At 35.2% G+C, this 57,671-nt stretch carries 55 protein-coding genes (2 of these 55 cut by a window edge); 20 read left to right on the plus strand and 35 right to left on the minus strand.

The features are described from left to right. The 6 genes from AC4BC5_RS02865 to relB form a co-directional block, all read right to left on the minus strand. Positions 1-445: the 5' portion of a MarR family transcriptional regulator gene (locus AC4BC5_RS02865; protein ID WP_490496668.1), read on the minus strand. The gene continues 5 nt to the left of window position 1, outside the view; only the first 445 of its 450 coding nucleotides appear in the window; the start codon lies at positions 443-445; the stop codon falls past the left edge of the window. A 58-nt stretch (positions 446-503) separates the two neighbouring features. Continuing rightward, positions 504-1,244, minus strand: coding sequence for a methyltransferase domain-containing protein (locus AC4BC5_RS02870; protein ID WP_490496669.1), 741 nt, complete (start codon positions 1,242-1,244; stop codon positions 504-506). Positions 1,245-1,353: 109 nt separating this feature from the next. Continuing rightward, positions 1,354-2,163 (minus strand): MetQ/NlpA family ABC transporter substrate-binding protein, encoded by an 810-nt coding sequence (locus AC4BC5_RS02875; protein WP_490496670.1) that lies wholly within the window; start codon positions 2,161-2,163, stop codon positions 1,354-1,356. Between the two features lie 512 nt (positions 2,164-2,675). Then, positions 2,676-2,927 carry a DNA helicase UvrB gene (locus AC4BC5_RS02880; protein WP_490496671.1) on the minus strand — a complete coding sequence of 84 codons (252 nt, stop codon included), beginning with the start codon at positions 2,925-2,927 and terminating at the stop codon, positions 2,676-2,678. 470 nt (positions 2,928-3,397) lie between these two features. Beyond that, positions 3,398-3,664, minus strand: a complete 267-nt coding sequence (locus tag AC4BC5_RS02885) for a type II toxin-antitoxin system RelE family toxin (RefSeq protein ID WP_490496672.1) — start codon at positions 3,662-3,664, stop codon at positions 3,398-3,400. Next, positions 3,661-3,882, minus strand: coding sequence for a type II toxin-antitoxin system RelB family antitoxin (gene relB, locus AC4BC5_RS02890; RefSeq protein WP_490496673.1), 222 nt, complete (start codon positions 3,880-3,882; stop codon positions 3,661-3,663). Before relB ends, AC4BC5_RS02885 begins: the two co-directional genes overlap by 4 nt. Positions 3,883-4,276: 394 nt before the next feature. Here relB and AC4BC5_RS02895 point away from each other — a divergent pair, with 394 nt between their 5' ends. Both AC4BC5_RS02895 and AC4BC5_RS02900 read left to right on the plus strand, forming a co-directional pair. Then, positions 4,277-4,477, plus strand: coding sequence for a tyrosine-type recombinase/integrase (locus tag AC4BC5_RS02895; RefSeq protein ID WP_490496674.1), 201 nt, complete (start codon positions 4,277-4,279; stop codon positions 4,475-4,477). Positions 4,478-4,740: 263 nt separating this feature from the next. Then, positions 4,741-5,985, plus strand: coding sequence for an ISL3 family transposase (locus tag AC4BC5_RS02900; RefSeq protein WP_490497490.1), 1,245 nt, complete (start codon positions 4,741-4,743; stop codon positions 5,983-5,985). A gap of 115 nt (positions 5,986-6,100) precedes the next feature. On the opposite strand, the gene AC4BC5_RS02905 is transcribed toward AC4BC5_RS02900, so the two are convergent. The 3 genes from AC4BC5_RS02905 to AC4BC5_RS02915 are packed head-to-tail and all read right to left on the minus strand — an operon-like array spanning position 6,101 to position 7,134. Next, the gene (locus AC4BC5_RS02905) at positions 6,101-6,406 is read right to left on the minus strand and encodes a DUF1292 domain-containing protein (protein ID WP_490496675.1); all 306 of its coding nucleotides are present in this window, start codon (positions 6,404-6,406) and stop codon (positions 6,101-6,103) included. Positions 6,407-6,436: 30 nt separating this feature from the next. Continuing rightward, positions 6,437-6,868, minus strand: coding sequence for a Holliday junction resolvase RuvX (ruvX, locus tag AC4BC5_RS02910; RefSeq protein ID WP_490496677.1), 432 nt, complete (start codon positions 6,866-6,868; stop codon positions 6,437-6,439). Next, positions 6,868-7,134: an IreB family regulatory phosphoprotein gene (locus AC4BC5_RS02915; protein WP_016174490.1), complete on the minus strand. Its 267-nt coding sequence runs from the start codon at positions 7,132-7,134 to the stop codon at positions 6,868-6,870. The genes ruvX and AC4BC5_RS02915 overlap by 1 nt, the downstream gene beginning before the upstream one ends. Positions 7,135-7,401: 267 nt before the next feature. Here AC4BC5_RS02915 and AC4BC5_RS02920 point away from each other — a divergent pair, with 267 nt between their 5' ends. Next, on the plus strand, positions 7,402-7,746 hold the full coding sequence (locus AC4BC5_RS02920) for a thioredoxin family protein (protein WP_490496678.1): 345 nt from the start codon (positions 7,402-7,404) through the stop codon (positions 7,744-7,746). 40 nt (positions 7,747-7,786) lie between these two features. On the opposite strand, the gene AC4BC5_RS02925 is transcribed toward AC4BC5_RS02920, so the two are convergent. Then, on the minus strand, positions 7,787-8,437 hold the full coding sequence (locus AC4BC5_RS02925; RefSeq protein WP_490496679.1) for a redox-sensing transcriptional repressor Rex: 651 nt from the start codon (positions 8,435-8,437) through the stop codon (positions 7,787-7,789). A 212-nt stretch (positions 8,438-8,649) separates the two neighbouring features. Between AC4BC5_RS02925 and AC4BC5_RS02930 the strand changes: the two genes are divergently transcribed. From AC4BC5_RS02930 to AC4BC5_RS02945, 4 genes are all read left to right on the plus strand, one after another. Continuing rightward, positions 8,650-10,581, plus strand: a complete 1,932-nt coding sequence (locus AC4BC5_RS02930; RefSeq protein ID WP_490496680.1) for an ABC-F family ATP-binding cassette domain-containing protein — start codon at positions 8,650-8,652, stop codon at positions 10,579-10,581. Positions 10,582-10,671: 90 nt separating this feature from the next. Next, entirely contained in the window at positions 10,672-11,376 is a 705-nt protein-coding gene (locus AC4BC5_RS02935) for a C39 family peptidase (RefSeq protein WP_490496681.1), read from the plus strand. Positions 11,377-11,458: 82 nt separating this feature from the next. Continuing rightward, entirely contained in the window at positions 11,459-12,568 is a 1,110-nt protein-coding gene (gene ald / locus AC4BC5_RS02940) for an alanine dehydrogenase (protein WP_490496682.1), read from the plus strand. A gap of 130 nt (positions 12,569-12,698) precedes the next feature. Further along, positions 12,699-13,145, plus strand: coding sequence for a YehR family lipoprotein (locus AC4BC5_RS02945; protein WP_490496683.1), 447 nt, complete (start codon positions 12,699-12,701; stop codon positions 13,143-13,145). 48 nt (positions 13,146-13,193) lie between these two features. Here AC4BC5_RS02945 and AC4BC5_RS02950 read toward each other — a convergent pair whose 3' ends face one another. Further along, entirely contained in the window at positions 13,194-13,949 is a 756-nt protein-coding gene (locus tag AC4BC5_RS02950; protein WP_490496684.1) for a MerR family transcriptional regulator, read from the minus strand. A 143-nt stretch (positions 13,950-14,092) separates the two neighbouring features. On the opposite strand from AC4BC5_RS02950, the gene AC4BC5_RS02955 reads away from it, so the two are divergent. Next, positions 14,093-15,475, plus strand: a complete 1,383-nt coding sequence (locus tag AC4BC5_RS02955; RefSeq protein WP_490496686.1) for an MATE family efflux transporter — start codon at positions 14,093-14,095, stop codon at positions 15,473-15,475. A gap of 234 nt (positions 15,476-15,709) precedes the next feature. Here the strand turns inward: AC4BC5_RS02955 and AC4BC5_RS02960 are convergent, their stop codons facing one another. The 5 genes from AC4BC5_RS02960 to AC4BC5_RS02980 all read right to left on the minus strand — a co-directional run bounded on the left by AC4BC5_RS02960 (position 15,710) and on the right by AC4BC5_RS02980 (position 23,849). After that, positions 15,710-16,822, minus strand: a complete 1,113-nt coding sequence (locus AC4BC5_RS02960) for a class C sortase (RefSeq protein WP_490496687.1) — start codon at positions 16,820-16,822, stop codon at positions 15,710-15,712. Then, positions 16,819-18,033 carry a class C sortase gene (locus AC4BC5_RS02965; RefSeq protein ID WP_490496688.1) on the minus strand — a complete coding sequence of 405 codons (1,215 nt, stop codon included), beginning with the start codon at positions 18,031-18,033 and terminating at the stop codon, positions 16,819-16,821. Before AC4BC5_RS02965 ends, AC4BC5_RS02960 begins: the two co-directional genes overlap by 4 nt. Before the next feature lie 89 nt (positions 18,034-18,122). Next, complete coding sequence (locus AC4BC5_RS02970) at positions 18,123-19,634, minus strand: SpaH/EbpB family LPXTG-anchored major pilin (RefSeq protein ID WP_490496689.1); 1,512 nt, start codon at positions 19,632-19,634, stop codon at positions 18,123-18,125. Between the two features lie 59 nt (positions 19,635-19,693). Beyond that, complete coding sequence (locus AC4BC5_RS02975) at positions 19,694-20,461, minus strand: pilin N-terminal domain-containing protein (protein ID WP_490496690.1); 768 nt, start codon at positions 20,459-20,461, stop codon at positions 19,694-19,696. A 1-nt stretch (position 20,462) separates the two neighbouring features. Then, positions 20,463-23,849, minus strand: a complete 3,387-nt coding sequence (locus AC4BC5_RS02980) for a SpaA isopeptide-forming pilin-related protein (protein ID WP_490496691.1) — start codon at positions 23,847-23,849, stop codon at positions 20,463-20,465. A gap of 444 nt (positions 23,850-24,293) precedes the next feature. On the opposite strand from AC4BC5_RS02980, the gene AC4BC5_RS02985 reads away from it, so the two are divergent. Continuing rightward, complete coding sequence (locus tag AC4BC5_RS02985) at positions 24,294-25,733, plus strand: helix-turn-helix domain-containing protein (RefSeq protein ID WP_490496692.1); 1,440 nt, start codon at positions 24,294-24,296, stop codon at positions 25,731-25,733. 242 nt (positions 25,734-25,975) lie between these two features. On the opposite strand, the gene AC4BC5_RS02990 is transcribed toward AC4BC5_RS02985, so the two are convergent. After that, on the minus strand, positions 25,976-28,429 hold the full coding sequence (locus tag AC4BC5_RS02990; protein WP_490496693.1) for a family 43 glycosylhydrolase: 2,454 nt from the start codon (positions 28,427-28,429) through the stop codon (positions 25,976-25,978). A gap of 728 nt (positions 28,430-29,157) precedes the next feature. On the opposite strand from AC4BC5_RS02990, the gene AC4BC5_RS02995 reads away from it, so the two are divergent. Next, complete coding sequence (locus AC4BC5_RS02995) at positions 29,158-29,391, plus strand: integrase core domain-containing protein (RefSeq protein WP_490497491.1); 234 nt, start codon at positions 29,158-29,160, stop codon at positions 29,389-29,391. A gap of 740 nt (positions 29,392-30,131) precedes the next feature. Here AC4BC5_RS02995 and AC4BC5_RS03000 read toward each other — a convergent pair. From AC4BC5_RS03000 to AC4BC5_RS03015, 4 genes are read right to left on the minus strand one after another with little or no spacing between them, the layout of a single operon-like run. Next, positions 30,132-31,205 (minus strand): ABC transporter substrate-binding protein, encoded by a 1,074-nt coding sequence (locus tag AC4BC5_RS03000; protein WP_490496694.1) that lies wholly within the window; start codon positions 31,203-31,205, stop codon positions 30,132-30,134. Beyond that, on the minus strand, positions 31,202-32,041 hold the full coding sequence (locus AC4BC5_RS03005; protein WP_490496695.1) for an ABC transporter permease: 840 nt from the start codon (positions 32,039-32,041) through the stop codon (positions 31,202-31,204). Before AC4BC5_RS03005 ends, AC4BC5_RS03000 begins: the two co-directional genes overlap by 4 nt. After that, positions 32,038-32,844 carry an ABC transporter permease gene (locus tag AC4BC5_RS03010; protein WP_490496696.1) on the minus strand — a complete coding sequence of 269 codons (807 nt, stop codon included), beginning with the start codon at positions 32,842-32,844 and terminating at the stop codon, positions 32,038-32,040. The genes AC4BC5_RS03005 and AC4BC5_RS03010 overlap by 4 nt, the downstream gene beginning before the upstream one ends. A gap of 10 nt (positions 32,845-32,854) precedes the next feature. Then, positions 32,855-33,943 (minus strand): ABC transporter ATP-binding protein, encoded by a 1,089-nt coding sequence (locus AC4BC5_RS03015; RefSeq protein ID WP_490496697.1) that lies wholly within the window; start codon positions 33,941-33,943, stop codon positions 32,855-32,857. A gap of 265 nt (positions 33,944-34,208) precedes the next feature. On the opposite strand from AC4BC5_RS03015, the gene AC4BC5_RS03020 reads away from it, so the two are divergent. Genes AC4BC5_RS03020 through AC4BC5_RS03035 form a run of 4 tightly spaced genes read left to right on the plus strand, consistent with a single transcriptional unit; the run spans position 34,209 to position 37,162 of the window. Then, positions 34,209-35,198 (plus strand): YhdH/YhfP family quinone oxidoreductase, encoded by a 990-nt coding sequence (locus tag AC4BC5_RS03020; RefSeq protein WP_490496698.1) that lies wholly within the window; start codon positions 34,209-34,211, stop codon positions 35,196-35,198. Next, positions 35,198-35,932, plus strand: coding sequence for a phosphopantothenate--cysteine ligase (locus AC4BC5_RS03025; RefSeq protein WP_490496699.1), 735 nt, complete (start codon positions 35,198-35,200; stop codon positions 35,930-35,932). The genes AC4BC5_RS03020 and AC4BC5_RS03025 overlap by 1 nt, the downstream gene beginning before the upstream one ends. A 25-nt stretch (positions 35,933-35,957) precedes the next feature. Further along, positions 35,958-36,506, plus strand: coding sequence for a phosphopantothenoylcysteine decarboxylase (gene coaC / locus AC4BC5_RS03030; RefSeq protein ID WP_490496700.1), 549 nt, complete (start codon positions 35,958-35,960; stop codon positions 36,504-36,506). Positions 36,507-36,520: 14 nt separating this feature from the next. After that, positions 36,521-37,162 (plus strand): ECF transporter S component, encoded by a 642-nt coding sequence (locus AC4BC5_RS03035; RefSeq protein ID WP_490496701.1) that lies wholly within the window; start codon positions 36,521-36,523, stop codon positions 37,160-37,162. A 129-nt stretch (positions 37,163-37,291) separates the two neighbouring features. On the opposite strand, the gene murB is transcribed toward AC4BC5_RS03035, so the two are convergent. Then, positions 37,292-38,194, minus strand: coding sequence for a UDP-N-acetylmuramate dehydrogenase (gene murB, locus AC4BC5_RS03040; RefSeq protein ID WP_490496702.1), 903 nt, complete (start codon positions 38,192-38,194; stop codon positions 37,292-37,294). Between the two features lie 62 nt (positions 38,195-38,256). Next, positions 38,257-39,171 carry a Gfo/Idh/MocA family protein gene (locus tag AC4BC5_RS03045; RefSeq protein ID WP_490496703.1) on the minus strand — a complete coding sequence of 305 codons (915 nt, stop codon included), beginning with the start codon at positions 39,169-39,171 and terminating at the stop codon, positions 38,257-38,259. Between the two features lie 149 nt (positions 39,172-39,320). Between AC4BC5_RS03045 and AC4BC5_RS03050 the strand changes: the two genes are divergently transcribed. Next, positions 39,321-39,854, plus strand: a complete 534-nt coding sequence (locus AC4BC5_RS03050) for a 3'-5' exonuclease (RefSeq protein ID WP_490496704.1) — start codon at positions 39,321-39,323, stop codon at positions 39,852-39,854. A 96-nt stretch (positions 39,855-39,950) separates the two neighbouring features. On the opposite strand, the gene AC4BC5_RS03055 is transcribed toward AC4BC5_RS03050, so the two are convergent. From AC4BC5_RS03055 to AC4BC5_RS03070, 4 genes are all read right to left on the minus strand, one after another. After that, positions 39,951-40,472, minus strand: a complete 522-nt coding sequence (locus AC4BC5_RS03055) for a GNAT family N-acetyltransferase (RefSeq protein ID WP_490496705.1) — start codon at positions 40,470-40,472, stop codon at positions 39,951-39,953. Next, on the minus strand, positions 40,469-40,936 hold the full coding sequence (gene tsaE / locus AC4BC5_RS03060; RefSeq protein ID WP_490496706.1) for a tRNA (adenosine(37)-N6)-threonylcarbamoyltransferase complex ATPase subunit type 1 TsaE: 468 nt from the start codon (positions 40,934-40,936) through the stop codon (positions 40,469-40,471). Before tsaE ends, AC4BC5_RS03055 begins: the two co-directional genes overlap by 4 nt. A 102-nt stretch (positions 40,937-41,038) precedes the next feature. Then, complete coding sequence (gene pta / locus AC4BC5_RS03065) at positions 41,039-42,019, minus strand: phosphate acetyltransferase (protein ID WP_490496707.1); 981 nt, start codon at positions 42,017-42,019, stop codon at positions 41,039-41,041. Positions 42,020-42,171: 152 nt separating this feature from the next. Then, a complete protein-coding gene (locus AC4BC5_RS03070) occupies positions 42,172-42,852 on the minus strand; it encodes a uracil-DNA glycosylase (RefSeq protein WP_490496708.1) in 681 nt (226 codons plus the stop codon). Positions 42,853-42,992: 140 nt separating this feature from the next. Between AC4BC5_RS03070 and AC4BC5_RS03075 the strand changes: the two genes are divergently transcribed. Together AC4BC5_RS03075 and AC4BC5_RS03080 are read left to right on the plus strand one after the other, a co-directional pair. Next, on the plus strand, positions 42,993-43,862 hold the full coding sequence (locus tag AC4BC5_RS03075; protein ID WP_490496709.1) for a Cof-type HAD-IIB family hydrolase: 870 nt from the start codon (positions 42,993-42,995) through the stop codon (positions 43,860-43,862). 35 nt (positions 43,863-43,897) lie between these two features. Further along, a complete protein-coding gene (locus AC4BC5_RS03080) occupies positions 43,898-44,416 on the plus strand; it encodes an LURP-one-related/scramblase family protein (protein ID WP_490496710.1) in 519 nt (172 codons plus the stop codon). 40 nt (positions 44,417-44,456) lie between these two features. On the opposite strand, the gene AC4BC5_RS03085 is transcribed toward AC4BC5_RS03080, so the two are convergent. After that, positions 44,457-45,017 carry a GNAT family N-acetyltransferase gene (locus AC4BC5_RS03085; RefSeq protein ID WP_490496711.1) on the minus strand — a complete coding sequence of 187 codons (561 nt, stop codon included), beginning with the start codon at positions 45,015-45,017 and terminating at the stop codon, positions 44,457-44,459. Positions 45,018-45,103: 86 nt separating this feature from the next. Here AC4BC5_RS03085 and nrdI point away from each other — a divergent pair, with 86 nt between their 5' ends. Both nrdI and AC4BC5_RS03095 read left to right on the plus strand, forming a co-directional pair. Then, positions 45,104-45,562 carry a class Ib ribonucleoside-diphosphate reductase assembly flavoprotein NrdI gene (gene nrdI / locus AC4BC5_RS03090; protein WP_490496712.1) on the plus strand — a complete coding sequence of 153 codons (459 nt, stop codon included), beginning with the start codon at positions 45,104-45,106 and terminating at the stop codon, positions 45,560-45,562. A 32-nt stretch (positions 45,563-45,594) separates the two neighbouring features. Further along, positions 45,595-46,422 (plus strand): LysR family transcriptional regulator, encoded by an 828-nt coding sequence (locus AC4BC5_RS03095; RefSeq protein WP_490496713.1) that lies wholly within the window; start codon positions 45,595-45,597, stop codon positions 46,420-46,422. A 201-nt stretch (positions 46,423-46,623) separates the two neighbouring features. On the opposite strand, the gene AC4BC5_RS03100 is transcribed toward AC4BC5_RS03095, so the two are convergent. The 7 genes from AC4BC5_RS03100 to groES all read right to left on the minus strand — a co-directional run bounded on the left by AC4BC5_RS03100 (position 46,624) and on the right by groES (position 56,964). After that, positions 46,624-48,423 (minus strand): LTA synthase family protein, encoded by a 1,800-nt coding sequence (locus AC4BC5_RS03100; protein ID WP_490496714.1) that lies wholly within the window; start codon positions 48,421-48,423, stop codon positions 46,624-46,626. Between the two features lie 200 nt (positions 48,424-48,623). Beyond that, positions 48,624-49,448, minus strand: coding sequence for an NAD(+) synthase (gene nadE, locus AC4BC5_RS03105; protein WP_490496715.1), 825 nt, complete (start codon positions 49,446-49,448; stop codon positions 48,624-48,626). Further along, positions 49,445-50,929: a nicotinate phosphoribosyltransferase gene (locus tag AC4BC5_RS03110; protein WP_490496716.1), complete on the minus strand. Its 1,485-nt coding sequence runs from the start codon at positions 50,927-50,929 to the stop codon at positions 49,445-49,447. Before AC4BC5_RS03110 ends, nadE begins: the two co-directional genes overlap by 4 nt. Positions 50,930-51,044: 115 nt before the next feature. Next, positions 51,045-51,902, minus strand: coding sequence for an HAD-IIB family hydrolase (locus AC4BC5_RS03115; protein WP_490496717.1), 858 nt, complete (start codon positions 51,900-51,902; stop codon positions 51,045-51,047). Then, positions 51,899-54,466, minus strand: coding sequence for a sensor domain-containing diguanylate cyclase/phosphohydrolase (locus AC4BC5_RS03120; protein WP_490496718.1), 2,568 nt, complete (start codon positions 54,464-54,466; stop codon positions 51,899-51,901). The genes AC4BC5_RS03115 and AC4BC5_RS03120 overlap by 4 nt, the downstream gene beginning before the upstream one ends. A gap of 539 nt (positions 54,467-55,005) precedes the next feature. Then, positions 55,006-56,631 (minus strand): chaperonin GroEL, encoded by a 1,626-nt coding sequence (gene groL, locus AC4BC5_RS03125; protein ID WP_490496719.1) that lies wholly within the window; start codon positions 56,629-56,631, stop codon positions 55,006-55,008. A 48-nt stretch (positions 56,632-56,679) separates the two neighbouring features. Continuing rightward, positions 56,680-56,964 (minus strand): co-chaperone GroES, encoded by a 285-nt coding sequence (gene groES / locus AC4BC5_RS03130; protein WP_490496720.1) that lies wholly within the window; start codon positions 56,962-56,964, stop codon positions 56,680-56,682. 227 nt (positions 56,965-57,191) lie between these two features. Between groES and AC4BC5_RS03135 the strand changes: the two genes are divergently transcribed. Continuing rightward, on the plus strand, positions 57,192-57,671 hold the 5' portion of the coding sequence (locus AC4BC5_RS03135; protein ID WP_490496721.1) for a CPBP family intramembrane glutamic endopeptidase. Its footprint extends 159 nt past the window's final position; 480 of the gene's 639 nt are visible here — the first part of the coding sequence; the start codon lies at positions 57,192-57,194; its stop codon lies beyond the right edge, outside the window.

Consider the following 57,671-nt stretch of genomic DNA (forward strand, 5'->3'; position numbering starts at 1 on the left):
TATGAGCGATATTTTTTAAATGATGACGATAACGTCCGATAAAACGAAATATCGTATCAAACTCTTCATCTGTCATATATTGAAATACAGCTTTATCTCTCTCTAGAAATACTTGATGCAATTCTTGGTGAATCTGATTAATGGCTTGTCCCGCTTCAGTCAACTGAAAATAAATTTCTTTTTTATTTTCAGCTTGTTGATAGCTTTCAATTAGTTCTTTTTTCATCAACTTTTTGGTTAATTTACTAATAGCGCCACGTGTCATGTAACTAGCAGCCGCTAACTTCGTAACATTTGCATAAGGAATGAATGCAATATGTTCCATCAATTCGATTTCGCTTAATGTATAATCACTTAATGTTTTTTCTAGTACGGGTTTATTTAACCACGTAATTTCATGGCACAAGTCCATTAACTCACTAACTAATTGTTGTCGTTGATCCATGATATCCCTTCTTTCCAAACAAGCATAGCAAGTTTTCCAAACGATTGCAAATCTGCTCTTATTTGTGTGCGACAACACGTAATCGACGGTAATCCGCAATCCAATGGTTTCCTTGCCATAATTTTTCATAGGCATTTTCAACAAAATCTGCGATGATTTGCTTCTGTTTTTCTTTCGAAAACATAGCTAATTCGGTTTCAAAAAATTGTCTTCCCCAAATTGCTAATCCCTGTTCACCATCAGATAAAATAGTCGGTCGATCATAATCAAAAATAGTATCAATTATAAAGCCTTGATTTTCAAGTAGTTTCGCAAAATCTACTGTTTTAGGAAAAGTAAACTTCGACTGATACGTATAACCAGATTTTTCTAAAGCTAGTTGAAAGCTTTTTTCAATTATTTGAATGTTTCCGTCTGCTCCAAACTCACAAATGAGCTGACCATTTTTTGCTAAAACTTGATAAATGGACGACAATAATTGTTGATGATTGTTAATCCAATGAAAGACTGCATTTGAGAAGATAATGTCCCACTCTTTTTTAAAAGTGAGGTTTTGAGCATCCATAACTTTAAATGTTAATTCTGGGTAAGATTTTCTAGCTTGGGCAATCATTTCAACAGAACCATCTACACCAAGAACCTTCCCATAATTTGCTAGTTGTTCAGTTAAGGTTCCTGTTCCACAACCTAAATCAAGAATGCATTGTTCCTCTTTTAACGGAATGAGCGTCAATAAATCTTTCCCGTATTCCGCAACAAAATCGTGATGTTGATCATAAGTCAGTGCATTCCATTTCATTTTATCTCCTCCAATAAAAAATTAGACTAACTATATCATATTCTGTTTTACTTTATAAGAATTTTCTTAACAAAAAGACTACCTTTCGCAAAAAGGTAGTCTTTTTCATTTAATCCCAAGAAGGAATCACCGCACCACGATATTTGTCCAAAATAAATTCTTTCACTTCTTCTGTTTGATAATACTCTAAAAATTCTTGGAAAATTTCTTCATCAGCGTCTTCTTTACGTGTTACTAAATAGTTGGCTTGTTTTAAATCTTCTGAGTTTTCAACAAAAAGTGCAGACTCATCTGGGAAATAACCGGCATCAATGGCATAATTCGAATTTACTACTGCAAAATCTAAATCTTTTAATCGTAATAAGAGTTGCGCTGCATCAACTAGAATAAATTCCAAGTCGTATGGATTTTCTTTGACATCATTAACTGTCACTTCTTGTCCTACACCATCTGGTAAAGTAATTAATCCAGCATCTTGTAAAACTAGTAACGCACGACCTTCTTGTGTTGCTGAATTAGGAAGTCCTACTTTTGCACCTTTTTTCACTTCGTCTAATGATGTTAAGGAATCTGAGTACACTGCCATTGGTAATGTAATCGTTGGTGATAAAGGCTCTAATTCAAAGCCTTCTGTCTGAACAATTTCGGTTAAATATGGTTTTGTTTGAAATAAGTTTGCATCCAAATCACCATCTGCTAAAGCACGATTAGGTGCAACAAAGTCATCAAATACCTTTACTTCAATTTCGAAACCATCTTTACTTGCAGATTCTTGGACATGTTTAATAATTTCCTCATGTGGACCACTTGTCACACCAATTGTTAACGGTTGTTCAATCGCACTGGTTTCTTTTTTACCACAAGCCCCTACTAAAAATAATACACTTAATCCTAATCCTAAAAACACCTGTTTCTTCATTTTCTTTCCCCCTTATAATGTTTGTTCCAATAAAAAAGCCCTCACTTAAACAACTGTTTAAGCAAGGACGTATTCCAATACGTGTTACCACCTAGATTTAGAAAAATGTCGCCATTTTTCCCTTATACAGTACGGGAATTTTTCCGATACCGTTGCATGTTTAACGGGTGCATCCGTCACGACTTAATGTTGCCACTCGGCCGTGCCACTTAGAATAATTCTGAATAAAGACCATTTTCCATTGTTCACCTATTACTCGCTTGCAGCATTTACGAGCTCTCTTTGAATGGTTCCGAATGTACTTATCTTCATGAGTGTTTAATGAGATTCAATTAGAACAATCTCATCTTACCAAAACAATACTTCTCTGTCAATATTTTAGAATATTCCCATGAAAGTTACAGATTAAGTCAACGCTCACATAGCATTTCTCTATAATGCTTCTTTCCCTTATGGCTTCAGATGATTGGTCAAAATATCAATCATTAAACTTCATTCTGTGTAGAAGATAGTTATTTTTTATTATTCATTCTTTCATACACATCAACAACATGTTTATCTTGTTTTTTTGTACCCGCATAAAATGCAAGACACACCGCTACTTCACTAATTACAAATTCCCAAACAGACCAATGAAAAAAAATCGTCAGCGCTAGTATTATAATTCCTGAAATTGCAAGAACTGCATCTTTGGTTCCAATAACCAATCTTAATTGAGTGTTCATAAAACTAATTCCCCCATTATTTTGAAACATTAATTCCATTCTACCACTCTATAGTAATTGATACACTCAAAATACGTTTTATTTAGGTTTCACTTTGGCAAACGAGACATGCTTATTCATAAAACATGCTCCTTTTAACATCTTATAAAATGGTCCCAGTATAAAGATGTTGCTGTTTTATTCACTTACTTCTCTGCATAAAAAAGGAGAAACTTTGATATATCAAGGTTTCTCCACTCTCTTCAGACTATTCTTCAGCCATGAAATCATGTTCAATAAGAATAACTAAGGATAGTTGAAATATCAATATTTACTAGATAAGTTTAATTTACTTTTGTCTCTACGAAAAGCTGTCTAAAGTTTGATACTAGCACCAGTTACTAATTGATTTATAATTATAAATTTTCCATTTCGTATTCATTTTCTGATTTATTATATCATATGATAATGAACTCTTTTCATATTGGTAAAATACTTACTTTACCAACAAAAAGACATAGAAGGATCTATTATTTATAGATATCCCGTCTATGTCCAATGGTTAATATTAATATTGTCACAACATCTTCGTTAATATCTGATATGATACGGTAATCTCCTACTCTATATCTCCAGTACCCACTCATATCACCAGTTAATCCTTTCCCATGATCTCTGGGGTTATCGCAATTTACTAGATTTTTCTCTATCCAGTTGAGAATTATACGAGCCTGAAATTTATCCATTTTCCGTAGCTCTTTTGCTGCTTTTGATTCATATTTTACCTGGTAACTCATAAGCCCAGTTGAGCCTTCATTTCTTCATGACTAATACTTTCATCATTTTCATTGTGGGCTTTTATTAATTCTAAGTAAGTATTATAATCCATTCTCTCTTCAGCAGCATTAATAGCTTGTTGACGTACAAAGTCTGACAATGAAACATTTTCAAATTGAGATATTTTTTCTAAAAAATTTTTTTCATCTTGTGTAACTCTAAATGTGATTGTGGACATACTACTCATCTCCTTTACCACATCGTAAGACATATGTATTACAAAGTCAACAAATTTTTTTATCTTTGTAAACATCCTTATAACTCTTTAATAAAAAATAACTAGGTGCATATATTTTCTACTAGTCTCATGCTAATTATCTTTTCTAGTGTTAGAGCATATACCAAAAATAAAAACTAATATTTCAATGGATAATTTTTCTTGAAACAATCCATATGTTTGAAAAGTTGAATCATGCTGTAATAAAGGTGTGAAAACTAGAAGATGGTTTAGTGTATCTATCACAAAATCCACTACCTGTGATGAGGTAGTGGGTTTTTTCGTTAGTGCGAATCTAACATGTGGTTTTGTTAACACTTATGCCTGTATTCATCATCTTTATCTTAACCAATGATTGGTCTTAGTATCAAATCCAACCAAGTTCAATAAATGGATTTTGCCAAAATATGATGATTTACAAATTAAGGAAATCTCTGTAAAACACATTCAAAAAATTTTAAATGAATGGGCTAAAATGACCGATTCATATGAAGCTCTACAATACTCATCTAACAAAAGAAACCAAAGAAAAAACCGTAGAAACTCTAGCTGCTAGTCACCTGAATTTCTAACGGAACGTATTCAATCTCGTATTCAAAAAAACATATAAAAAAGCTGAACCCTTATCTACCGGCTCTATAATATATGGGACTGATGAATCAGAAATGATTCTTCAGTCCCATCTTTCATTTTAGGTATTAAAAAACATATCGTTCTCCAGTATGATTAAATCACGACAAATAATTAACTGAGAGGACGATATGCTCTATGAATGATTCTATCAAAAAAATGCTACGAATTACAGATAAATAGTTAACAATTAATGATGTGACGTATGAAATGTGCCATCGTAAACAACACCTTGTCATTGAAGCCACCCTTTCTCCCTCTGCTCATGCTTGTACGAATTGTGGTTCTTCAGTGATTGATGGGACAGGCAAGACCATCGTTGTCAAAAATGGCACAAAGAAAACCGTCGTCCGTTTTGATCAGTACCATCACATGCCACTAGTGATGCATCTAAAAAAACAACGATATACATGTAAAAATTGCCACCATCATTGGACTGCCCAAAGTCACTTCGTTCGTCCAAGACATTCTATTTCCAATCAGGTGAAATTCAAAATTATCTCTTTATTGACCGAGAAGGTTTCATTGTCTTTTATTGCCAAGTTGTGCCATGTTTCTTTGCCCACTGTCATTCGTACATTAAAAGAATTAAAAAGCTATTTACCGAATCATTCAAAGAAGAGCCTTCCTAAAGTGCTCATGGTCGATGAGTTTCGCTCGCATACTTCTTTAGAAGACAAAATGAGTTTCATTTGTGCAGATGGGGAAACTGGTCAATTAATCGATATTTTGCCTTCAAGAAAACTGACACGATTAACCACCTATTTTCTACAGTGTGCCAACCCCAAAGCCGTGGCGTTTTTAGTGACTGATATGAATGCCGCTTACTTTCAACTAACAAAAACCGTTTTTCCTAATGCCAAATTAGTGATTGATCGTTTTCACATCGTCAAACACATGAATCAAGCATTTCAAGATTTTCGTGTCCGGTTGATGAAAGAACTCGACACATCTGGGCGTAAAACGGAGGCTCAAAAATTAAAAGCGAACTGGCGCTACCTTACTAAAAATAGGCAAAGAATCAATCACTCCGAATACAAGACATGGCGGAGTTTCCGTGCACCTAAATATCCATTCCTTACCGAAGCAATGATGATAGACCGACTACTTGCCTATTCCGCTCCTTTGAAGGCAGCCTATGATATCTTTCATGAATTGACAGATGCTTTTCGAGACAAGGATCCTCAGCTTTTTTTCACACAGCTAAAAGAACTTCCAGAGACATTAGACGAGACGTTTCGAAACAAACTACAAAATCTTTTGGATTATGAAGAAGGGATTCGAAATGCCATGATTTACTCTTATTCGAATGGGAAAATAGAAGCGAAGAATACACATATAAAAACCTTAAAACGCGTATCTTATGGATTTAAATCATTTGAGAATATGAAAATAAGAATCTTTCTGATCAATCAATTGATTAAAGTAACATAACAAAAAAATCCAAACCAGAAGTTCTCACGTTCTGGTTTGGATTTACCTCAATCGAACTCATCAGTCCTTATTGACAAAGAGCCTATCTACCAAGGGTTCAGCTAGCATTTAAAGCTTATTCTTCTTCTTCAGCCATGAACGTATTAAATACTTCTTCAATCATGTCCCATTCTTTGTCTGTTTTAATTTCTTCTAAATCGCCTTCTGTACCATCTGCATTTTCAATGTAAGCATACGCTTGTAATTCTACTTCTTCATCTTCTGGTACGCCAGCTGGATATAATAATACATAATTGCGTCCGAATTCTTCTTCACCGTCAATTGTTAATAAGATTTCGTAAAGTGTTTCATTTCCTTGGTCATCTACTAAAGTAATGTGTTCATGTCCTTCGTGGTTATGATCATGTGTATGTTCTGTCATGTTCTATCTTCCTCTTTCCATATACTAAATTTAAAATAATTTTTTGCCGGGGCCATCTAAATAGTTTTGTAAAATCATAACTGCTGCTAATTTATCAATGACTTTTTTACGTTTCGCACGTGATGTATTGGCTTGTTCAACCAACATCCGTTCTGCTTGGACAGTTGTTAATCGTTCGTCTTGATAGGCAACAGGGATATGATAAAGTTCTTCAATTTGTTTACCATAAGCCATAGAAGCTTCGGCTCTTGGACCAATCGTGTTATTCATATTTTTAGGAAGACCTACGACAAATTGATTTACTTCATATTGATCAACAAGTTCTTTTAATCGATCAAAGCCAAAATCGCCTTTATCTTCATTAATTCGAATAATTTCAACACCTTGAGCGGTCCATCCCATCGGATCACTCACCGCAATTCCTACTGTTCGTGAACCAACGTCTAGTCCCATCACTCTCATTATAGGTCGACTCCATGATTTTCTAAGTAGAAACGAATTAACACTTCTAAAATTTCATCACGTTCATGCCGACGAATCAAATTACGAGCCTCGCGATAACGAGGAATATAAGCCGGGTCTCCAGAAAGCAAGTAACCTACGATTTGGTTAATTGGATTGTACCCTTTTTCTTCTAGTGCACTGTACACAATCGCTAAAGTTTCACTTACTTCTTTTTTTCGACTATCATCAAAATCAAAACGTACCGTTTCATCTGTAAAACCCATTAATATGACACCTCTTTCTCCGAATAAGTTTGCGACTTCTCCTTGTCTATTGTACTAAACATCACCAGAAACTACAAACAAATACTTTACTTTTATCTTACTATAATTTATTTTTGTGATAAATTTATGAATTTACTGCTAGTTTTTTATTTCCCATTATTTTACTGTAAAAATAACATAAAATTGCTCATCAACCTCTCTTTCTCTTTTTAAATAATTGACGAGATAACTGATTGTATTTTAAAGTACATACAAGGAGGAATGAACATGCAAACAGTTACGTTTTCCTATGCACAAGAGCAAATAGCAGCTAAGCAGCTTATCTTACTTTACGTATCTATGCCCAATTGTAGCGTTTGTCATTCTGTAAAACCACGAGTGGAACAACTATTCAAAAACAGCTCACTACCGATGCTTCATCTCGATGCAGATAAATATCCCGAAGTTGCAGGCGCTTTTCAAGTATTGACTGCACCAGTCATTTTACTCTTTTTTGCAGGAAAAGAAGTCCATCGTCAAGCACGCTTTATTGATTTCCAAAAACTAGAACACCTTGTTAAAAACTATCAGTCTATCAATCTATCGGTTAGTTACGAGGAACTTTTCAACTAAAAAACACCCCATCATCAAAAAATGATTTGGGGTGTTTTCGCTATTCTGTAATCGTTTCGCCTTCTGAACCAGAATGCAAGAAATAAATCAATGTTTGTAATTCATTTGTTAAATCAACGTTTTGAATTAAAACATCACTTGATGCTGTGATACGAGCAGGTGTAAAGTTTAGAATGCCTTTGATACCAGCTTCTACCAATTCATTTACAACATCTTGTGAACGTTGTGCCGGAACAGTTAAGATAGCAATATCAATTTGTTGAATCGCGATTTGTTCTTTCATATCAGTCATTGGATAGACTGGAATACCATCTACGATACGTCCTACAATGTCAGGATTTACATCGAACGCCGCACTTACACGAATACTGTTACTTTGATGGAACTTGTATTTTAATAATGCGCTCCCTAAGTTCCCCACTCCAATTAATGCAACATTAGTCATTTGATCGTCATTTAAGGTTTTAGCAAAAAATTGCATTAAATCTTGAACATCATATCCATAACCACGTTTTCCTAATTCGCCAAAATAAGAAAAATCACGGCGAATTGTTGCACTATCAACTTGAACAGCTTCACTTAACTCAGTTGAAGACACTTTTTTCTTTCCAGCATTATTTAAGATTCGCAAATAGCGATAATATAGAGGCAATCGTTTCGCTGTTGCCTTTGGTATTTGATTTTCTTTCACTTTTATAGACCTCCATTTGTGAAATCTTCACTAGTACAAAGAGTATCATATCAAAAAGGACCAAAAAAAAGCAATTTGATTGCTCACAAATAATCGATTCTCATAAATTTTCTTACAAATCATTTTTTAGCTGTCTCGCTAAGTCTTAAAAAATGTGATAGACTAACACTGATTCGTCCATTAAATGAAAAGAGTTTAGAAGTGAGGATACTATGATTTTATTACAAGCCAACCAAATCGCCCGTCTCTTCGGTGCCGAGATTCTTTTTGAGAATCTTCAATTAGAAATTAGTAACCGTGCTCGCATTGGACTTGTGGGTAGAAACGGTGCTGGTAAATCAACTTTCTTAAAAATTATTGCTGGCATCGAAGCTCCTGATGCTGGTACGATAGCTAAAAACAAAACCGCTACTATGGGTTATCTAGCTCAAGATACTGGGCTGGTTTCAGATGCAACTGTCTGGGAAGAAATGCTCGATGCCTTTGCTGAAGTACGTCTAATTGAAAAACGTATGCGTGAATTGGAGATTGCTATTAGTGAAACTGATCCAACCACGCCAGACTATCAAACCATTCTAAAAGAATATGATCGCTTACAGCATGATTTTTCGGAAAAAAATGGCTATGGCTATGAAAACGAAATTCGCTCGGTATTACATGGTTTTCAATTTGATGCTACTTTTTATAGCCAAAAAATCGATACTCTTTCTGGTGGACAAAAAACTCGTCTGGCACTAGCAAAGATGCTGTTACAAAGCCCTGATATTTTAATTCTTGATGAACCAACGAATCATTTAGACATTGAAACTTTGGCTTGGTTAGAAGGCTATTTACAAAATTATTCTGGTTCTCTATTAATCGTTTCGCATGACCGCTATTTTCTGGATAAAGTTGTTACTGAAATTTATGAAATTAGTCGTCGCAAAATGCGCCATTACAAAGGAAACTATAGTCGTTATTTAGACTTAAAAGCGGAACAATTAGCTAGTGATTGGAAGGCCTACGAAAAACAACAAACTGAAATTAATAAATTAGAGGACTTTGTTGCTCGTAACTTAGTACGTGCTTCGACAACCAAACGCGCACAAAGTCGCCGTAAACAATTAGACAAGATGGATCGACTAGATCGTCCACAAGGTGATGAAAAGTCCGCTCATTTCTTATTTGATATCGAAAAACCTTCTGGAAATATCATCTTACAAGTGGAAGAAGCAGCCATTGGTTATTCAGCAGAAGAAGTTTTATCGGAACCAATCAACTTGGATATCCGTCGAAAAGATGCTATCGCCTTAGTTGGCCCTAATGGAATTGGAAAATCGACCTTGTTAAAATCGATAATTGGTGAACTGTCTTTTGTACGTGGCGAAGCTACATTTGGTGCAAATGTCTCAACAGGCTACTATGATCAAGGACAAACGAATTTGCATCATAACAAGACTATTTTACAAGAACTATGGGATGAACATCCAACAACACCTGAAGTTGAAATCCGCACAGCATTAGGTGGTTTCTTATTCTCAGGTGAAGATGTTGATAAGCCAATTGCCTTATTAAGTGGTGGTGAAAAAGCCCGAGTTGCTTTAGCGAAATTAGCAATGAATCAAGAAAATTTCCTAATTCTTGATGAACCAACCAACCATTTGGACATTGACAATAAAGAAGTCCTAGAAAATGCTTTAATTGATTATGAAGGAACGTTATTTTTCGTTTCGCATGACCGTTATTTTATTAATCGTATTGCGACAAAAGTAATTGAACTTTCCGAAAATGGTAGTAAGCTTTATTTAGGTGATTATGACTATTATTTAGAAAAGAAACAAGAAGAAGCAGAAATTGCTGCTCTGCTAGAGGAAAAAGAAGAGAGCGTTCATGTTTCAACTGGAAAACAAAACTTCCAACAAAGTAAGGAACAACAAAAGATTCTCCGCAATTTACAACGTAAAATTGAAAAAATCGAAGAAGAGCTAGCAATAGTAGAGGAAGAAATTACAACTTCTGAAACAAAAATGACTAAACCTGAAATTTTAAATGACCACGTGAAGTTGAATGAATTAAATCAATTTATTGAATCTGCACAACACCGTCAAGAACAATTAATGGAAGAATGGGAAACATTGAGTCTTGAGTTAGAAGCGTTAAATTAAAAAAACATCGGACTTTTCATCCTAAAGTCCGATGTTTTTTTAGCCAAGTTTGATTTAATAAATAGTAACTGGTACAAAGGAGGAAACCTCGTGAAAAAGAACAGAAATTGGGGAATAATTGTTTTAGGAGGACTAATGATTGGGAGCGGTATATTAGGTTTCGGTGTTCGAAACGCCATTCATGATTATGACACACAAACTTATGAACAACCAACAATGCCTGTTGAAGAATACGATTATGAAGAAGGTCCCTATACAGAATTTTCTTATCGGGCAACCCAGCAACTAAAAGCAGATGGCATCAAAGTCCCCTTATACTTACAAACTGATGAGCGTTGGAAGAATGAAACTATTGATTACAACTATTCGTTAACCATGGAAACAAATGGTAGTGCCTTTGCATCGATGATAATGGTTCTTTCTTATTGGCAAGATACTGATTACGATTTTGATGTTATTTATAGTCTATCCTCTGACAGTTATTTTAGTTCTGACAATACGCTTAAATGGAAATTTTTTGAAGAAGCTGGTGAATCTTTTGGTGTTTCTATTGCCAATTTAGGCTATAACTATGCAGAAGCTGAAACACACTTGAAAAATGACGAACCGGTCATTGTCGCATTGAATCCGGATGACACTTCCTCAAATGAACACTTTGCAGTCATTGTTCGCACGAAAAATGGCAATCTACGTGTCTTAGATCCTCTAGATACTCCAGAAACAGAACGTTATAAAAAAACATACACTCCTTCTGAATTAACAGATAATATTCAAAACTATTGGGCAATCATTTAATTGATTGTCTTTTTTAATTGTGAATTTGTAATCAATATAATTTTCCTCTATACTAGATAGAGAGATTAATGGAGGGATTTTTATGAAAATTGGCATACCTAAAGAAATTAAGAACAATGAAAACCGTGTTGCATTACCCCCATCAGGTGTTTACGAATTAATTCAAGCCGGCCACCAAGTACTTGTCGAAACAAATGCTGGTGTGGGCTCTGCAATTTCTGACGAAGAATACCAACAGGTTGGTGCAACAATTGGTACACAATCAGATGCTTGGTCAGCTGATATAGTCTTGAAAGTCAAAGAACCGCTCCCTGAAGAGTATCCGTATTTTCGTGAAGGTTTAGTCTTATTCACTTATTTACATTTAGCCGCTAACAAAGCTGTTACGGAAGCTTTATTAAAAGCGAAAGTAAACACGATTGCCTATGAAAGTGTTCAACTAGATGACCATTCACTTCCTTTATTAGCACCGATGAGTGAAATTGCTGGTCGAATGGCTGCACAAATTGGCGCAGAGTTTTTAGAAAGTCCTCAAGGTGGGAAAGGTATCTTATTAGCAGGTGTACCGGGCGTTCGTAAAGGCAATGTTGTCATTATTGGCGGTGGTATCGCTGGAACAAATGCAGCAAAAATCGCCTATGGGCTAGGTGCAAATGTAACAATTCTCGATGTAAATATCAATCGTTTAAAAGTATTAGATGCCCAGTTTAACGGTCAAATTCAAACTCTTTTATCTAACACTTTTAATATTCACCAACAATTAAAAACTGCCGATCTAGTAATAGGTGCTGTATTACTGCCGGGACATAAAGCTCCAACTTTAGTGACTCGTGAAATGGTACGTGATATGCCTGATCGTTCAGTAATTGTTGATATTGCAATCGATCAAGGAGGGATATTTGAGACAGGTACAAAAACAACCACTCATGATAATCCAACTTATGTTGAAGAAAATGTTATTCACTATGCCGTTGCAAACATGCCTGGTGCAGTTGCACAAACGGCTACTCATGCACTGAGTAACGCCACATTACCCTTTACGAAAAAGTTAGCTGCTGGAACATTTGAGCAAGTGATTCAATCTGACACTGCCCTCTTCCGCGGTGTCAATACTTATCAAGGTCAATTAGTTCATGAAGCTGTTGCAAGTGATTTATCGTTAGCTTATACATCATTAAACGAACTGCTATAAATAACTACCCCATTCCCTATAGAACTACGACGTTTCTCTGTTTGTAAAAGGAAATACAAGCGAATATTAAGTCAATTTGTCTGAAAATTGGTAAAATAAAGGGAATAACTATAAAATAGAGGAGTTGTTTATGATGAAAAAATTGTTAGCATTAGGAATAACGATTGTTGCTCTAGTTTTTATGGTAAGTTGTAGTAGTGAAGAAAAAAAAGTATTTGTCTCAGAAACTGATGGCTATAGCTCTGAAATTACTTATTATTACAAAGGTGATAACGTAACGAAACAAACAACAAAAAATTTGGTTAGTTATGAGTATCTAGGTGCTGCAGATACTGAGGCAGCAAAAACAACCCTTGAACCGTACGCGAAACAGTACCGTGATATTAAAGGCATTGATTATTCTATCGATTATGAGGACCCGGTTGTGGAAGAAATAACTGTCACTTACGCTGACATCGATTATGAACAGGTTAAAAATATTGATGGTTTTACTATTGAGGGCAATACTGACCAAGGAATTAGTATGAAGAAAAGCGAAGAATTACTGTTAAATCAAGGGTATAAATTGAAAGAATAAGTAAATGAAACAAGAAGTTCATCCATAGATGGGATGAACTTCTTGTTTTTATTGTGCATGATATTGAATGGCATCGTTTAAGGCTTGGGCAGCTCCTACTTGTTTTTCATCATAATAAGCTGTGAACCGTTCATCTGTAACATACATCATTCCTAAGCCTTTGTGAGCCTCGGCTGAATATGTTGGCCAAGTGAAACTCAACCATTTTTTGTGTAATTCACAAATTTCTTTTGCAGTTTCACTTTCAACTTTCGGTTGTTGTAAATAGACACCAATTTTTTCAAATAATTTTGTTTCGGTTTCTGCCATTTCCTGCATTTGCTCTTCTGTTAAGTTCAAATATTTTTGATTTGAACGTTCAATAGTCTCTTTTCCGTACTTCTCACGAATCTCTTCACCGTATGTTGCTTCATTTTCTGCAACTTTTTGTTCTTTAAATGCTTTAAATTTTTCTTGATCTGTCATTTCAATCTCTCCTTTATAATAATGCATTGTTTGTTGAACAGACGCCAATAAACGATCAATTTCACGCCGTTTTGCGAATAGTTTTTCTTGATGCTCTATCAAAGCTTGTTCAACATTAAAATCAGGATTATCGAGAATTTCTTTAATTTCTTCTAGTTTCATATCTAGTTCTCGATAAAATAAAATTTGTTGCAATCGATTGACTTCTTGTTGACCATAGATACGATACCCCGATGAATTAACTCTTGCTGGTTTTAGCAAATCAATTTCATCATAAAATCGTAATGTCCGTGCACTGACACCAGATAAATTGGCTATTTTTTTTATCGTATACTCCATGTCTTATCCCTCCTGACAAACCTATCATAAACCTTTCCGTTACGAGAAGGTCAAGTAAAATAAATATTTTTTTGCTTGTACCTTTTTTTGTTTCATGTAAAATACAAGAGACAGTCTAAAAAAGGAAGTGAACAGGAGAAACAATGAAAAAATTTATTGGAGATAAAGCTTTTTATCGAACAGTCTTAACGATAGCTGTTCCTGTAATGATTCAAAATGGCGTGACGAACTTAGTCAATTTTTTGGATAATATTATGGTTGGGCAAATTGGTACTGAGCAGATGTCTGGCGTGGCAATCGTTAATCAACTTATTTTTGTTTTTAATTTATGTATTTTTGGTATTGTTTCGGGTGCCAGTATTTTTGGTACTCAATATTATGGAAAACGTGATTTTGTGGGGATGCGAAATGCGTTTCGTTTTAAATTAGTTGCAGGAATTATTGCTTCATTACTTGGTGCGCTCTTACTTTTTACCATGCAGGTTCCCTTAATTTCATTATTTTTACATGGCGATGGTACAAGTAGTAATTTATCACTTGCATTACAGTCTGGACAAGCATTTCTGATGATTATGTTAATTGGTCTCGTTCCTTTCTCTATTTCGCAAGCTTATGCGAGTACCTTACGAGAAATGGGAAAAACAATTGTGCCAATGTTTGCAAGTAGCGTTGCTGTGGTAACGAATACTATTCTTAATTATTTATTGATTTTTGGAAACTTTGGTGCACCTCAATTAGGAGTACAAGGAGCAGCAATCTCAACAGTCATTGCACGAATTATTGAGTGTACAATTATCGTAGTTTGGGTTCATCGCCATAATATGGATAATCCATTTATTGTAGGTGCGTATCATCATTTCCATATTCCCAAGCAACTCGTACAACAAATCATCAAAAAAGGTTCCCCTTTAATGTTAAATGAAGTCCTTTGGGCATGTGGAATGACGATTGTCTTACAAGCTTATTCTATTCGAGGATTAAATGTCATTGCAGGAATGAACATTGCTTCAACGGTCTCAAATATTTTTAACATTATTTTCTTAGCATTAGGTGGCGCAGCTGCGATTGTCGTTGGTCAATTATTAGGTGCAAACAAAATGGCTGAAGCTAAAGACAGCGCTCGTAAATTAATTTTCTTCTCAGTAGTGAGTTGTACAATTATGGGGATTTTCATGATTCTCATTGCTCCTCATTTTCCAGAAATTTATAATACAAACCTTGAAGTCAAAGATTTAGCGAGCCATTTTATTATGATTGGTGCTATCTGTATGCCATTTTATGCGTTTAATCATGTCAGTTACTTTGTGTTACGTTCAGGTGGAAAAACAATTATTACCTTTTTATTTGATAGTGTCTTTATTTGGGTCATCGTCTTACCATTGGCATATCTATTAAGCACTCACACATCTTTGCCAATTGTTTGGGTATACTTCATCTGCCAAATGACTGAAACTTTAAAATGTATCATTGGTTATTTCTTAGTTAAATCCGATGCTTGGCTAGAAAATATTATTGTAGAAGCTTAAAAAGCAAAATAGCCAACTTATATGGCACTAGACCTTTTTCAGTTCTTTATCAATCAGGACTGATGCGTTACATTGAAAAAAACCAAAACAGAAGTCTTCACGATCTGTTTTGGTTTTTTTGTTAGTTTACTTTAATTAATTGACGATAAAATTCTTGTTTTCAATAATCATCCATCTACTGAACTGTTACTTGTTGTTTAATTATTATAGCTTTTATCAATCAATTTTTTCACTTTATTTCTTTGAAAATTGAAAGCTATTTGCTTTCATCTGACAAAAGTATTTCGGATTGATTTTAAACACCGTCACAGTTTGGTGCTTCTTTTTAATTCCTATGCGCGCAATCCACTCTTGATCCGTTTTAATTGTATAGATATTCCCTGGTACGTCTTCAAAAACACCGGTACCTACTTCATCCATCGTCACCTGATACGGCTTTTGTTTCCGCATTTGCGGTTTTTTACCCAATCGATCATAGAGAGTCACAGATTGTCCTGCAACTAATATTAATGGAATTGATATCCGCACCTTATTCAGTCGATAACGGGCAATCCCTCTATACATCAAGAAGAGCAACACGCCAACTGCGAAGAATATTCCTACGAGAATTCCAAGTTGCTTCCACTGCCTAAAACGATCACCTTCTGCTTTTTGTTGCTTAACTTCTGGGGTATAAGGTACACGTTCTCCCGTTATCAACAAACGATGGGAGTTAATCATGTATGGTGTACAAGTTAATAGTGTAACTAAGTCTTTTCCAAGAACAATCTTTAACGCATCGGTATCTTGCGGATCCACGACTTGCATTTCTCGAACTTCATAAGCCAGCGTTTCTCCCAACACTTCTAATAAAAAGATATCGCCAATTGCTAAGTCAGGGATACTCGTAAATAATTTTCGATTCGGTAAACCACGATGGCCAGAAATCACCGAGTGGGTACTTTTGCCACCAATGGGAAAAGAAGTTCCTTGCAAGACGGTTGCGCCACGTTCCAGTAATTCGTTGTTCGTTATGTCATACAAAGGTACTTCTAACAATAGCTTGGGAATATTTACTTTACCAATCAAATGTTCTTGATAATAGGCTGCTTCTTTTGCTGTTGCTCCGGTTTCACCAAAAGGATCGGTCCCAATTTGTAAATTACTCTCTTGCAATTGGGCATTTTCTTCTGCCATTTTAGCTCGTTCAGCTTCATATTTGGTTTTATTTTCCCTCAGTATAGATTCCATTCTTTTTTGATCGAGAAAACTATTTAACGTATCGACATAAAAAGGGTACGTCATCGTTAATAAACCGATTAAAAAAATCATTAAGATAATAGTTTGACTGATTACTTGTTTTTTCATTTGTTATTCCCTCGATGAATTTGATAGTTCTTTTGTTTGCCGGCTTTGACTCGTTTCAACACCTTATGAGAACTACGAATCACAAATTCTTTCCCTTTCAAACGATAAATATACCCTTTGATTTTAGGAAAACTTCCTCGGCTTTGTGCTTGCACCCAATAATGGCCTCCCCGTATTTGGTGAAAACACACTTCACCTTCTTCATTCGAGACAGCAACAAGTGGTTGTCCTTCGACTAAAAGTGGGAGTTTACGCTTATCAACTAATATAAAGGATTCGCCTACTTCTGGTTTTCCCTTGTTCATCAAAATAAATCGGAAGTCATAGGCATATTTGCCACTTTGATAATAGACAAACTTGCGCCACATCCAATAAAGAATCCCTCCAAAGAACAGCGGAATCAAGGCCATAAATAATCGAAAGCGATTCTTATGATACTTCTGCACCTGTTCTTTTTCTTTCTCCATTTCCTCCACATATGGAATACGGTGCGCTGTAACTAACAGACGATGGGTGTTAATCATATAGGGTGTACACGTCACCAAAGTCACTAAATCTCGATCTTCTTGAATCACTAAATCATCCAATTCATGGGGTAAAACAGTCTTAAAACTTTCTATTTGATACGCTAGCTTCTCTCCAGCTACATCAATGTAAAAATCATCAGCAACCTGTAACTTTTCTAAATCAGTAAACAGCATTTTGTCGGGCAAGCCACTATGACCAGTAATCACCGAATGAGAACTCTCTCCACCAATTGGAAAAGAGGTACCTTGTAAAATCGTTGCTCCACGATCTAACAGAATATTGTTGGTAGTGTCAAACAACGGTAAACTAACATGAATCTTAGGAATGTAAATGGCACCAATTGTATGTTCTTCAAAATATTCACGACCGGGATCGACCGAATCACCTACTGCAGATTCAAAAGGATCTTCTACCAAGCCCATACCAGGAATATTGGTAGTTTTTTTGTTTGCAAGCAGTTCTTCATTTTGTTTTTCCATCTCGGCTAAGCGTTCGGCACGTTCCTTCAAAAAAAGTTCTTGGTTATCTACTTGAAGTTTTTCAATCATCTTTTGATCGTAGTAATTGTTAATCGCATCAACCACAAAGGGATAGCTAAAAATGATAGCACCTGTCATGAATAATAAGGCCATTAGTAACTTTAAGAATAAATTAACTCGTTCATTTTTTTGTTTCTGATCCATCACAATGTCTCCCTTTTAATAGCTCTATGTAAAAAGGTAACTCCATCGAAGGAAGTTACCTTTCAAAATTTCTTTATTTCATTTAATGATTAAACTTCTGCTTGAACTTTAGATTTTCTGAACCAAGCATACGCACCAATCATCAAAGCTGCTCCGACTACTAGGAAAGCATAGATTCCATTGCCACCTGTTGAAGGAAGTAAACCTTTAGGAGTGTTTTCTACTGTTTGAATTTTAGCTTCAGTATATTCACCTTTTTTAACTGTAAATAAGATATCTTCTGTTAAGAGCACATAATCATTTGGTGCTTCGGTTTCTTCAAGTGCATAATCACCTTCAGTTAAACCAATCACAGCAAATTTACCATCTGCAGGAGTGACCATTTCAGTTGCATCTGCTAAACCTTCTGTCCATGCAACAAAAACATATTCTCCTTTTCCATTTGTTGTTAACTCTGCGTATTTTCCATCTTCATTTTTCACAACAAATTTTGCTCCAGCAAGTGCTTTTTCTGTATGAGCATCTACTTTGACAAATTTCTTACCGCCAGTAAAAACGCCTGGTGGAGGAGTGATTTCATTTTCAGTTTCAGTATCAGGTTTTGTACTTGTAATTACACTTGCATTGTTGTTAATAATTTCATCTGGCATTACTTCAGCAGTTAATTGCATTTTGTAAGTGACAATTAATTTTGTTCCTGCTAATGCACGAACTTTAGCATTCAAGATTAAGTTTGCTACGAAACCACCATCTTCTCTTACTACTGTATAGTCTTCACCTTCTACTAATCCTGCTAATGTTAATTCGTCAGGATCAGCTAAAGCTAGCCCTTCACCCGGTTTATCTTTAATAGCAAATTTAGTTGTTGTTGCATCCGCTAAGTTTGAAGGTAAGTTAATTGTTAATTGATAGTTTAAAATATCACCTGTTGTAATATTTGGATATTCTACGCCATCAATGGTTAATGAAGTAAAGTCTGACGCATTAGCCAAAACTTTTTCATTTTCTTCTTTAACATTTTTTGGATAGATTTGAATATTCGTATTAATTTCATCAGAATAAGTGATGCTGCCATCTGATGAAACAGTTGCTGTATAAATAGGCATTGCTAACACAATTGGTTGTGCACGTTGTGTAACTGTTGGTGTAGCAGGTGTTCTAGTTTCAACGATTAAGTAAACTGCATCATATTCTACGCCATCTACCGTTTTCTTCAAAGGTAACTCATCAAATGTTACTTGACCATTTCCATCTGTTTCTTTTTCACCCTTAACTACAGTTGTAGCATATGTCGTACTATCATTTTCAATTGTTTCTTTAGCAGTCTTTTGATCACTATCTTTAATTAAGTTATGATAAGCTGCTGTGACATCATAAACTGTAAAGCCAGCGCCTTCTAAAGGTTCACCACCAAAATCCATTTCTTCCCCTGTATTCGGTACGGGATCTGGCATTTCACCGTCAAATACTCGTTTATTCACGGTAATACTTGTTGTATCTTCTGCAGGCACTACTGCATGCACAGTTGCTGTCCCAAAAACACCACTAAATAATGGTAAAACAAGCAATGCTGCAAAAAGCGTTTTCCATAATTTTTTCATTTATAATTCCTCCTTTATTTTTTGTACAATATTTAATAGACTGTTTGTCTTTTGTACCACTAATTACTTCTTTGGCTCGCACGTTTTTTCCAGAAAAAGAGTGCTAAACCAATTAAGAATACACCGAGTAATCCTAGCATCGACTTTACTTCACCCGTTTGTGGCAAGTGTGGTTTTCCAGGATTGCTGGGTTTACCTGGGTTGCTAGGTTTTCCTGGCTTATCAGGTCCATCTGGTGGTGTAGGTTTCTCCACTTCTTTCCCAAAGTTTTTTGGATACATATCAATGATGGATAATTCCTTGTCCGTTACCTGTCCACTTGCATCCAATTCATAAATCGGGAAAGCAATCACTAAGGGCTCAGCACCAGTCACTGTCAATGTTTCCGTATTTGGTAAGGTTGTTTCAACAACTAGATAGACTGCATCTTGACCATTGATTACTTTAGGAAAAGCAACAAATTCTACAATCCCATCTTTTTTGGTAAATCCTTCATCAGTGACTTGGTTTTCATCCAATGCATATTTCGCTACATTCTCTTGAATCGTTTGAATCACTTGCTGTTGTGTTGAACCAATAATTAATTGATGATATTCCGTTGTGATGTCATAGACCGTAAAACCTGCCCCTTCAAGAGGTATACCTGAAAAATCCATCTCCGAACCGGTATTCTGAAGACTGTCTTCCGGTGCTTTTTCCCAAAGTTGTTTATGAATAAAGAGATTCACCATTGATTCATCAGCAAAACTTTGTTGTGGTGCTACAACACTAATGAATAAGGTTGCAAGGAAAAGAGCTAATTTCATGAACATCGATTTATTCTTCATCTTAGTTCAACCCCTTTCGATTGCGATAAACATAGAAACCACCAACTGTGCCAATCAAGGCAAAAGCAATTGCTGCGCTAACGAAGTAAAGCGTTCTACCATGACCACCTGTGGAAGGAATCAATCCTTTAGGCGTATTGGCAATTGTTAAAGTAACCCTATTATTCTCTTCATCATTTAAAGCAATTTCTAGTGCTTCTTCGTCTACCTCTTCCCCATCATAGGTAATCGTCACCTTGCCTTCATCAGAAACACTCACGACAAATGTGTCACTTAAGAGCACATAGCCATTCGGTGCAAAGCTTTCTTTCACTTCATACACGCCTGGTTCTAATAAGTATAAGTTGGAATCTGCATCAACAAAGTGCCCCATTCCATCTTCACCCGTAGTTAGCGTAGCTAGGACATCAGAAACTTCTTCATCTGAATTTTGTTTCCGTAATTCAAAGATAGCTCCTGCTAATGCCTTACCAGTGTGATAATCTTTTTTCAGAATTGAGAAATCGAATTTGCGAAGTTCATTGTACTTAGCAAAAACAAATGTCCCAGCATCACCTTTCTGATACCAACCATCTATTTCTGGTCGTTCATTTGTGATTTCATTACCTGCTTGATCTTTAAACTTACCATCTGCAGTGATTTGGAAGAAGAACTCTGTGTCATCTTCTTGGTAACCTGTAGGAATTGTTGTTTCTATCAGACTGTAATAACCTGGTGTTAGATTCGCGATAGAATCTGAATCGTTTGCTACTAATTCTTGTACTATCTCTGAAGATCCCTCCCACTCAGCTTGTTCGTATTTATATAAAGTAAGTTTTGCACCATCCAAAGACTCATTCGTTTCCGTTGAATATTTCTCAACAGCTATCGGCAGATAAATTTTCTTATTTGTCCATACAGTGCCATCTTCATTTGCTTCACTTTCATATCCAGCTGGTACATTCACTTCTTCAACAACCTTATAAGCGAAAGTTTCTCCCTTATTGTTGAATGTTGGTAAGTACAAGCTTTCTTCGTACTCAGTTCCAGCTACTTTTGAAAGTTGTGTCACCTTTTCACGTTTCCATTCATTAGGTGTTAATCGTAAATAAGCATCTTTCCAACCACTCGTGGTAGTTGTCCGTGTCACTTTGAAATCTAAATGGTTTGGACGAGAACCTGTATCCTCATCGAACTCTTCCCAGATTTTTTTAAGATCTATCGTTGTTCCTGGTGCTTTGCCGGAAGGAACACCGAATTCATGTTGTTCATCAGGATGATCCCCATTTGGTGTTAAAGTTGTTATCCCATTCATCGGATACCAATAATCTGGATTAAAATCATCAGCTTCGGTATTAATCCGAATTTGATAATGAACTTGAATTTCTTGTCCTTCACCCAAATTTAGATTTGTTGTAGCTATCGTATTTGTCTCTGAATCATAACTGCTAGCAATCTCTGCTAGCTCCTCGCTAGAAAGTGCTGGATTTCCAACAGAACGAATAGATAGTGAATCTGGTTCATAGAGATATTGAGAACCAATAGGATCATTTATGGAACCGTTTGAAATATGATTTTCTTTGACTTTTCCCGTAAATTTATTAACGAATGCATTCAGTTCATCTAAAGTATTAACTGGATAATAATCATCTTCCGTAGAAGCGATTTGTTCAAATGTATCTCGAATATTATTTGCTCCTAAACCTCCTGAAGCACCAATATTCATCCCCATGGCAACCAATTGAACATTATCTTCTTTGATTCTTTCTGCAGTCCCTCGTAAAGAGAAGAAATGGTTCCACACCTTCACGCCATTAACTGTATAGCTCTTGGTACCGGCATTATAACGGTCAAAATGAGAATCTTTTTCATCCCCATTTCCATCAATATTGCTTGTGTCATAATCATAACCAATATAAGGACCTGCGTTTTGAATTCCGTTATTAAACCAGTCCACAAAAGATACAGCATTACCAGTTAGTTGGGATTCATTTCCTTCAGCTATTCCTGTCACATGATAACTGAATGTTGGAACACCATCTGTTAGCAAAACTAAAATCCTATTATTATTACTTCCATCATCTAGCATAGCTTTTCCGTCTAATAACGCTTTTTGAGTAAAGGTTGCTCCTTCTTGAATAACTTTAGGTGAAGACCCCAATGTACTATACGCATTATTGATTGCTGTCTCAGCCGAACTTACTGGTTGTAACCCGATAGAAGTTGAGCTACCAATTTTTACTGGTGTTGCCCATTCAGTACCTGTGCTTCCTGCAGCGACATTCGATGAGTAAGCAATAAAACCAACATTTAATCCTGAGATATCATTCAGATTATCCATTATTTGTAATACAGCTTCTTTTTGACGCTGTATTTTTGTTTTTGTATCACCTGATACAACAGAATTCATACTCCCTGACCAATCGGCTACAATGACCAAATCAGTTGGCTCAGTTTTTATTTTTCCACGCACATTCAAATACACATCAAACAATCCTGGTGTGCCAGTTTCTTTGGCATATTTTCGAATAGCAGACTCCTCATTTTCTAAATAAGAATTTGTCGTATTATCTGGATCACCATTCCAAGTCGTTTCATTTTCGCCATTTCCTTGGTAGTTTAAAACATTTTTATCATTCCCTGGAGCCCAAGAATTTGTAGGATATTTTCCGTTTTCATCTTCTGTATAACTAGGAGATTCGGATGGAACAAATGCTGCTCTAGTTTTGCTATAATCATTATTCAAAAGAACCCTACTTGGAGAAATAGCATTTTCTAATGCTTCCATCTGTTCTTCTGTCTCTTTTGTACTTTCTATCTCTTTTTCTGTCGAACTTGTTCTTTCCTCTACAGTTTTCTCCTCTGTTTCTTCTGCAGTAGACTCTGTAATAGATTCCGTCGTCGTAGTTTCAGTGATTGGTGTAGAAGGTACCGTTAAAGAATGTGGTCCTGCTACCTCTTGTGAAAAGATATTCGCTGTCACGATAGTTTCTTCTGTTTCATCTGTTGTTTCTACATCCGCTTGAATCGTCAACGATACTTGATCCACAGATGAGTGAGTAATGACTTGCACTTTTCCTTTAGAACTTGCAGAAAACTCATCTTGAACAAACCATTCTTGGTCGTAGCTCCAACCTTGTTGTTGCTCGAATGCTACTTGCTGACCATCCGCTATTAGAGAAAATTTCAAACGTTGATTCTCATCATTTGATTGATTGTCAAACTGGAACTCCCAAGTAACCGTATCGCCGTCATTAACGGCATTAGCTTTGATATTTAAGTTTTCATTTTTTATCACTGCTTGTGATTGTTCATTACTATCAGCAAAAACAGTATGAATACCAAATAATGGAATGAAAAAATTAAACAACAAAACAAACAAAACTCCCTGAGTAATTGCCTTCTTCATTATTTTCCTCCTCTCTGTTAGTGATTGAATAAAAAATCGTTAGTTCTTTTTTCAAATGAGCAATTTTTATAGACTTACCTACTAACGTCAAATATTGCATTTATTTTTCATTCATTCCAACCCATTTACAGTAATAAATGTACGGTAATTTATTACCGTACACATTCATTATGCAAATTTAAAAAAACAATAATACATTCAAAATTCAACTATCTATAAGTCGTTTTTTGAATGGAATTAAACCTATAAATTATCATTGTCATAATGTATTCTTTTAAGAAACAAACAGTTTAATAAATTTTTTAGAAACAATAAAAAGCAACAGATATGTACTAACTTGCAAACTTCATCAGAAATTATTGTTTGTTATGACTAAGAGTCTTCTTCTTTTGTGTTTCATGTAAAATTTATTAGATAGTAAATTAATTTTTTAGGAGGCTTGTCTTGCAATCATCAAAGAACACTCAAATTCTACATCTAGATATTATCAATCTTCTTGAAAATGAGACTAAACCTATTTCTATGCAAGAAATAGTGAACCAACTGAAATACCCCACCCTACATGCTGTTAAACGTACAGTACATGAATTAAAATTTACCATTAGCCATCTCTATCCTGAGAATAAAATGACATTAATTATTGATTCACGAAATGGCGTATCTTTAATTCGTCATAATGTCAGTTTACAAGAATTAATGCTCTCATTAAGTAAACAAAGTATTCCTTATCAGCTCATATTTAACATATTGGAACAACGACGTATTCCTGTGACACAATACTGTGAAGAACACTTTATTTCTCACTCAACGTTGATTCGCTACATAAAAAAATCAAATGAACTGATTCAAAGCCACACTTCAAATACTTTTCAGATTGTTTCTTTTGACTATATCAGTATCAAAAGTACCGAATCTACGGTTCGGATGTTATTTTATTTTCTTCTGAAGTCCAGTTCTCATTCTCTTGAGCAATTAGATGAATGGCATTCATCTATTAAAAATACTAAAAAAATTTTCGATCACTTTGCTCTCACTTACAACGAAACACAAATTCAACGTATTTCATTATGGTTCTATGTTTGCCAAAAAGCGATTAACAATAACATTCATGTGAAACCCAGTGATCCTGCTTTGAAAAATATTTCTTACTTTTTTTTAGAAGAAAAACCTATGTTTCTTAAAAAATGGCAAAAGACTGATTGGCAATTATTTTGCCTCTTTTTTTACTCAATGGAATTTAAGCTAACAGAAAAAATCATTAGAGTTACAAATACCACTCTCTTCCACGAAATTATTGAAGCATGGATTAAGAGTTTTGAGAGCGTTTTCCATACACTTTCTTTTGAAGAAAAACAATTCACGACATTGATTCTACAAAGGCAATTTCAATATATCGAGCTAACTCAGTTCAAAGAATCCGTTCTAAAAGCAATTGAGTTCTCACAAGACACAGTTATAAAGACGGAACATCCTTTCTTTTTACAAACAACTGAAAAACTTTGGCAAACTTTTTATGATAAGGTAAACAGAAAAGGAGCTATTCAAGCTTTTGCTGGTGCCTCTCTTGCAAACTGTGCTCGACTAGTTCCACTATCCTCTTTTATACTCCATCCTGTATATATTTATGTGATTACGGAAACAACGTACTCTCATGTAGCGCTAATTCAAGAACAAATCAAAAGTTGGTGTCATCAATATACACTTGAATTTGTCAGTGATTTTAGAAAAGCAGATTTAGTGATTACTTCTTGTACATTCATTGATGCTCTTGAAAAAAATCAAAAAATGATTCACATTCGTGCCTCCTTAACTTACAATGACTTAAACCATATTCAGCAATCGATTTATAAAGTATTATTAGATTATCATCTAGAATCTAAATAAATATAAACTTGATAAAAAAATAGATACCTCATACACATCAAAAATCTTCTATCATAGAAATCAAAAAGACCATGCTTCAACTTAAAAAATCTGAGCATGGTCTTATATAGGCCTCTTTTATTCAAATGAACACAAAAAAACCAGACAACTCGATTTATTTTGAGCTGTCTAGTTATTTTGTGGGGATGCCCCCAGATTTCTAGGTCTGATTCTTTGATAGTGTGTAAATTTACTGTGAATTTCTATTGTGGTGTAAGTTTGAAGTCATAGAATTTGGCTTTATTATTTGCATTAGCTAGTCCTACTTTTCCATGTGTATATGGATTATTTTCTCCATCATCAAATGTTAGCACCGGATTTTCCAGATTATCTACGTAAATCTTGATTGTCGTTCCGATTGCTTCTACCTTAACAGGATGAGATTTATTGACATCTATTTTCATTTCTTTGGTTGCTAATTCTTCATGTCCATAGTTTTGCTTTCTTAGACTTACCCCATCTTTCGTTATTCTTGCATAATAACCTTGAATAAAATCTTCATTATTTTGACCGAGTTCTCGCCCATTTGCAGGATTGGTAGCACGTAACAGAATACCTGCCTCACCTTCTTTTTCTGTCAACTCAATCGTTGTTTCAACAGTATAATCCAACCAACGATCTTGTCCAATTGTCACTTTTGAATACTCCCGATCCCCTGCCACGAAGTGATCCTCATCTACTGCCCAGTAACTTTCATACATTAACCAATCTAAAGATGAAACTTTCTCAAACGGATCAATTAGTTCTTCTGCTTCACTTACTTCAGAAAACGTCATTTCTTTAAAACTTGCATCTCCCTTAACTAATTCAATCGATAATTCATGTTTGCCTGCTTCTAGTGCTAGATTTCTTACTGTATCAGTTCGCCAATCGTTCGTTTTGGCAAGAGAGACAGATTCCGATATGTCCTGTCCATCTAGCTTAACAGCCACTTCACTATCCACATCTGCTAAAAATTGTAAGTCCATCTGATAATCGCCCGCTTCAGCGATATTCACTTTATAACTTAATTGATCCGCTTCTTTTAATTGAACATAATATTGCGCATCCTCTTGATGAATCGCTACTTTTTCATCTAGTCGATAAACGTGTGGTTCTTCGGTAATAGTCGATTCACTTTGATAATGTACTGATTGGATGGTCCCAGGTACCGGTTTATAAGCATCATAGACGCCACTACCATCCACCAAATTACTAAATGCTGTATAACCAAAATCGGCGACTGTATTCTGAGTGGTGTAACCAATTTTACCCCCAGCTAAGACAGATTCTTTTGTTTGCTTTTGCATTCCATCGATGTAAAAACGAAATCCTTCAATTGCTTTTTCTACCCGAATTTGATGAAGTTTTGTATGATCAAACTCTTCTGGTAGCGGTGAGATTTCCCACTCTGATTCAACACCTTCAACAGTAAATTTTGTCTGGAAAGTATTGTCAGTTGCATTTAACACGGCTAGTCCAAAATTCTCTTCATCCTGATAAGAAAAAACGGCTCCATAAAGTTCTTCTGATTCGCTTTGGTCTTCTGCTTTTTTAAGATGAAATTCTGCCGTATACAATTGTTCACTTTGATCTTTGGTTAGAATTGTTTGTCTCGCATCAGCACGTGTTGATGATTGACGTAAAAACTCTTGGTCCTCTATTTTCCATTTTCCATTCACTTTTTCCCAGTTTTTTCCCAATTTCTTTCGATTAAAGTAGTCTTCAAAAGCGGGGCGAATAGGGCCAGATTGTTCTGTCGCAGTTGGTCCTAAAACATCCAATTCTACCCCATTCCAGGCAATGCGATCAAAATTCATATGCCGTAACGGACCGACAGCCCCTTCTCCTTCCAGATTGTGATAAACAATATAATCTGTATCTAAATCAGGACCTCGAACAATACTATTATGCCCCAACCCAACTGTTGGACCTTCTGTACTTAGAAGAATTAGATTTTTATTTGAGGCAACATAATCCTTCACTGGATCGTCACTTACGGCATAGTCCACTCGATAACCATTACTAAAAACATGATTACCAGTATACGTCATATAATATTTTCCATGACGTTTAAAAATAGTTGAGCCTTCCGTCCAACCATCCATAAATGCATTGGTAACCTCACTCTCTTGTACTGTTAATGGATCTAACATTTTCGAAACTTCTATTCCATTTACACCCGCATGAGAAAAATACATCGACCCATCATCATCGACAAATACATTGCCATCGATAGATTTTCCAAAATTATCAGTAACTAGTTCAAACGGACCTGTAGGACTTTCACTTTGTAATATATAATGACCATTACCTGCTGGAGAAGTATACATATAAAATAGCCCATTCCAATAAATAACTTCTGGTGCATATGCTGCTTGAGTTTCTGGAATTTCTGCTACTACACCTTGATAATCCCAATCAACTAGGTTTGTAGACTGCCAAACCTTTATTCCCATGTCGGTATCTTTAGTACTTGGATAAAGATAGTACATCCCATTATATTTAAGGATATATGGATCACCGATGCCATAATCTTCCCATTCATCTTCTAAACTAATTGGATTTGAATAACTTACTTCCTCCACTTTGTTCGCATCCGTTTTATTAGATTCACTACATCCTCCCATCAAAGTCATCATTCCGATAAGACTGATGATTGCAAATGATTGCTTCATTCTAAATTACCTCCACCATTTATTCTTTGATAATTCCTTCAATCAGTCAGTGCCACCCAACAAACTATAACTAATTAGTTATAGTTAAATATTCAAACACCCACTTAAAGAAAACGGTATCACCATTTAACAACACTGTCAATCCAATCCATAAAGAATCTACTAAAAACAACTATCAAGTTAAAAAGTCACTCTTTCTTTCAATGGACACCGCCCACTTTTAACTAATAAGTTACAACTAAAATAAAACTATCTACTGCCATTTATCTATATAGCAATTTTAAATAATAGTATTTCGCTACTTTCTCAAGTCTTTAAAATATTTTTAGCCAGCTTGGATTTGGTATAACAAATTAGACAAAAAGATAAAGGAACGCAAGGAGTTCACGCCAATAGCTTATATCGATGGATTCAGAAAGTTGAAAAATATGGCGAAGTGCGTTTTCTAGAAAGGGGCGTGCACTTTTTGACGCCCTTTATGAAATAAAGAATTTTGAACAAGAAAATTATTACTTAAGAGAGGGACTAGATTCATTAAAAAAGTTCCAGATCTTCTTGAAGTTAAACAAGAAATTCGATTTCAGTTCTTGAAACAAAATCTTCTAAAGTTATAGACTCTTTTCTTCAAGTACTTGGAAAAGAACAACCTAAAACGGAGTTGATTATTCACACAAATCAAAGCTCGCAATACATAAGTACGAAATTCCAAGTAGAAGTAAGAAAAAGAGATAACTTATAGTATGAGTCGACAAGGAAATCCTTATGATAATACCTTAATGGAATCTTTTTATAAAACAATAAAAAAAGAGCTGATCAATGATACTCAATTCAGAGATATTGACCAAGCTCAAATAGAACTATTTAAATATATTGAAGCTTACTATAACACCAAACAAATGCATTCCACACTTAGTTATCAATCTTCTAGAGACTTGGAAAAGAACGTCAACTTGTTCTCTTAACTAAGTGTCTAGTTTTTCTTGATAATTCCATTTGGACTGTACCTCCCATTTTTGATAATAAAAAAGACCATAGTATTTCTACCCTGATCTTTCGTAAGTTTATTCAATTTTTTCTAAAAACAGAATATCTGTTTTCCCATGTTTTACCAGTATTATTTGCATAAATTTTGTGGTAGAAAAGAGAAAATAACAAAAAAAAAACTAAGAAATAGTTATCTATTTCTGGCTCTAGATTATTCGCTAATCGACTCAAGCTCTGAATTATCTACACAGTTTATTTTTGCTATAAAATGTTGAACTACTAATTTTTTTAAGTTTACTCCCTTCAATCAGCTGAATCTCTATCTAAATTCTGTATGATATAATTAATTAAGATGAAACAGTCTTGCTGAAAATCTCTCAAACCTTATAATCCACAAATATACAACTATTTCAAGAAAGAAGGTTTTTTTATGAGAAGAATTATCAATTTGTGTTTGTCTTTAGCTATTATATTTACTGTATAGGTGCCATTTACTCAATGATTTTATGTTATTCTTCTATGGATTCTTATGCTAAAGATAAATCCAAGTTAAATATTCTAACTTTTATTATTGGACTTAGCCCTTTAATATTTATTATTTTTGTTTTTCTATTAGTATTCTTTATTAAACCAGCACCTTGAAAAAGAATTTAGACAAATTAAAAGGGATAGGAAGCCTCTAAAATAAAACTCCCTATCCTCTCATCGAAGATCCCCATCATTTCCGATACATCTTCAGCTCCAAGAACAGATCGTTGTAAATCCCTAGATATTCTTTTCCTAAATCTTCATAGACTTCAAGGTGTGACATCAATTCATCTGTTGGGTAGAATTGTTCATCCTCAGTAATTTCTTTTGGTAAGATTTCTAATGCTTTTTTATTTGGTGTTGAATAACCAATATACTCAGCATTTTGTGCTGCATTTTCTGGACGGAGCATGAAATTGATAAACTCATATGCGCCATCAACATTTTTAGCTGTTTTTGGAATCACAATGTTATCAAACCATAAGTTTGACCCTTCTTGAGGAATCACATAATGAATATGCTCGTTTTCTGCCATCATATCAGCTGCTTCACCCGAGAATGTAACAGCAACCGCACTTTCCTCATTTGCCATGTACATTTTAATTTCATCAGCAACAATTGCTTTAACATTAGGTGTCATTTTACGTAGTTTGGTTATGGCTTCATCAAGCTCTTCCAAATTTTTACTATTTAATGAATAACCTAAACTATTTAAACCTAAGCCAATGACTTCACGTGCACCATCAATTAACATGATATTATCTTTTAATTCTGGACGCCATAAATCATCCCAAGAGGTCATTTTATCGGCACTAATAAACTTATCATTATACGCAATTCCCAGTGTTCCCCAAAAATAGGGTACCGAATAACTATTGGCCGGATCAAAACTTAAATTTAAGAAACGAGGGTCAATATTTTCTAACCCTTCGATTTTGGCATGATCTAAAGGTAAAACTAATTTTTCATCAATCATTTTTTGAATCATGTACTCACTTGGAATCGAAATATCGTAGGCTGTTCCGCCTTGACGAATTTTTGTAAACATCGCTTCATTCGAATCGAACGTATCATAATTCACTTTGTAGCCTGACTCTTCTTCAAACTTTTTCAACAATTCTGGGTCAATATAATCGCCCCAGTTATAAATATTTAATACTTGTGCACCAGCCATCCCAGTTGCTTTTTCTAATTGACGAACACCTAGCAGCAAGACCACAATGATGATGACGATACCGATAATCAATGATTGTAATTTCTTCATTGTAAATCCGTCACCTCTCTTTTTTGACGATTTTTACGAACACGACGGGACACATTTTCTTGGCTAATAAAATAATAACCAACGACTAAAATCATCGAGAACAAGAACACTAAGGTGCTTAATGCATTGATTTCTAAGCTAATCCCTTGTCTTGCACGAGAGTAAATTTCAACAGACAATGTGCTGAAGCCATTTCCAGTAACAAAAAATGTCACGGCAAAATCATCGAGCGAATACGTAAACGCCATAAAATAACCAGCAATAATACCTGGGGATAAAAAGGGTAAAATAATATTTTTCACTACTTGGAAATTATTTGCCCCTAAATCTCGAGCAGCATCGACCATCGAATCATTCATTTCGCGTAACTTTGGTAAAACCATTAAAACAACGATTGGAATACTAAAGGCAATATGTGAAAGTAAAACACTCGTAAAGCCCAAGCTAAAGCTGCGGAATAACCCACCAATCATCGTAAAGAAAATCAAGAAGCTAGCACCTATGATAACATCTGGTGATACTAACAAAATATTGTTTAGACTCAATAAAGCATTTCGTGTTGAACGTTGCTTTGTATAATAAATTGCCATAGCACCAAATGTTCCAATCGCTGTTGCAATCAAAGCTGATAAAAAGGCCAACATGAACGTATTCAATACAATAATCAATAAACGAGAGTCTTCAAAAACAGCGGTGTAATTGTCCCAAGTAAATCCAGTAAACTGATTCATTGTTCCTCCATCATTGAAAGAATAAAAAATCAAATAAAAAATCGGAGCATATAGCAACACAAAAACTAACGCTAAATAAAGACGAGACCAAGGAAATTTTTTCATTTTCTACCTCCTTTTTTCTTCTCACCTGTTAAAAGCATAACAACAAACATGGCAATAATTAATACGACGCCAATCGTTGAACCCATCCCCCAGTTTTGAGTAACTAAGAAATGTTGTTCAATTGCAGTTCCTAGTGTAATTACACGATTTCCACCAATTAAACGTGTTAGCATAAAGAGTGATAACGAAGGAATAAATACAGCTTGCACACCACTTTTTACTCCATTTAAAGATAAAGGGAAAATAACTCGGCGGAATGTTTCGAAACTATTTGCTCCCAAATCACGGCTGGCGCTGATTAAAGAAGGATTCATCTCTTCTAACGCATTGTAGATAGGCATAATCATGAACGGCAATTCAATATAGGTAGCAACTACCAAAAAGCTAAAATCAGTAAATAGAATTTGCTGCGGTCCAATTCCCGTAAACGTCAAGAAATTATTGACACTACCGTTAATACCAAAGATACCAATAAAGGCATATGCTTTTAATAACAAGTTAACCCAAGTTGGTAAAATGATTAGCAGCAACCATAAATCTTTATGCTTTAATTTTGTCAAAAAATACGCTGTTGGATAGCTAATTAATAATGTGATTAAAGTAATTAAAAAAGCATACCAAACAGAGTTCAAAGTCATTGTTAAATATTTACCCGAAGCAAAATATGTTTGATAATTAATCAATGAAAATTGACCATCCATATCAAAAAAAGATTGGTAAACAATCATTAAAACAGGTGCAATTACAAATAAAATCAACCAAAACATATATGGAAGCGCATAAATACGTCTGATTTTTGTCATTTTCTCCCTCCTACTCTTCGTAGCTTTCTAGTCGGGCATCAAAATCTTCTTCCGATTCATTAAAGCGCATAACGTGGATATCTTCTGGTTCAAAAGACAAACCAATTTGACTACCTGCAACAGCTTTTCTAGTTGAATGAACCATCCATTCATTCTCTTGCTCATCGTAACAAATGATTTCATAGTGCACACCACGGAATAATTGTGTATCCACACGGACACTTAATTTACCTTTTTCGATTGAAGTCAGACTTAAATCTTCTGGACGAATCATAATCTCCACAGGTTCATTTTTGCGCATCCCACCATCGACACATTCAAATTGTTTACCAACAAATTCAACTAAATTATCTTCAATCATCGTACCATTAACAATATTACTTTCACCAACAAAATCCGCTACAAAATGATTGATTGGTTCATCATAAATATCTACTGGCGTGCCACTTTGCACGATTTTTCCTTTATTCATAACGAAAATTTCGTCACTCATTGCCAAGGCTTCTTCTTGATCATGCGTAACAAAAATAAACGTAATTCCTAAACGTTGTTGCAACTCACGTAATTCATATTGCATGTCTGTTCGCAGTTTTAAATCAAGTGCTGATAATGGTTCATCTAACAACAAGACTTTAGGCTCATTAACAATTGCTCGAGCAATTGCTACACGTTGACGTTGTCCACCAGACATTTCGCTAATTTCACGATTTTCATAGCCGCCTAATTGTACCAAACGCAAGGCCTCTTTAACTTTTTTGTCAATTTCTTTTTTAGAAAATTTTTTTATTTTCAATCCAAATGCGACATTATCAAATACATTCATATGCGGAAATAGTGCATAATCTTGAAAGACAGTGTTTACTTGGCGTTGATTGGCAGGTATATCATTAATTCGTTTTCCTTCAAAGAAGATATCTCCTTCGGTCGCCTCAGAAAACCCAGCGATAATCCTTAATATCGTTGTCTTTCCACAACCAGACGGCCCAAGTAAGGTATAGAATTTTCCTTCTTCTATATCAAAACTCACACTCTTCAAAATCGTCTCATCATCATCGTACCGCTTCACCACATTACTAAATGAAATGATTGGTTTTCCCACTATTCTTTCCTCCCCAAATTGCTTTATTCGATGTCCTCATTTCCAAATAAATATTTGTAGTTTTTCACCTCTTGAATAAAATGACTACAATATATATCCATCTTTCTCGTTCTCAGAACATACTGCTTAAGAATAATTTTTTTTACAGAAAAATACAAGTATATTCTTTCAATTTAATTGATTTTTTTCCGCAACAAAATAATTGAATATGTTATGATAGAGTTATTCAATTATTTTTAGAAGTTAAATAAAAGGAGTGACTAAAATGGAACAATTTTTAGCTTTTGAAGTGACTAAAACAGACAATGTTTTTGCTAGAGGTATTGTACGAAAAGAACCGCAAACGCTACCAAAAAAACACGTTGCTATTAAAGTCGATTATTCTGATATCAATTATAAAGATGCCTTAGCATCCTCAAAAAATAGTGGTGTTATCCGTGATTATCCTAAAATTCCAGGAATTGATTTAGCTGGAGAAATTATAGAATCTCGTAGCGAAGATTGGACTATTGGACAAAAAGTTCTTGTCACAGGTTACGGGCTTGGTGTTGTGGCTAATGGTGGTTTTAGTCAATTTCAACAGGTTCCTGAAGACTGGATAGTTGCCTTGCCTGAGAATTTAACCACCAAAGAAGCTATGGTTTTTGGAACAGCAGGCTTTACGGCTGCTTTAGCTGTCATAAAATTGGTAAAAGATACGCCCAAAGATGGTCGCATTGTTATTACTGGTGCATCTGGTGGTGTTGGCAGTGTTGCAATCGCTTTGTTGCATCGCCTAGGTTATACAAATATTACAGCTGTTTCTCGTAAAAAAGCAAATGTGGCTTGGTTAAAAGATTTGGGAGCGACTGAAATCGTAACGCCTGAAGAAATTCTGCCTGAACCCATCAAAGCATTAAACAAACAAAAAATTGCTGCAGTAATTGATAGTGTCGGTGGTGACTTATTAGCAAGTTTATTAAGTCAAATTAGTTATGGTGGGAGTGTCTTTTTATGTGGAAACGCAGGTGGTGTCCAATTGAATACAACTGTCTTGCCATTTATTTTAAGAGGCATTAAAATGATAGGGATTGATTCAGTTAATGTTGAGATGGATGAAAGAAAAGCCACTTGGAAATTTTTAGCAGACCATCAACCACTGATTGAGCAATTACATTATCAAGAAGTTTCTTTAACCGACTTAGATGAACCCATCGATGCTTTATTAGCAGGAACCCATCAAGGTCGGACTATTGTACAAATGGAAGTGAAATAATGAGAATTTTAATTACTGCGGGTGGAACCTCTGAGAAAATTGATGATGTTCGTTCGATTACTAATCATTCTACAGGTAAATTAGGTAGCTTAATTGCAGAGTATTTCTTGAAGCATAATGTCAATATTGATTATGTAACAACTACTCATGCCCTACGCCCTCAATCAGATAAAATAACTATCTATGAAATTAATGATACACAAGAACTAGCCCAGCAATTGCAAAATTTATTGCAAAAATATTCTTATGATGCAGTTATTCACAGTATGGCCGTGAGTGACTTTACTCCCGAAAAAAGTTTATCACAAGAAGAATTTTTAGCCAAAATCAATCAATTTATTGAAAACAAACAACCAATAACAGTAGCGGACTTGGTTCAATTAACGGAAGAGACGACTAAAGAAAGTAAAATTTCATCAAATACTGATCATTTGTTTTTAATTTTGAAAAAAACAACCAAAGTTATTCAACAAATTAAACAACTACAACCAAATACTGTTCTAGTTGGTTTTAAATTATTAGTAGATGTGACAAAAGAAGAATTATTAGATGTAGCACGTAAAAGTTTAATGACCAACCAAGCTGACTTTGTCTTAGCCAACGACTTAACTTCAATCCAGCATGGTCAACATACAGGTTATTTAATTAATAAACAGGGAACAATCACTGGTGAAGCTGGGAACAAAGAAGAAATAGCTCAATTAATTGGCAAAACTCTTCTAAACACTCTATAATAGAAAAAACTATTAAGGAGCATGAATGATGAAAAAACGCATTTTATTAGGTGTAAGCGGAAGTATTTCTGCTTACAAATCCGCTGATTTAACCAATGAATTAACAAAGTTAGGCTACGAAGTTGATGTTATGATGACCAAAAGCAGTCAAGCGTTTATTACTCCTTTAACATTGCAGTCATTATCAAAACGCCCTATTCATACAGATGTCATGGAAGAAATTGTTCCAGATAAAATCAACCATATTGAATTAGCTAAACAGGCTGACCTGTTTATCGTAGCACCTGCTAGCGCGAATATTATTGGCAAATTAGCCCATGGCCTTGCTGATGATTTAATCTCGACCGTAGCCCTAGCCTTACCCTCTGACTTGCCTAAAATTGTTGCACCTGCAATGAATACTAATATGTATTTAAACCCTTTAATGCAAAAAAATCTTGCTATTTTGAAAGAAGTTGGGTATAAAGAGATAACACCACGCCAATCTTTATTAGCATGTGGAGATTTCGGTACTGGTGCTTTAGCAACTGTTGAAACCATCGTTGCACAAGTAAAGGCGACTTTGGAAGCATAAAGGAGGGTTTTAGTATGAAACAAAATGAGAAAACATTTCAGCTAGTATTAACTGCTTCATTTTTAGCTATTTTAATTTTGCTAGCTAGTGTCCCATTTTTGGGCTTTATTCCGCTGGGAATTATTAATGCTACAACATTACACATTCCAGTGATTATTGCTTCAATTATTTTAGGTCCTAAATTGGGGGCTTTTTTAGGCGCTTGTTTTGGTTTAATTAGCATGATTCGGGCGACTATCGTTGTTTCACCGCTATCATTTATTTTTTCCCCATTCATTACACCGCTTGGTGAGATGGGAATGGGAAGTTGGAAAGCCGTTTTAATTGCCTTTATTCCACGTATTTTAATTGGTGTAGTTCCATACTTTGTTTATCAATGGTGCAAAAAGGTATTCAAAAATCGCGGAAATGCTGCAAGCCTCTTTATTGCGGGTGTTTCTGGCGGATTAACTAATACCATTTTAGTTATGAATATGATTTATTTTTTATTCCAAAAAGACTATGCTGAAAAAATTGGTGAAGCTGGTAATGCTGTATATGGTGCAATTATTTCAGTAATTTTTGCACAAGGGATACCTGAATCGCTTGTTGCTGGAATTGCAACGGCTGCTGTAGCCGCAGTATTACTAAAACTAACGAAGCAACGTAATATTTAATAAAAAGCATGCAAGTTCATGGTTTGTAGTGACTCTAAAAAGTCTAACTTTCGGGGTCGGTACAGTACATTGAATATTCAAGTACAACAAAAAAACATTGAAAAAGAGTTCTTTTTCAATGTTTTTTTGTTATTTTTTTTCACCGATAATACGTACTTCTGTTTCTAAAGATACATCAAATTTTTCTTTAATGACTGTTTGAATATGCGCAATCAATTCTACGTAATCTGTTGCGGTTGCATGATTAATATTTACAATAAAACCAGCATGTTTTTCAGAAATTTGAGCACCGCCAAAAACAAGACCTTGCATCCCTGCATCTTGGATTAATTTTCCAGTAAAATGTCCTTCTGGTCGTTTAAAAACACTTCCACATGACGGATATTCTAATGGTTGCTTGGATTCTCTTAAATAGGTTAATTCTTCCATTTGTGTCTTAATGGATAATTGTTCCCCTTTTTCTAAAGTAAAACGAGTGCTCAAGACAATGCCTTCCATTTCTTGAATGATACTATGACGATAACTAAACTGCATGTCGTCTCTTGTTAGCGTACGAATAGATCCATCTGGAAGCAAAACATCACATGAAGTAAAGACATCCTTAATTTCACCACCATAAGCACCAGCATTCATAAAGACAGCGCCACCGATACTACCTGGAATACCACAGGCAAACTCTAAACCAGTTAATGTAGCATCTAATGCAGCATAACTAGTATCAATTAAACGGGCTCCCGCTTCTACTTCAATGACTGTCCCATTCACTTGAATTTGGTTCATCTCCAATAACATAATTACTACACCACGGATCCCACCGTCACGTACGATTAAATTACTGGCATTCCCTAAAACTAACCAAGGAATATCCAATTCACGACAATAATTGACTAACTGTTCTACTTCTAATCTATTTTTCGGAAAAGCTAAAATATCTGCTGGTCCACCGGTTTGTGTAAATGTATAATTCATCAATGGCTCATCCATTAGCAAAGCCATCTCAGGGAATTGTTTAATAATTTCTTCCTTTTTCACTGACAAACGCTCCTTCTTCTCAACGTCTTGTCCATTTTAACATGTTCTTCACAAACTGACTACTAGTTGGACCGTTCTTCATGTTGTTTTAACATTTTCGCACATAATTCATGGCTAATAAAAATATTTTCCTGACGTAATTTAGCGGTTTCTTTTGTTTGAACAGCAGCTACAAACTCTTTAACCATCTGTTCAAAACCTCGTTTTTGCAAGGTTACCTCCCAATCACCAAAAGTCTGTGTAGTTTGTTGATTTTGGTTAAAAGTTTGTAACGTTATCAAATTATCAACTACAGCAGTTCCTTGTGATGAAGTTACTTGATATTGCTCGCGACTAGCACCACTTTTTAAATCCATTGATAACATTGCTGTAGTATTTTCAGTTTCTAACTGTAAAAAGGCTGTCTCCATACCAGCAGGTGTATCACGAATACGACTATTCATAGTAACAATAGGTTCATCTAATAAATAGACAGCCGTATCTACCAAGTGTAAAAAGACATCAAAAATTTCAAACGCTGTTGGTTGCACTGAATGAACCATATTCTTTTGTAAAAAAATAGTTCGCTTATCCGGTATGGCTTTTAACTTTTCAACCATTGGCGCAAATCTGCGATTGAAACCTACCATAAGCAGCTTATTTCGTTGCTTTGCTAATGCTTGTAGTTCACTCACTTCTGTCAAGTTTTCACTCAAAGGTTTATCAATAAAGACATGAATATCATTTTCTAGACATTCTTTAACTAAAGCATAGTGACTGTGTGTCGCAGTATGAATGAAACAAGCTTCAACATTTTCTTCTAACAACTCGTGTAAACTAGTTCTCATATGTTGCAACTGATACATTTCTTTTAATTCCTGTTGCACTTTTGGATTGCGGGTAGCAAAAAAGAATGTTGCTTGATTTTGTAATTTAATATATGTTGGTAAATACGCTTTTTGAGCGATTCCTCCTAAGCCGATAACACCAATCTTCATATTAGTTCTCCTTTATAGTTGTTCTTGCTTTTATCTTACACTTTTTTTGTTTAAAATACAGGAAGGAAAAACAATTCTCAGGAAAATTATTTCTTAAAAGTAATCATTGTCCTGTTGAATTAATCGTTGATTTGTAAGAGGTGAAAAAAATGAATTTTATCGCAATGGACTTTGAAACAGCTAATTATCAGCGTCATAGCGCCTGTTCCTTAGCATTAGTTATGGTGCGTGATAGTCAAATAGTTGGTGAATATTACTCCTTGATTCAACCAGAAACTGAATTTTTTTGGCGTAATATACAAATCCACGGCATTCGACCAGCAGATGTTATTCGCGCACCAAAATTTCCTGAAGTTTGGCAGCAAATTGAACAATATTATCAAGAGAACAGTTTAATCGTTGCACATAATGCCGGTTTTGATACCGGAGTTTTAGCTGGTTGCCTAGATTATTATGGATTAAATCAGCCCCATTATCTCTCTTTATGTACAGTCAAAACCAGTCGCAAACTATACCCTAAAATGACTAACCATAAGTTAAATACGATGTGTGAATTCTTAGATATTCCATTGAATAACCACCACGATGCGTTAGAAGATAGTCGTGCATGTGCCAATATTTTATTGCATCAAGAAAAAATGTTTGGTGTGGAGCCATTAAAAAAATTAGTAACGATGAAATAAAAAGCAACATCAAGCGCAAACCTCAGAAGTTAGACCAAAAAACTAACTTTTGGAGGTCACTACAGCTTGGTGTTGTTTTTTTTAACTATTCGGTCGTTAATCAATCATTACACTCATCAATAAAACATCTAAGAAGTTCCCTTCATCACTCATAGCTCCTCGTTCCATTGTCGCCTCTAGTTGAAACCCAAATTTTTTATATAGATGAATAGCTCGTTTATTTTGAGTTTGGACAGTTAGTTCTAAACGACGAATACTTCCAGATTCTTGAGCCCAAACTATGATTTCCTCTAATAACACACTGCCTAGACCAATTCCCCAATAGCTTTTTAAAACTGAAATCCCCACTTCACCAATATGAGCAATTCGTTTTTCTTCACTCGCCCGAACAGAAGCTGTGCCGATGAGCTGTATACCATTATATGCTAATAACAACAAATTATTAGGACTTTCATAAATTGCTTCAATGTGATGTCCTAAAAGGTCAGGTGTTAACTTTAGTCCTTCATCCATAACCAAATATTCTGTTTCTCGACTAACTTGGTCCATCATTGCGAGAATGTTGGCTGCATCTTCAGTGCGTGCTTCTCGAATGGTTAGATCAATTGTTTCACTCATAGCTGTTCCCACTTTTCAAGGATGCGTTGTTTAAAATCCTCTCCTTGTTTCCCAGATGAGGTCAACGTAACTATCCGTTTCTGTTCATCTTGTGAATCTTTTTCGAGAATCAATTCTAAATAATCCACTGGTAAAGCTTCGTCCAAAAGGTTCCCCCACTCAATAACAGACAAGCCGTCTCCTTCGAAATATTCATCCAGACCTAAATCGTCTGCACCATGCTCTACCCGATAAACATCCATATGGTATAAAGGCAACCGACCAGCTTCATACTCACGAATAATCGTATACGTTGGGCTTTTAATCATTTGCTCAATTCCTAGCCCTTTCGCAATGCCCTTTGTTAAAGTCGTCTTTCCAGCACCCAAATCGCCTGTTAAGACTAAGTTATCACTTGGTTGGGCTACTTCACCAATAATTTGAGCAAATGTTGCTGTTTGTTTGACGTTCTTCAAAACAATCATACCGCTCTACTCCATTTCCTTTAAATTCTCGATTAGTATAGCTTTTTTTGGCTGAAATAGCAAAAAGAGCCGTCGTTAAAACGACGACTCTTAGAAATGCGATTAAGCCATTAAAGATTGGGCTGCTGTAATAATTGATAGTTTATAGACATCTTCTTCGTTACAGCCACGAGATAAATCAGAAACTGGTTTGTTCAAACCTTGTAAGATTGGTCCAATTGCTTCAAAGTTACCAAAACGTTGAGCAATCTTGTAACCAATGTTACCTGCTTGTAAATCTGGGAATACAAAGACAGAGGCTTTACCTGCTACATCTGATTCAGGTGCTTTTAGTTGAGCTACTGATTGAATGTACGCTGCGTCAAATTGTAATTCACCATCAATTGCTAATTCAGGAGCTAACTCTTTTGCAAGTTTAGTTGCTTCAATAGTTGCATCTGCTTGAGGTGCTTTTGCTGAACCTTTTGTAGAGAAGCTTAACATTGCTACACGAGGTTCAATGTCAAACATTTCTGCTGTATGTGCAGAAGCAACTGCAATTTCAGCTAATTCTTGTGGAGATGGTGCTACATTAATGGCACAATCAGAGAAAATATATTTTTCTTGTTCATTTCCACGCATCATTAAAAATGCGCCACTTGTACGGCTAATTCCAGGTTTTGTTTTAATAATTTGTAAAGCAGGACGAACAGTATCGCCAGTTGAATGAATCGCACCAGATACTAAACCGTCTGTGATACCCATGTAAGTAAGCATTGTACCGAAGTAGTTTTCGTCTTTTAACAACACTTCAGCTTGCTCTCTTGTCACTTTGCCATTACGACGTTCAACAAATGCGTCAACGATTTGATCCCAACGACCACAGTTATCTGGATCATAAATTGTCATGTTCGCAATATTGATTCCACGAGTTTCTGCAGCTTTTTCAATTTCATGCTGTTTACCAATTAAAACAGGTTCGATTAATTCTTCCCCTTTCAAACGAGCAACAGCACCTAAAATACGTGTATCAGAAGCTTCTGGGAAAGCGATCCGGATGCCACGACGAACGATTTTAAATTTTAAACTATCAAATAATTCCATGGATAATAACCTCCAGTTTTTTTATACATTCCCATCATACACCATCTATAAAAAAAAGAACAGTTTTTTTGTCTGTATTAATATCAAAAAGAGTATCTAATTGACTTTTATACACCATTTTTTCTTTCTGCTACAATTTACTCTTCCTTCTGTTATACTCTTTCTGGAAGTTGCCAATTAATTGGTGTTTCTCCTAAGGCAATTAAAGCATTATTGGTTTTTGAAAATGGCTTTGAACCAAAAAAACCACGGTGAGCAGAAAGGGGACTTGGATGAACAGAACGAATGACAACATGTCTGTGTGTATCAATCATTGACATTTTCTGTTGCGCTGGCTTTCCCCATAAAATAAAAACAATAGGTTGTTTTCGTTCATTTAGTTTTTGAATAATTACATCTGTTAGTTGCTCCCATCCTTTTCCGCGATGAGAGTAAGCTTGTCCTTCACGAACTGTTAAGACCGTATTTAACAATAACACACCTTGTTTTGCCCAAGATGTAAGATAACCATGATTAACCGGAGAAACACCTAAATCCGCTTCTAATTCTTTATAAATATTTTTTAGAGATGGTGGGATTTTCACTCCTGGTTGAACTGAAAAAGATAGACCATGTGCTTGATTTACCCCATGATAAGGGTCTTGGCCTAAAATAACTACTTTAACTTCTTCGTAAGGTGTTTTTTCTAATGCTTCAAAAATATGATACATATCTGGAAAAATACGTTGTGTTTGGTATTCTTGTTTTAAAAATTCACGTAATTCTAAATAATAAGGCTTTTGAAATTCCTCTTCCAAAATACTTTGCCAACTATTATGAATAATTGTTTTCATATACACTCCCCCCTTATTTCTTCTAGAATAGCGCAATCTATTGGAAACAACAAGTTCCAAAATTCACGTCACCTTCAAGAAAATTTCTATTTTTTGTGGTAAACTAAAAGAGAATTACAGGAGAAGAAAGGGTTGCTTATATGATTAAATTAATTGCTTCAGATATGGATGGTACATTATTAGACGCAGAAATGCGAATTTCCCAAGAAAATATAGAAGCGATTCAATACGCACAGGCAAAAGGTGTTGAATTTATGGTCGCTACTGGTCGAAATCGTTCTGAAGCGCTACCTGCGCTAGAAGAAGCTGGCATTGACTGTGCGATGATTACTTTAAATGGGGCACAAGTATTTGACCAAGATGGAAATATAGTCTTTAGCGCACCTATTGATTTAGAAACAACACAAGCTATTTTAGCTATTTTAGATGAGCATCAAATCTATTATGAAGTTTCAACTAATAAAGGCACTTATTCTGAAAGCAAAGAACAACGCATTGAAAATTTTGCAGCACATATCGCAGAAACAATGCCACATTTAACACATAAGATGGCCATTGCTATGACAGTTGCTCGTCTTGAATTTTTACCAATTCATTTTATTGATAGTATTCATGACTTGATTGTTCAAGATGAAATTACCGTATTAAAAGTCATTTGCTTCCATAAAGAAGGTGCAGCTTATTTAGGGCCTGCTGCTAAAAAACTCAATGCCTACGATGAACTTTTTGTGACTTCCTCTGGTGAAAATAATATCGAAATTAATCACCGCGCTGCCCAAAAAGGAATTGCTGTCAGCCATGTAGCATTAGATAGAAATATTGATATAGAAGAAGTAATGACCATTGGAGATAATTTAAACGATGTAAGCATGATTCAGGCTGCTGGTGTTAGCTTTGCAATGGGAAATGCCTTATCAGAGTTAAAGGAATACGCCAAATACATAACTGAGACAAATGTTCAATCAGGTGTAGGTAAAGCCATTCGTCGTGCCATTGATGAAGAATTGTAAACCATAACGCTTCGACTAAACGGAGGTGAGTGGTCGTGTCTGAGTTTTTTATTCAAGAACAATTGAGTGCCGTGACTAGAACTGTTATTAAAGATGAAACAGGACACTCTCTTTATTTACTCGTTGGTCGTTGGGGAACTAAAGGAGACGCTTTATCGCTTTATCGCATGAACGGAACTTTGGTTGCTAGTATTAAGCAAGTCAGCTTTACATTTGGTAAACGTTTTGAAATCTATGAGGATTTCCAAAAGGTTGGAACAATGCAAAAAATTTTTAATTGGCCTGGGGACTTCTACTATGTTCAACAACTACATTGGCAAGTTCATGGTGATATTTACAACCATCACTACCAAATTCATCATTTTAAAGAAGAAATCATGCGCATGTATAAAGCAAGTTTGCTCACAGGTGATTTTTATGTATTAAATGTTGCGAATGATGCAAATGCTCCAAAATGTATTTGTATTGCAGCAGTGTTAGATTATTGGCTTTATAATCGTAAAACCAAAGAATCACTCGAATATAAACTCAAATTTGCGAACACTTTTGATTAAAAAAATAGCAGGTAGAGCTAATTCTACCTGCTATTTTCAACTAAATTGTTTTTTGCATATGATTGTATTTATGACCGCTAATCATTTGTTCTCCCACTACTTCAAAGCCTTTTCGTTCATATAAACGTTGGGCATTGGGATTGGCTTGGTCAACACAAAGACCAATCACTGATTTCTCTTCTCTTTTCACAATTTTGTCTAACGCATCCAATAATTCAGAACCAATGCCTCTGCCACGAAAAGCTTCATCCACACAAATCGTATCTAAATACCACTCATTTGGAAATGTTTCTGGATCGAGAAATAGTGGACGATCAATCATCCCCATTTCTTTTAAAACACGAGCTAAAGCATCATCTACAATAGTCTCTTCTTCAGCTGGATAACCAAAAGCAATCCCAGCAATTTCACCATTCACTTCTTTAACCAATCCTCGCTTGTAACCATAGCGATATGTCGGATCTTTAACTGCTTCAGTCAAGATTTCAATTGTTTTTGCTTCACCTACTTCATGGACGAATGGTAATTCCATATCTTTTAAAATAACAAGAACTAGTTTAGCAATAGCTACACCGTCTTCTGCTGTTGCAAATCGAATCATTTATTCTACCTTCTTTTCATTTGTATAGGTTTTAGTCTGCTGAATTTCTTATTTTTTGTTATACTGTTCCATAGGAGGAATACACAATGAATATCCTATATATCTCAATTTCAGGTAATACGCGTTCTTTTGTAACACGTATACAAACCCTATCTGAACAAAAACACGCAGAAAACCCTGATTTCCCTATTATACAATCAAAAGAAATTCACGACAACAGTTTAGATGAAGTCTTGAATGAACCGTTCTTTGCCATCGTTCCTACTTATTTAGAAGGTGGAAATGGCGTGGACAATGGCGATCAAGAAATCTTAACTGAAACCTTACGTGAATATATTGCTTTCGGAAATAACGCAGATTTTTGTTTAGGGATTATCGGTAGTGGAAATAAAAATTTTGGTTACCAATACTGTTTAACCGCCAAACAATACAGCGAGCAATTTAACACGCCTCTACTAGCAGATTTTGAACTTCGCGGAAATAGTTCAGAAATTGAAGCCATTTATGGTAAATTAGTTACAGTATGGCAGAACGCAGGTCAATAAAACAAGCAATGAAAATTGAATGAGGTGATTATTTGTTTCAAGTATTAAGAACATTTTTATCGGTATATGAGACACATAATTTTACGCGCACAGCAGACAGTCTCTTTCTGTCTCAACCAACTGTTTCTGCGCAAATCAAAAAATTGGAAGACCATTTAAATGTGTCACTTTTTATTCGTAATGGGAAACAAGAAATTATTCCTACAAAAGAAGCCGATTTTTTGTATCCACGTTTCTTAAAAATCATCGAAGAATGGGAAGATGCCACTCATCACGTCAATACACAAAAGAATTTTCGTGAGAAATGTATTTTTGCTAGTTCGCAAACTTGCGGTGCGTATCTTATTCCGAAGCTAGTTCCTATTTTGATAAAAGAATTTCCGATGATTGATTTTAGTTTTCCTATTATGCCTAGCGAGAAAATTATTCACGACTTAGAAAAGTCAAAAGTTGATTTTGGTTTAATAGAGACTCCTGAACGTAGTAGTCAAATTGACCGGCATTTAATTGCAGAAGATGAATTAGTTTTAGCTGGTGATTTAACTTCCAATTATTGGCTGTTACCAGAATCAGATTCCCCACTAGGAGAGATTAATGAGAACTATTTAAAAATACGTAATCTAGTTCCACATGTCATCCGGACAAATAATCATGAAATGACGTTATCTTTACTAAAAAATGGCGTGGGTAAAACCATTATTTCTAAACTGGCACTCGATCAATCTATTCCGTGGTGTTCGTTGGAAGTTGGCAATCAGCGCAGTCTTTATTTTCTAACCAGACAAAAAGTGGTCTCTGAAGAATTAGCAGCTGTTTCAACTTTTATCCAAGAACAAATCAAAAAGTCTAATCCTAATTAACCCCCCTCACTTACAGCTAACTAAAAGAAGTCATCGTTTTTGCGATGACTTCTTTGTTATCCACATATTTACAAGTTAATTGTTTCATATTTTTTACGTTTCACAAAAAGTATACTCTAAAAAATCCAGTAAACCTATTATTCATCATACTTGTTCCGCTTTCACATTTCCCCAGCATTTTATCTTCGTGAAACAAAACATTCATTCAAAAAATTGTTTGTCCAGGCTATATTGTTTTCCTTGGACAATATCGTATTGAATCAACTGATAATCCGTATAAATTTCTTGCACTTGTTGATCTAAAGCCAATTCTGATTGCCATTGACCTTTTTGCAGATACATCCCTTTTTCAAAGGCAGGTAACTCATTTTCTAATTTTAATAACATGGAATAAAATGGTGAAAGTTGTAACCCACTGCGTTCAAATAAATTAGGTGCAAAGTAAAATGGACTGATCACTTGATTGGGTTCAAATTGCCACTTATTTTGTGAATCCCACATCAGAAATTCTGTTTCATGCAAAGTAATTTGTTCGTTCTCTGCTTGAATTTCATCAGAATAAATTCCTGGTAAATGATCCCCCCAAAAAACAATTAACGTCCGTCGTGGCAATTGCTCTACTTGATTAATAAAATCACTCAATGCTTGACTGCTATAAGCAATATCTTGTAAATAATTGTCTAGACTACTCTTATTTCCATTGCCCTCAGCTGAATAATGTAAGGTATCATATTTGCCACCATAAGGCATGTGTGTTTGCATTGTCACTAAGTGGACAAACTGTGGTTGTTGATTATCTTCTAAAATATCCATGATTTCAGCATAAGCTGCTTGGTCAGAAATATATGGATTTTGTTCAATTTTGTCCGTATGTTTCATCGTATCTTGATCTAGAAATTGATTAAAACCTAAAATATCATAGACATCTTTTCGTTTATACATGGATGTATCATATGGATGAATTGCGGTTGTTTGATATCCGCGTTGCGCAGTTAAAGAAACTAAAGAAGGTAATTGATCCATTTTGGGGACTAATAGTGTGTAAGGTGTTGTCATTTGAGAATTAAACAATTCCATCGAAAAACTAGTCAACGCTTCAAATTCAATATTAGCTGTTCCTCCACCATAGTTTTGCGACAACATTTTCCCACTGTATGTTTGATTAGCTCGTCCATAATATTCTTTCAATGGATCTCCAGTCACTTCTAAACCCTTTAAATGACTTGGATCAGAAAAGCTTTCACTCATAATGTAAATGATATTCGGCTCTTCTACTTCTTGCTTTTTATTAAGCTGGTATTTTTCTGTAATTTCATCGATTGTTTTTTCAGAATAATTTTGAGGTTTTTCCATCGCTTCTACCCGTAAATTAAATAAAAAACCACCCATGAAACCTGTATTATAATAGTTCATTTGTTGTGAATAAGGAATCCATAGCGCCGTACGATTGTATGCCTTACGTAATAAATTTTCTTCATCATTAAAATGACTTACGTAAGCTAATCCTGCCAAACTGATTAGCAAAAAAGATACCCGCATAATTTGACGCTTTTTAGTTAAATAAAAACTACGATACAACTGCCAACCAAAAATTCCAAGCGCCCCAATGATAATTAGAATCGCTACAACAAATGGTCCTGTACCAATCATCTCTTTTAATAGGTCAAATTGTGTTACCATTTTTAAATCGTCTGGATAAATAGGTTCTTGACGGTAACTCATTTTAAGATAGGTCGCGTAACCGATTAATAAAACGACGACACTATAAAAGGTGGTACCGGCAATCCACGAACCTGCCAAACTAATTAAAAAGATATAAAAAATTCCTAGCACTAAACTACCTAAAAGAAATTTTTCTGTATGCCAAGAAAAGGCAAATTTTAATGCTAAGTCAGTAGATAAATTATTTTGACACCACTGTAAATAGAGATTGCTAAGAATGATTCCTACAATACTTACAATAACTACAATACTATATTTAATTTTAGAATTTATTTTCAATGAAAAACCCCCTTCATCAGTGTCTTATTTTAAGCTTCTTTTTTGCGGTTGTAAATGAAAGAATATGAAGCAAAGAAATAAAAAAACATCCGAACTATCATGAAAGAACCACTAATTAAGGTGGTCTCTTAAGGCCTATATAGACTTTAAGAGCAATCTCTCGATAGTTCGGATAGCTTAGTCTTCATCTAACTTATCTTTTATTTCCAAAAATCATCTAAAATGGTAATTGGTAAATGACGTTTATGTTGACCTTTACGCCACCAGTTTTCCAGTGTTGCTTGAGCTTCTGGAGAAATAGTTTTTCCTTCTAGGTAGTCATCTATTTCAGCATACGTAATCCCTAGTGCTACTTCATCAGCAATTAATGGTTTCCCATCTTCTAAATCAGCAGTAGGTGTTTTTGAATACAATTCTTCAGGTGCTTCAAGTTCAGCTAATAATTGACGACCTTGACGTTTATTCAAACGGAAAAGCGGCAAAATATCTGCGCCTCCATCACCAAATTTAGTAAAGAATCCCGTAACATTTTCAGCCGCATGATCTGTTCCCAGTACCGCACCTGAAAATTCGCCAGCGATAGCATATTGTGTAATCATGCGTTGTCTTGCTTTGATATTTCCCTTATTGAAATCAGAAATAGTCACGCCTACTGCTTCCAAAGATGCCACTTGTGCATCGACAGCCGGTTTAATATTCACCGCTAATTGACTATCTGGATTAATAAACATCATCGCTTTTTTAGCATCTTCTTCATCTGCCTGTTCTCCATAAGGCAAACGTACAGCAATAAAATGATAATCTGAATCATTTGTTTCTTGACGCATTTCTTCCATCGTTAACTGTGCTAAACGCCCTGTTAAAGTCGAGTCTTGTCCTCCACTAATTCCTAAGACAAACGTTTTTAAAAAAGGATGTTTCAATAAATACGCTTTTAAAAAATCAATACTTCGACGAATCTCTTCATAAGCATCAATTTCTGGTTTTACCCCTAGTTCTTGAATAATTTCTTCTTGTAAACTCATAAATTTACTCCTCCTTGCTCATTAAATACTTGAACTTGCTTACGAACTTTCTCCATAATCGCCATTTTGTGATTCCAACATTCTTGTGATAAATCAACAGGATATGGTTGTGGATTTAAGTCTCGTTTATATTCGTCCCATAACGCATCTAAACATTGATGAGAATAAGCTTTAATATGCTCCAAATCAGGTAATTCATAAATCAATTTACCCTCCACAAAGATATCTTGTAACAAAGGACGTGCTTCAAAGTCTGTAACTGTTTTGTTAATATACGTATGAACGGGATGGAACATAAAAATACTCTCTTGTTCAGTTGGCTTTTCATTCCATAATGTAACATAATCACCTTCTGATTTGCCATCAAGCTTACGTGTAATACGCCAGACTTGCTTTTTACTTGGTGTGGAAACTTTTTCCGCATTGCTAGATAATTTAATCGTATCTTCTAAGATACCTGCTTCATTTTCGATGGCTACCAATTTATAAACAGCACCCAAAGCTGGTTGGTCATAGGCTGTAATTAATTTCGTTCCTACACCCCAGACATCAATTTTTGCTTTCTGCATTTTTAAACTTAAAATGGTGCTTTCATCGAGATCATTTGAGGCATAAACTTTAGCTTCAGTGAAACCCGCTTCATCTAGTTGCTCACGAACCTTTTTCGAAATATAAGCCATATCTCCACTATCAATACGGACGCCTAAGAAATTGATTTTATCACCCATCTCTTTTGCTACACGAATGGCATTTGGAACGCCAGATTTCAACGTATCATACGTATCTACTAAAAAGACACAATCTTTATGTGTTTTTGCATATGCCATAAATGCGTCGTAATCATTGCCATAAGACTGAACCAATGAATGCGCGTGTGTTCCACTTGCTGGAATACCAAAAATTTTCCCTGCGCGAACATTACTCGTCGCATCTGCTCCTCCAATGAAGGCTGCGCGTGTTCCCCAAATAGCTGCATCCAGTTCTTGAGCACGGCGAGAACCAAATTCTAATAAAGGATCATCACCAATCACTGATTTAATTCGAGCAGCTTTCGTCGCAATCAATGTTTGGAAATTCACCATATTCAATAACGCTGTTTCAATTAATTGTGCTTGTGCTAAAGGTCCTTCGACTTGAATTAACGGTTCATTATTGAAGACCAGATCGCCCTCTCTCACTGAGCGAACAGTACAACTAAATTCAAAATCTTTTAGATACGCTAAAAAGTCTTCAGAATAACCACCCACTTCACGTAGATAAGCCAAGTCAGTCTCTGTAAATGTTAAATTCTCTAAATAGTTTACCAGACGTTCCAAACCTGCAAAAATGGCATATCCATGTTTAAAAGGCATTTCTCTAAAATAACATTCAAAAATCGCATGTAAATCGGCACGACCTAACTCCCAATAAGTTTGCATCATATTAATTTGATATAAATCTGTGTGTAAAGTCAAACTGTCATCTGTATATGTTTTTTGCATACGCTAGTAACTCCCTTGTCAATTTCTATTTATTATTATAACAAAAAAAACTAAAAATACCGACTTAAGCACAAAAAAAGCGATAGTTTTTTTCACTATCACTTTAATTTTCAATTTATTTTTGGATAATATGGTCAAAAATATACGTTCCTAATCCACCTTCAAAACATTCACCTGCTTGTTCCATACAAACTGCTTTGACAGCAGTACTCGCATTGGCCATAGCAACGGAAACATCAACCACTTCAAACATTGGCAGATCGTTTTCACCATCACCAAAGCCGTAACTTTTTGCGTTTGGAAAATGCTTTAGATACGATAAAATAGCAGCTCCTTTTGTAGCTAATGGATTTACTATTTCTAATGTTTGTTGGTATGACTCAAAAACATAGCTTCCCTCCATCGTTAGTTTGTCACGCAAAGCTTCTTTTTGCCGATCGTCAGCTTCCATCAATTCAACTTTGACAATTTTCAATTCAGGATGTTCTTGAATAAATGTAGGTACGCTTAAGACATTTTGACATTCTTTTTTAAAATAGTCTTCTTTATAATCCATTACGTCTACACCCACAGCACCTAATTCTTCTTCAAATTTAGTATGTAGTGCTTGAAAATGTGCTTGATAACGCGTCGCATCATTCAAAAAGACTCCTTGATCTGTATGAATAAAATAAAACGTATTTTCTGCTTCTAAAAGAGCTAAACTATCTAAACATACTTGATGATCTAGACAATTACTCAATTGCGGTTCTTCATTTTCTAGTTTAATTCCTGCACCATTACCAAAAATAATGTCACAAGGAAGATTAGTTGTTGTTAATAATTCTTGAGCTAATTCAAGACCACGTCCTGTCACAAAAACAAAATGGTCGCCTTGGTCATGGAGTGCTTGAACAGCGGCCACATTAATAGGTGGTACAGTTTGACTAAAATCTTGAAATGTACCATCTACATCTGCAAATACAATATTCATTTGTTGTCCCTTTCTTGCTCTTCATCGGTTAATATTCCCAAGAAAATTTCGACGACTGCAGGATCAAACTGAGTCCCTGCATTGACGCGAATTTCTTCAATGGCTGCTTTTTGTGACAGTGCTTTGCGATAAACTCGGTCATTTGTCATCGCATCATATGAATCTGCTACCGCTAAAATACGACAAGCAAGTGGAATCTCATACTTTGATAGTTTTCGTGGATATCCTGTACCATCCCAACGCTCATGATGCGCTAAAATCAAATTCGCAAATGGCGCTAATTCTGGTGTAGCTTGAGCAATACGATAGCCAATTTCTGCATGACGTTTCATCTCTCGCCATTCGCTGTCAGTTAATTTTCCTGGTTTGTTTAATATACTCGGATCTACCCCCACTTTACCAATATCATGTAATAAACACAATAGGTCTAGTTCATTCAGCTCATGAGAAGTCAGCTTCATCCTTTTCCCAATTGCATGGCAATACTGGACTAAGCGCTGTGAATGCTCTTCTGTCTCATTGCTTTTTTCATATAATGTTGCTAATAAACTATTAATAATGGCATGGCGATAACTTTTTCCATCAAGTAATTTTTGATGATACATATATTCTTCTGCTTCATTCATTGCTTCCACAATTGTTTTGCTAGTATCAATGATTGTTGCGAAGCCTAAAGATACACTTGCCTTCACACCGACAATACCTGGCACAGTAATGGGCATTTGACGAAGCTTTTGTACCATTTCTTCTGCTTCTTCTAAGCGGGTTTTAGGTAGAATTATCATAAACTCATCACCACCCCAACGGGAAATAATGTGTTCTTCAGAAAAAACACCTGCAAAAACAGTCGCTATTTCTTTTAGCAATTCATCACCTGCTTTATGACCAAAGACATCATTGGTTAACTTCAGACCATTTACATCTGCCATCACTACTGTAATTGGAAAATTGCTTGGTTGACTAAAACAGCCAACATGCTTTTCAATATAGTGCCGATTATACAGCTTCGTAATCGGATCACGATAGCTTAAAAATTCAATTTGCTGTAACTGCTCCATCTCTTTTTGAATATCACGAAAAACAATCACTACTCCTTGATAATTACTATGTTGGTCTTTAATCGGTGCCTCACTTTTAGCAATGGGTAACCATCGAGCATCTTTGGTTAATAATAATGCGATGTGTTCAAATTTGACTTGGACCTCTTTATAGAAAGCTACCTTTTCTCTTAAATCAGTTTTCTCGCAAGTTTTCTCATCATAGATCGTAAAAATATCTTCAAATTTTTTTCCTAAAACTTCATGGCTCTGCCAGCCAGTAATTTTGGCAGCCTTATCGTTAAAGCTCGTAATTTCTCCTTGTTTATTCATAGCGATGACGCCATCGCCAATCGATTGTAAAGTAATACGTAATAACTCTTCTTCGTGTAGTAGTTTTTGGCGTAATACTTCTCGGTCAGTTACTTCATAGGCTATCGCATAAGCAACACGTTCGCTTCCATCCCAAATCAGACTACAGTAGACATCGACTAACCGAGTCTCACCATTTTTTAAAACTTGTGGAATTGAGCTTAACAAAGTATCCCCGTGTCCCTTATTATTATAGTGTTTACAAAGTTCCTCTAATGGTCGGCCATTGATATCTGAAAGCTGGAGTTTTAGGAACTCCTCTTCCGTATATCCATAAAAATTACATGCAGAGGGATTTACCGATAGAATGCTCCCTGTTTCTAAATCAAAAATAATTTTAATAGCTGCGTGTTGATTAAACATCGCTTGTAATCTTTTACTTAGTTGCTGATTTTCTTTCTTTATTTCATTCACTTCGGAAACATCTTTACTATAAGATAAGATATACGGAATCCCATAAGTACTAAAAATAGGAGTTAATTCTGTATATAAAGTAAATTGCCGTTCACCTACTTCATAATTTCTTTCATAATGAACTAAGCGATTCTTCTGGATAGCTTCATCTAGATAGCCTTCTATTTTTTGCCGTAAGTTAGTTTTAAAAACTGTTGCAAGTGGCTCCTCTCTTAAATCTTTTAAACCAGTCAATTGCATATATAAGTCATTACTTTTTACATAGCGGTATGTGCCTTCATTAAATTCTAGCAGTGCTAAGGCATAATTTTTGCTTTCAAAAAGTGGGTCTACAATACGTAGGATTTCCATGCGTGCTTCGTTTTCTTTTTGAAAGGCTAATTGTTCGTCTGCTTGTCTTAAAAAAAGAAGCATCTGTTTGTTATTTAATGGCATTGCACTTATGGTTAAAAAACAGTTTGCACTCGCTACAAAACAAGTCATTTCATGAGTCTTTTTATTGCTCATTGCATGATTGCACAAAGATAACCAAATTTTTTCTTCATGAGGAAATTCTTTAAAAAATGTTGAAAATTTTTCTCCATTTTTTTCTTGTTCCCAGTTTAGCATTTTTACAAAAGTTGCATTCATAGCTTGTAATCGGAAATCGACAATACAATTTTCTGAATCAAAAATTGGGTCTATCTGACAACTTCCTAAAGAATCCATTGCTTGTGTATCTATCATTTGGTCTTTACTCATTCATCTACCACCAGTTTTGGACTATTTTTCTAGTTTGTTCAATTCTTCTCTATTTTAGCAAGTGCTTTTCATAAAAGCAATTTTGATACTAGCTTTCTCAGATATATTTTTGTTTTTTTATTATCAATTCTAAATTAAGTAAGACAACAAAAAAATTCTCGGTGCGCACCCAAGAAATAAGTCTATCGGAAATGTTAGAGAACTAGTAATTATTAAAGAAGACGCATTCAAATCCAGGTTCACCTTCCTAAGTAAAATAGTAGCAGTTCGTTTCGAGGGAAGAATGATTCCACAAAACCTAGCTTATAAAGACAACGGTTTTGATAATTTCATTATTGAAAGTTTCTTTATTTAATTGGATTAGCAAGTCTAGAGCATTTTAAGCAGGCGCTAGAAGATAAAATGCTCCAATAGCAAACAAATCTAGGTAAAAATAAAAGGCCTGAATCCGGTACAATACCGAATTCAGACCTTTTAGCTTAGTAGACCTATAATCTCGCAAATAGTTTATTACTATTATAGAGAATCTAAAAATTAGTTTACATCATACCGCCCATCATTGATGGATCCATTGCTGGCGCTGCTGGTGCAGCTGAATCTGGTTTATCAGCAACAACTGCTTCAGTTGTTAATAATAAAGCAGCTACAGAAGCGGCATTTTGTAATGCTGAACGAGTTACTTTTGTAGGATCTACAATTCCTGCTTCTAGCATGTTTACCCATTCCCCAGTTGCAGCATTAAAACCAATACCTAATTCAGCATTTTTCAAGCGATCAATAATTACGGAACCTTCATACCCTGCATTTTCGGCAATTTGACGGACAGGTTCTTCTAACGCACGTAACACAATACGGATACCAGTTGCAGCATCACCATCTGCTTCAAGAGCAGCAACTTTATTGATAACGTTCACTAAAGCAGTACCCCCACCAGAAACCATACCTTCTTCTACAGCGGCACGAGTGGCATTCAATGCATCTTCAATACGTAATTTCATTTCTTTTAATTCTGTTTCAGTTGGTGCACCAACTTTAACTACTGCTACACCACCAGCTAGTTTTGCTAAACGTTCTTGTAATTTTTCACGATCAAAATCAGAAGTTGTTTCAGCAATTTGGTTTTTAATCACTTGCACACGTGCTTCAATTGCTTCTTTTGAACCAGCACCTTCAACGATTGTTGTATTGTCTTTGTCAACAACGACTTTGCTTGCTTGACCTAAAGTATCAATTGTTGCATCTTTCAATTCTAAACCTAAATCTTCAGTAATCACTGTACCACCAGTTAAAACGGCAATATCTTCTAGCATTGCTTTACGACGATCACCGAAACCTGGAGCTTTCACAGCGACTACATTAAATGTTCCACGAATTTTATTTAAGACTAATGTTGGTAATGCTTCACCATCAACATCATCAGCAATGATTAACAATGGTTTTGATTGTTGTAAAATTTGTTCTAGCAATGGCAAAATGTCTTGGATATTTGATATTTTTTTATCAGTAATCAAGATGTATGGATTTTCTAGTTCTGCTTCCATTTTATCGTTGTTTGTTACCATATATTGTGATAAGTAACCACGATCAAATTGCATTCCTTCTACGACATCTAATTCTGTTTCAATTCCTTTTGACTCTTCAATTGTAATAACGCCATCGTTACCAACTTTTTCCATAGCGTCAGCAATATATTCACCAACTTGTTCACTACCAGAAGAAACAGCTGCTACTTGCGCAATAGCTTCTTTGGAATCAACGATGGAAGAAATATTGTGTAATTCTTCAACGGCTGCTTTTGTTGCTAGTTCAATACCACGACGAATACCTAATGGGTTTGCTCCAGCAGTCACGTTTTTCAAACCCTCACGAACAATTGCTTGTGTTAAAACTGTAGCTGTAGTAGTACCGTCACCTGCAATATCGTTAGTTTTAGATGCAACTTCAGAAACTAATTTTGCACCCATATTTTCAAAATGATCTTCTAATTCGATCTCTTTAGCAATTGTTACTCCATCGTTTGTAATTAATGGTGAACCATAAGATTTTTCCAAAACAACATTACGACCTTTAGGGCCTAATGTTACTTTTACTGTATCTGCTAATTTATCTACACCTCGTAGCATTGCTGAACGAGCGTCTTCTGCGAATTTAATATCTTTTGCCATGATTTATTTCACCTCAAAGTTTTTTTATAATTCTTATTTTTTATTTGATTATTCTACGATTGCAACAATATCTTTTGCTGAAAAAATCAGATATTCTTTACCGTCGTATTTCACTTCTGAACCAGCATATTTTTCAAATAAAACAGTGTCACCAACTTTAACTGGTACAGCTGCTAGTTCCCCATTATCTAAGACGCGACCTTCACCGACAGCGATAACCGTTCCTGTTTGCGGTCTCTCTTTGGCTGCAGATGCTAAAACAAGTCCTCCGACAGTTTTTTCTTCTTCTTTTGCGACTTCGATCAATACACGATCACCTAATGGTTTTAACACGATAAATCCCTCCAATTAATTTCTAATAACTTTGATTTGTTGTCATTAGCACTCTCATATATAGAGTGCTAACTTACAAAACTAATATTACTGATTTTCATTCTAGAATGCAAGTCTTTTGAATCATTTTTTTATAAAAGTCAAAATTGGTTAAATCATTCAGTTATTCTTAACGATTTGTTTCTCTCTATTTTGTTATAATAGTAAATATATGAAAGGAGGATTCCATGTCTACAAAAAAATACAGCATCCTAACTATCTTATGTTATGCAGTTGCTTTCTTTTCACCAGCTTTCTTACCTGCGAATCAACAAGTGCTAGCTACAATGATCGCTTATCTTTTAGGGGCAGTAGTCTTAATCATTTTATATTTAAAGCAAAACGAATTACTATCTTTTGATAGAGCAAAAACAAATTGGCTGAAAGTCATTGCTTTTGGATTGACAGGAATTTTTGTTGCCATTTTTTTACAAAATATCGTCTTACAAATTGAGCAACTATTTGGGCAAGAGGTTGCTTCTGAAAATACACAAAATATTATTCAACTGGTTTTAAGACAACCCCTTTTTGCAGTTGCCGTGATGATTGGCGGCCCCATTATGGAAGAGTTTGTTTTTCGTCGTGCTATCACAGGCTTTCTTGAAAAATATCTGAATGTTTGGTTCGCCATTAGTATCAGTTCCTTGTTATTCGCCCTCATTCATCAA

The organism is Enterococcus sp. AMC2644 (assembly GCF_058216475.1).

Excerpts from the sequence above, each read along its gene's own strand:
- AC4BC5_RS02905 (WP_490496675.1), bottom strand. The coding sequence starts at position 6,406 with ATGACAGAACATACACATGATCATAACCACGAAGGACATGAACACATT.
- AC4BC5_RS02915 (WP_016174490.1), bottom strand. The coding sequence starts at position 7,134 with ATGGGTTTTACAGATGAAACGGTACGTTTTGATTTTGATGATAGTCGA.
- AC4BC5_RS02930 (WP_490496680.1), top strand. The coding sequence starts at position 8,650 with ATGATTTTATTACAAGCCAACCAAATCGCCCGTCTCTTCGGTGCCGAG.
- AC4BC5_RS03025 (WP_490496699.1), top strand. The coding sequence starts at position 35,198 with ATGAGAATTTTAATTACTGCGGGTGGAACCTCTGAGAAAATTGATGAT.
- AC4BC5_RS03045 (WP_490496703.1), bottom strand. The coding sequence starts at position 39,171 with ATGAAGATTGGTGTTATCGGCTTAGGAGGAATCGCTCAAAAAGCGTAT.
- AC4BC5_RS03120 (WP_490496718.1), bottom strand. The coding sequence starts at position 54,466 with ATGAGTAAAGACCAAATGATAGATACACAAGCAATGGATTCTTTAGGA.
- AC4BC5_RS02975 (WP_490496690.1), bottom strand. The coding sequence starts at position 20,461 with ATGAAGAATAAATCGATGTTCATGAAATTAGCTCTTTTCCTTGCAACC.
- AC4BC5_RS03075 (WP_490496709.1), top strand. The coding sequence starts at position 42,993 with ATGATTAAATTAATTGCTTCAGATATGGATGGTACATTATTAGACGCA.
- AC4BC5_RS02960 (WP_490496687.1), bottom strand. The coding sequence starts at position 16,822 with ATGAAAAAACAAGTAATCAGTCAAACTATTATCTTAATGATTTTTTTA.
- AC4BC5_RS03010 (WP_490496696.1), bottom strand. The coding sequence starts at position 32,844 with ATGACAAAAATCAGACGTATTTATGCGCTTCCATATATGTTTTGGTTG.
- AC4BC5_RS03000 (WP_490496694.1), bottom strand. The coding sequence starts at position 31,205 with ATGAAGAAATTACAATCATTGATTATCGGTATCGTCATCATCATTGTG.
- AC4BC5_RS02980 (WP_490496691.1), bottom strand. The coding sequence starts at position 23,849 with ATGAAGAAGGCAATTACTCAGGGAGTTTTGTTTGTTTTGTTGTTTAAT.
- AC4BC5_RS02920 (WP_490496678.1), top strand. The coding sequence starts at position 7,402 with ATGCAAACAGTTACGTTTTCCTATGCACAAGAGCAAATAGCAGCTAAG.
- AC4BC5_RS03070 (WP_490496708.1), bottom strand. The coding sequence starts at position 42,852 with ATGAAAACAATTATTCATAATAGTTGGCAAAGTATTTTGGAAGAGGAA.
- nrdI (WP_490496712.1), top strand. The coding sequence starts at position 45,104 with ATGAATATCCTATATATCTCAATTTCAGGTAATACGCGTTCTTTTGTA.
- tsaE (WP_490496706.1), bottom strand. The coding sequence starts at position 40,936 with ATGATTGTTTTGAAGAACGTCAAACAAACAGCAACATTTGCTCAAATT.
- AC4BC5_RS03055 (WP_490496705.1), bottom strand. The coding sequence starts at position 40,472 with ATGAGTGAAACAATTGATCTAACCATTCGAGAAGCACGCACTGAAGAT.
- AC4BC5_RS03110 (WP_490496716.1), bottom strand. The coding sequence starts at position 50,929 with ATGCAAAAAACATATACAGATGACAGTTTGACTTTACACACAGATTTA.
- AC4BC5_RS02965 (WP_490496688.1), bottom strand. The coding sequence starts at position 18,033 with ATGGATCAGAAACAAAAAAATGAACGAGTTAATTTATTCTTAAAGTTA.
- AC4BC5_RS02875 (WP_490496670.1), bottom strand. The coding sequence starts at position 2,163 with ATGAAGAAACAGGTGTTTTTAGGATTAGGATTAAGTGTATTATTTTTA.
- nadE (WP_490496715.1), bottom strand. The coding sequence starts at position 49,448 with ATGAGTTTACAAGAAGAAATTATTCAAGAACTAGGGGTAAAACCAGAA.
- AC4BC5_RS02950 (WP_490496684.1), bottom strand. The coding sequence starts at position 13,949 with ATGGAGTATACGATAAAAAAAATAGCCAATTTATCTGGTGTCAGTGCA.
- AC4BC5_RS02885 (WP_490496672.1), bottom strand. The coding sequence starts at position 3,664 with ATGAGTTACCAGGTAAAATATGAATCAAAAGCAGCAAAAGAGCTACGG.
- groL (WP_490496719.1), bottom strand. The coding sequence starts at position 56,631 with ATGGCAAAAGATATTAAATTCGCAGAAGACGCTCGTTCAGCAATGCTA.
- AC4BC5_RS02945 (WP_490496683.1), top strand. The coding sequence starts at position 12,699 with ATGATGAAAAAATTGTTAGCATTAGGAATAACGATTGTTGCTCTAGTT.
- AC4BC5_RS03035 (WP_490496701.1), top strand. The coding sequence starts at position 36,521 with ATGAAACAAAATGAGAAAACATTTCAGCTAGTATTAACTGCTTCATTT.
- AC4BC5_RS03020 (WP_490496698.1), top strand. The coding sequence starts at position 34,209 with ATGGAACAATTTTTAGCTTTTGAAGTGACTAAAACAGACAATGTTTTT.
- pta (WP_490496707.1), bottom strand. The coding sequence starts at position 42,019 with ATGGAATTATTTGATAGTTTAAAATTTAAAATCGTTCGTCGTGGCATC.
- AC4BC5_RS02880 (WP_490496671.1), bottom strand. The coding sequence starts at position 2,927 with ATGGAATTAATGTTTCAAAATAATGGGGGAATTAGTTTTATGAACACT.
- AC4BC5_RS03085 (WP_490496711.1), bottom strand. The coding sequence starts at position 45,017 with ATGATTCGATTTGCAACAGCAGAAGACGGTGTAGCTATTGCTAAACTA.
- AC4BC5_RS02970 (WP_490496689.1), bottom strand. The coding sequence starts at position 19,634 with ATGAAAAAATTATGGAAAACGCTTTTTGCAGCATTGCTTGTTTTACCA.
- relB (WP_490496673.1), bottom strand. The coding sequence starts at position 3,882 with ATGTCCACAATCACATTTAGAGTTACACAAGATGAAAAAAATTTTTTA.
- coaC (WP_490496700.1), top strand. The coding sequence starts at position 35,958 with ATGATGAAAAAACGCATTTTATTAGGTGTAAGCGGAAGTATTTCTGCT.
- ald (WP_490496682.1), top strand. The coding sequence starts at position 11,459 with ATGAAAATTGGCATACCTAAAGAAATTAAGAACAATGAAAACCGTGTT.
- AC4BC5_RS03115 (WP_490496717.1), bottom strand. The coding sequence starts at position 51,902 with ATGAATATTGTATTTGCAGATGTAGATGGTACATTTCAAGATTTTAGT.
- ruvX (WP_490496677.1), bottom strand. The coding sequence starts at position 6,868 with ATGAGAGTGATGGGACTAGACGTTGGTTCACGAACAGTAGGAATTGCG.
- AC4BC5_RS03005 (WP_490496695.1), bottom strand. The coding sequence starts at position 32,041 with ATGAAAAAATTTCCTTGGTCTCGTCTTTATTTAGCGTTAGTTTTTGTG.
- AC4BC5_RS02870 (WP_490496669.1), bottom strand. The coding sequence starts at position 1,244 with ATGAAATGGAATGCACTGACTTATGATCAACATCACGATTTTGTTGCG.
- AC4BC5_RS02990 (WP_490496693.1), bottom strand. The coding sequence starts at position 28,429 with ATGAAGCAATCATTTGCAATCATCAGTCTTATCGGAATGATGACTTTG.
- AC4BC5_RS02955 (WP_490496686.1), top strand. The coding sequence starts at position 14,093 with ATGAAAAAATTTATTGGAGATAAAGCTTTTTATCGAACAGTCTTAACG.
- AC4BC5_RS03050 (WP_490496704.1), top strand. The coding sequence starts at position 39,321 with ATGAATTTTATCGCAATGGACTTTGAAACAGCTAATTATCAGCGTCAT.